General features: G+C 68.4%; 26 protein-coding genes and 1 pseudogene (1 of these 27 running past the window's edge). 12 read left to right on the forward strand and 15 right to left on the reverse strand.

Annotated elements, in window-relative coordinates; genetic code table 11:
* A partial coding sequence (locus tag RM1_RS19340; protein ID WP_072753348.1) for a type I polyketide synthase occupies positions 1–6,038 on the forward strand: 6,038 nt, incomplete at its 5' end.
* Positions 6,039–6,136: 98 nt separating this feature from the next.
* Here the strand turns inward: RM1_RS19340 and RM1_RS19345 are convergent.
* Complete coding sequence (locus RM1_RS19345; RefSeq protein WP_072753349.1) at positions 6,137–7,699, reverse strand: flavin-containing monooxygenase; 1,563 nt, start codon at positions 7,697–7,699, stop codon at positions 6,137–6,139.
* Positions 7,700–7,799: 100 nt separating this feature from the next.
* Positions 7,800–13,979: pseudogene (locus RM1_RS19350) on the reverse strand (SDR family NAD(P)-dependent oxidoreductase); the annotation flags it as partial.
* A 618-nt stretch (positions 13,980–14,597) separates the two neighbouring features.
* On the opposite strand from RM1_RS19350, the gene RM1_RS19355 reads away from it, so the two are divergent.
* The gene (locus RM1_RS19355; protein WP_083576847.1) at positions 14,598–16,085 is read left to right on the forward strand and encodes a SpnB-like Rossmann fold domain-containing protein; all 1,488 of its coding nucleotides are present in this window, start codon (positions 14,598–14,600) and stop codon (positions 16,083–16,085) included.
* 144 nt (positions 16,086–16,229) lie between these two features.
* On the opposite strand, the gene RM1_RS19360 is transcribed toward RM1_RS19355, so the two are convergent.
* Positions 16,230–16,724, reverse strand: a complete 495-nt coding sequence (locus RM1_RS19360) for a DUF6326 family protein (RefSeq protein WP_245816481.1) — start codon at positions 16,722–16,724, stop codon at positions 16,230–16,232.
* A 163-nt stretch (positions 16,725–16,887) separates the two neighbouring features.
* Here RM1_RS19360 and RM1_RS19365 point away from each other — a divergent pair, with 163 nt between their 5' ends.
* From RM1_RS19365 to RM1_RS19375, 3 genes are all read left to right on the forward strand, one after another.
* Positions 16,888–18,027, forward strand: a complete 1,140-nt coding sequence (locus RM1_RS19365; protein WP_072753352.1) for a sensor histidine kinase — start codon at positions 16,888–16,890, stop codon at positions 18,025–18,027.
* Positions 18,024–18,680 carry a response regulator gene (locus RM1_RS19370; protein WP_072753353.1) on the forward strand — a complete coding sequence of 219 codons (657 nt, stop codon included), beginning with the start codon at positions 18,024–18,026 and terminating at the stop codon, positions 18,678–18,680. Before RM1_RS19365 ends, RM1_RS19370 begins: the two co-directional genes overlap by 4 nt.
* 188 nt (positions 18,681–18,868) lie before the next feature.
* Complete coding sequence (locus tag RM1_RS19375) at positions 18,869–19,744, forward strand: class I SAM-dependent methyltransferase (protein ID WP_072753354.1); 876 nt, start codon at positions 18,869–18,871, stop codon at positions 19,742–19,744.
* Positions 19,745–19,746: 2 nt separating this feature from the next.
* On the opposite strand, the gene RM1_RS19380 is transcribed toward RM1_RS19375, so the two are convergent.
* The 3 genes from RM1_RS19380 to RM1_RS26470 all read right to left on the reverse strand — a co-directional run bounded on the left by RM1_RS19380 (position 19,747) and on the right by RM1_RS26470 (position 22,866).
* Positions 19,747–20,886 (reverse strand): phenylacetate--CoA ligase family protein, encoded by a 1,140-nt coding sequence (locus RM1_RS19380; RefSeq protein ID WP_143069504.1) that lies wholly within the window; start codon positions 20,884–20,886, stop codon positions 19,747–19,749.
* A 299-nt stretch (positions 20,887–21,185) separates the two neighbouring features.
* Positions 21,186–22,643: an alpha,alpha-trehalose-phosphate synthase (UDP-forming) gene (locus tag RM1_RS19385; RefSeq protein ID WP_072753355.1), complete on the reverse strand. Its 1,458-nt coding sequence runs from the start codon at positions 22,641–22,643 to the stop codon at positions 21,186–21,188.
* A 49-nt stretch (positions 22,644–22,692) separates the two neighbouring features.
* Positions 22,693–22,866 carry a hypothetical protein gene (locus RM1_RS26470; RefSeq protein ID WP_169310548.1) on the reverse strand — a complete coding sequence of 58 codons (174 nt, stop codon included), beginning with the start codon at positions 22,864–22,866 and terminating at the stop codon, positions 22,693–22,695.
* Positions 22,867–23,020: 154 nt separating this feature from the next.
* On the opposite strand from RM1_RS26470, the gene RM1_RS19390 reads away from it, so the two are divergent.
* Positions 23,021–24,763, forward strand: a complete 1,743-nt coding sequence (locus RM1_RS19390) for an ABC transporter ATP-binding protein (RefSeq protein WP_072753356.1) — start codon at positions 23,021–23,023, stop codon at positions 24,761–24,763.
* On the forward strand, positions 24,760–26,517 hold the full coding sequence (locus RM1_RS19395; RefSeq protein WP_072753357.1) for an ABC transporter ATP-binding protein: 1,758 nt from the start codon (positions 24,760–24,762) through the stop codon (positions 26,515–26,517). The genes RM1_RS19390 and RM1_RS19395 overlap by 4 nt, the downstream gene beginning before the upstream one ends.
* A 6-nt stretch (positions 26,518–26,523) precedes the next feature.
* On the opposite strand, the gene RM1_RS19400 is transcribed toward RM1_RS19395, so the two are convergent.
* From RM1_RS19400 to RM1_RS19415, 4 genes are all read right to left on the reverse strand, one after another.
* A complete protein-coding gene (locus RM1_RS19400) occupies positions 26,524–27,783 on the reverse strand; it encodes a YhgE/Pip domain-containing protein (protein WP_092667918.1) in 1,260 nt (419 codons plus the stop codon).
* A gap of 178 nt (positions 27,784–27,961) precedes the next feature.
* Positions 27,962–30,319, reverse strand: coding sequence for an MMPL family transporter (locus tag RM1_RS19405; RefSeq protein WP_072753359.1), 2,358 nt, complete (start codon positions 30,317–30,319; stop codon positions 27,962–27,964).
* Positions 30,320–30,352: 33 nt separating this feature from the next.
* Positions 30,353–30,973, reverse strand: coding sequence for an acyl-CoA-like ligand-binding transcription factor (locus tag RM1_RS19410; protein WP_072753360.1), 621 nt, complete (start codon positions 30,971–30,973; stop codon positions 30,353–30,355).
* A gap of 113 nt (positions 30,974–31,086) precedes the next feature.
* Positions 31,087–32,022 (reverse strand): methionyl-tRNA formyltransferase, encoded by a 936-nt coding sequence (locus tag RM1_RS19415; RefSeq protein WP_072753371.1) that lies wholly within the window; start codon positions 32,020–32,022, stop codon positions 31,087–31,089.
* A gap of 118 nt (positions 32,023–32,140) precedes the next feature.
* Between RM1_RS19415 and RM1_RS19420 the strand changes: the two genes are divergently transcribed.
* Complete coding sequence (locus RM1_RS19420; protein WP_072753361.1) at positions 32,141–32,941, forward strand: alpha/beta fold hydrolase; 801 nt, start codon at positions 32,141–32,143, stop codon at positions 32,939–32,941.
* Here RM1_RS19420 and RM1_RS19425 read toward each other — a convergent pair.
* The 3 genes from RM1_RS19425 to RM1_RS19435 form a co-directional block, all read right to left on the reverse strand.
* On the reverse strand, positions 32,938–33,657 hold the full coding sequence (locus RM1_RS19425; RefSeq protein ID WP_072753372.1) for a MerR family transcriptional regulator: 720 nt from the start codon (positions 33,655–33,657) through the stop codon (positions 32,938–32,940). The two genes, RM1_RS19420 and RM1_RS19425, sit on opposite strands and share 4 nt — an antisense overlap.
* Before the next feature lie 125 nt (positions 33,658–33,782).
* Entirely contained in the window at positions 33,783–34,274 is a 492-nt protein-coding gene (locus RM1_RS19430; RefSeq protein ID WP_143187337.1) for a carboxymuconolactone decarboxylase family protein, read from the reverse strand.
* 107 nt (positions 34,275–34,381) lie between these two features.
* The gene (locus RM1_RS19435; RefSeq protein WP_218019728.1) at positions 34,382–35,806 is read right to left on the reverse strand and encodes a serine hydrolase domain-containing protein; all 1,425 of its coding nucleotides are present in this window, start codon (positions 35,804–35,806) and stop codon (positions 34,382–34,384) included.
* A gap of 160 nt (positions 35,807–35,966) precedes the next feature.
* Between RM1_RS19435 and RM1_RS19440 the strand changes: the two genes are divergently transcribed.
* The 3 genes from RM1_RS19440 (at position 35,967) to RM1_RS19450 (ending at position 54,534) form a co-directional block, all read left to right on the forward strand.
* Positions 35,967–52,781, forward strand: coding sequence for a non-ribosomal peptide synthetase (locus RM1_RS19440; protein ID WP_072753363.1), 16,815 nt, complete (start codon positions 35,967–35,969; stop codon positions 52,779–52,781).
* 131 nt (positions 52,782–52,912) lie between these two features.
* The gene (locus tag RM1_RS19445; RefSeq protein WP_072753364.1) at positions 52,913–54,298 is read left to right on the forward strand and encodes a lysine N(6)-hydroxylase/L-ornithine N(5)-oxygenase family protein; all 1,386 of its coding nucleotides are present in this window, start codon (positions 52,913–52,915) and stop codon (positions 54,296–54,298) included.
* A complete protein-coding gene (locus tag RM1_RS19450) occupies positions 54,295–54,534 on the forward strand; it encodes an MbtH family protein (protein WP_027503481.1) in 240 nt (79 codons plus the stop codon). The genes RM1_RS19445 and RM1_RS19450 overlap by 4 nt, the downstream gene beginning before the upstream one ends.
* A 31-nt stretch (positions 54,535–54,565) precedes the next feature.
* Here RM1_RS19450 and RM1_RS19455 read toward each other — a convergent pair whose 3' ends face one another.
* Together RM1_RS19455 and RM1_RS19460 are read right to left on the reverse strand one after the other, a co-directional pair.
* Positions 54,566–56,008 carry a threonine/serine exporter family protein gene (locus tag RM1_RS19455; RefSeq protein WP_081830689.1) on the reverse strand — a complete coding sequence of 481 codons (1,443 nt, stop codon included), beginning with the start codon at positions 56,006–56,008 and terminating at the stop codon, positions 54,566–54,568.
* 1 nt (position 56,009) lies between these two features.
* Positions 56,010–56,384, reverse strand: coding sequence for a nuclear transport factor 2 family protein (locus RM1_RS19460; RefSeq protein ID WP_072753365.1), 375 nt, complete (start codon positions 56,382–56,384; stop codon positions 56,010–56,012).
* A 147-nt stretch (positions 56,385–56,531) separates the two neighbouring features.
* Between RM1_RS19460 and RM1_RS19465 the strand changes: the two genes are divergently transcribed.
* On the forward strand, positions 56,532–57,671 hold the start of the coding sequence (locus RM1_RS19465; protein WP_072753366.1) for a multicopper oxidase family protein. Its footprint extends 2,040 nt past the window's final position; only the first 1,140 of its 3,180 coding nucleotides appear in the window; it begins with the start codon at positions 56,532–56,534; its stop codon lies beyond the right edge, outside the window.

The following is a 57,671-nucleotide window of genomic DNA, read 5'->3' on the forward strand; positions in this document are numbered from 1 at the left end:
GCGGGTTCACCGGTGTGACAGCGAGTGTGGTGTCGGGCCGGGTGTCGTACGTGTTGGGGTTGGAAGGCCCTGCGGTTTCGGTGGACACGGCGTGTTCGGCGGGTCTGGTGGCGTTGCATCAGGCGGTGGCGGCGTTGCGGTCGGGGGAGTGCTCGCTGGCGCTGGCGGGTGGTGTGACGGTGATGGCGACGGCGGGAATGTTCGTCGAGTTCTCGCGGCAGCGGGGGTTGGCGCCGGATGGTCGGTGTAAGCCGTTCGCGGAGGCAGCTGACGGGACGGCGTGGGGTGAGGGCTCGGGTGTGTTGGTGTTGGAGCGGTTGTCCGATGCGCAACGCAACGGACATCGGGTGTTGGCGGTGGTGCGGGGTAGCGCGGTCAATCAGGATGGTGCGTCGAATGGTTTGACCGCGCCGAACGGGCCCTCGCAGCAGCGGGTGATTCGGCGGGCGTTGGCCGATGCGGGGGTGTCCGCGGCCGAGGTCGATGTGGTGGAGGCGCACGGTACCGGCACCAGGTTGGGTGATCCGATCGAGGCGCAGGCGTTGTTGGCGACTTATGGTCAGCGTGATCGTGATTTGGAACCGGTGTGGTTGGGTTCGATCAAATCCAATATCGGGCACACTCAGGCGGCGGCGGGGTTGGCCGGGGTGATCAAGATGGTGCAGGCCCTGCGCCATGGGGTGCTGCCCAAAACCCTGCACGTGGACGCGCCATCCTCGCACGTGGATTGGACCGCGGGACACGCTGAGCTGCTGAGTCAGGCACGGGACTGGCCGGAGGCCGATCGTCCGCGACGGGCCGCGGTATCGGCCTTCGGTATCAGCGGCACCAATGCCCACGTCATCCTCGAACAAGCACCGGCGAGCGAGCCGGCACCGCAACCACAGACACCGATGGATGTGCCGGTGCCGGTGGCGTGGGTGGTGTCGGCGCGGACCCGGGATGGGTTGGCGGGACAGGCGGCTCGGTTGTCGACCTATCTGGGGCAGCGTCCGGATGTGGATGCGGTGGATGTGGCCGCGACGTTGTCGGGACGTTCGCGGTTCGAGCATCGTGCGGTGATCGTGGGCGGGGATCGGGCGCAGTTGCTGGGCGGGCTCGACGCGGTGGCACGGGGGCTACCCGCCGCTGCCTCCGATGCTGGTGTAGTGGTGTCGGGGGTTGCCGGTAGACACGGTAAGACGGTGCTGGTGTTCCCGGGTCAGGGTGCGCAGTGGCTGGGGATGGGGCGGGAGTTGTTGGTTTCCTCGCCGGTGTTCGCAGAGACCATGACCGAGTGTGATCGTGTGTTCTCCACGTTGGTGGACTGGTCGCTTCTCGAGGTGCTCGACGGTGGCGAAGGTGCGCCCTCGCTCGAGCGTGTCGAGGTTGTGCAGCCGGTGTTGTTCGCGGTGATGGTGTCGCTGGCGCAGCTGTGGCGTTCGGTCGGTGTGGAACCCGATGCCGTGGTGGGTCATTCCCAGGGAGAGATCGCCGCAGCCTATGTGGCAGGTGCGTTGTCGCTCGAGGATGCCGCCCGGATCGTGATCCTGCGCTCGGCGGCGTTGACGGCGTTGGCCGGTCAGGGCGCGATGGTGTCGGTCGGGCTCTCGGTCGAGCAGGTCGATCGACTGCTCGAGAGGTTCGACCGGTTGGCTGTGGCTGTGGTCAACGGCCCGGGATCGACAGTGGTGTCCGGTGACATCGGGCAGACGGAGTCGTTCTTGACCGAGTGTGAGCGACTCGATGTTCGCGCACGCCGGATCGCGGTGGATTATGCCTCGCATTCTCCCCAGATCGAACAGCTCCGCGATCACCTGCACGACGCACTCACCGAAATCCAGCCGTGTTCGCAAGGTTCCACCGGTTCGAGAGGTTCGTCGGGTGTGGTGTTCTATTCCACCGTCACCGGCACGATTCTGGACCTGACTGAATTGGATGCCCGGTACTGGTTCCGCAATCTGCGGGAAACGGTGCGTTTCGAGCAGGCCGTGCAGGCATTGCACAGCGACGGATACAGCGTGTTCGTCGAGGCGAGCCCACACCCCCTGCTGACCGTCGACATCGAACAGATCTGTGCGGCAGTCGATCCCGACAGCAGCGTTCCCCCGAACAACCATGACCCGGTGATCGTGGGTTCGCTGCTGCGTGGCGAGGATTGCGCGGTGGCGTTCACGCGTTCGATGGCACGGTTGGATGTGTCGGGTGTGGATGTGGTGTGGGATGCGGTGCGTCAGGATCGTGGTCGTCGGGTCGAGTTGCCCACGTATGCGTTCCAGCGTCACCGCTATTGGTTGACCTCGACCGGAACCGGTGACGCGGCGTCGTTGGGGTTGGCTGGGGCCGAGCATCCGCTGTTGGGTGCGGTGATGGTGTCCGCGGACACGGGTGCGGTGACGTTGACGGGTCGGTTGTCGTTGGCCTCGCAGCCGTGGCTGGTCGATCACGCGGTCCGTGGGGTGGTGTTGTTCCCCGGTACCGGGTTCGTGGAGTTGGCGATGCGGGCCGCGGAGGAAGTCGGATGCCCGGTGTTGCGGGACCTGACATTGATGACCCCGTTGGTGTTGACCGCCGAGAACGCGGTGCAACTGCAGGTCGTGGTCGATGGGCACGATGGGCAGGGTGCGCGGCGGGTGATGGTGTATTCCCGTGATGCCGGGGACCCGCAGGCGGGGTGGGTCACTCATGCCGAGGGGGTGCTCGATCGGCAGGGTGTCGATGTCACGAATTCGGGTGCCGCCGGTGCGATGTCGGCGGAGTTGGCGGTGTGGCCGCCGCGTGGTGCGGTAGCGGTGGCGGTGGACGATCTGTATCCGGTGTTGGCGGACCTCGGCTATGACTATGGTCCGACTTTCCAGGGGCTGCGGTCGCTGTGGCGTCGTGGTGAGGAGTTGTTCATCGAGGCCTCGTTGCCGGATTCGGTGAGTGATGCGTCGGGGTTCGGGCTGCATCCGGCGCTGTTGGATTCGGTGCTGCATGCCAAGGTGATGGATACCGAGGCCGGTGGCGAGGTGATGTTGCCGTTTGCGTGGTCGGAGGTGTCGCTGCATGCGGTCGGCGCGTCGGTGGTGCGGGCCCGGATCTGGCCGACCGATTCCGGTCCCGGCGCGGTGGCGATCGAGGTTGCCGACACGGCCGGGCGTCCGGTGTTGACGGCTGGGTCGTTGACCTTGCGGCCGGTCTCGCCGGGACAATTGGGCGCCGCGAGCACGCGTGAGCGGTTGTGCGCGGTGCAGTGGACACCAGCGCCGACTCCGATCCCGAGTTCGGTGCCGGAGTCTCGGGTGTTCACCACGGTCGAGGGATTCTTGGCGTGGTCGCGCGACGATACTGCGTCGGTGCCGCCCGTTGTGGTGTTGGACAGGCGCGAGACCGACGACACTGCTGAGGATGTGACGCGGCGGGTGCATCGGGCGACCGGTGAGGTACTGGTCGGGTTGCAGGCCTGGCTGGGTGAGTCGCGGTTCGCTGCGAGTGTGTTGGTGGTGTTGACCTGCGGGGCGGTGGCACGTGCGGGTGAGCAGATCGCTGATCTGGCCGGTGCCGCGGTGTGGGGCTTGGTGCGTTCGGCGCAGTCGGAGGACCCGGGCAGGGTCGTGCTCCTGGACACCGATCACTCCGTCGACATGTCGGCGGCGACTCTGGCCGAGGTGTTGGCCTGCGGTGAACCCCAGGTGATGGTCCGCGGCGGGGTGCTGCACCTGGCCCGACTGACCCGGCTGACCGATTCGCTGGGTCTGGTTGTGCCGGAGTCGGTGTCGTGGCGGCTGGAGGCCGGTGACGACACTGTCGACGGGCTCGGACTGAACTCGTGCCGTGCTGCGGATCAACCATTGGGGCAGGGTCAGGTCCGTGTTGCGGTGCGGGCCGGTGGCCTGAACTTCAGAGACGTTCTCATCTGTCTGGGTGCGGTGGACGTGGGGAACACCGCGATGGGCATGGAAATTGCCGGGGTGGTCGTCGAGGTCGGCCCGGGGGTGGAGGGCTTTGTCCTCGGAGACCGGGTGATGGGGCTGATCGAAGATGGTCTTGGTCCTTTCGTGGTGACGGATCAGAGACTGATCGTCCACATGCCCGAGGGGTGGTCGTTCACCGATGCGGCCACGGTTTCGATTGTTTTCCTCACCGCCTATTACGGCCTCCGGGATTTGGCTGGGGCCCGGCAGGGAGAGACTTTGCTGGTGCACGCGGCTGCCGGCGGGGTGGGTATGGCGGCTACACAGCTGGCCCGATACTGGGGAATCGAGGTGTACGGGACCGCGAGCCAGGGTAAGTGGGACACCTTGGCTTCCATGGGGTTCGATGAGCAGCACATCGGTGATTCCCGGTCTCTTCATTTCGGGGAACAGTTCATGACGGCCACGGGCGGTCGTGGTGTGGACATCGTTTTGGACTCGCTGGCCGGGGAATTCGTCGATACGTCCTTGCGGCTGTTGCCGCGCGGTGGCCGTTTCTTGGAGATGGGCAAAACCGACATACGCGATGGCGGAGAGATCGCCGCTCGCTATCCGGGAGTCCACTATCGTGCGTTCGACCTGTGGGATGCCGGGCCGGATCGGATCGCAGAGATGCTGGTCGATCTCAAGGCGATGTTCGACAGGGAAGTGATCGTTCCGTTGCCCGTCAAGACCTACGACATTCGGCGTGCGCGCGATGCGTTCCGATATTTCAGTCAGGCGCGTCATATCGGAAAGATCGCCTTGTCCATCCCGGCGGGGGAGGCCGGTGTGGATTCGGGTGTGGTGTCGGCGGTGTCGGCGGGCACTGTGTTGATCACCGGTGGTACCGGTGGGTTGGGGTCGATGCTGGCGCGGCATCTGGTGACCGATTACGGGGTGCGGTCGTTGGTGTTGGCCAGTCGCCGTGGCCCGGCGGCGTCGGGGGCAGAGGACTTGGTCACGGAATTGACCGGGTTGGGTGCCCGGGTGCGGATCGTGGCGTGTGATGTGTCCGATCGCGGTGAGGTCGTGGAGTTGTTGGCCGCGGTACCTCAGGACGCGCCGTTGACCGGCCTGGTCCATACCGCGGGTGTGCTCGACGACGGTGTCGTGGTGTCGTTGAGCCCGGATCGGGTGGATGCGGTGCTGGCGGCCAAGGCGGATGCGGCGTGGCATCTGCATGAGTTGACCCGTGAGTTGGATCTGGCGTTGTTCGTGTTGTATTCCTCGGTCGCGGGTGTGTTGGGCACTGCTGGGCAGGGCAACTATGCGGCCGCGAATGCGTTCCTCGACGGGTTGGCCGAGTGTCGTCGTGGCGAGGATCGGACGGCGGTGTCGATCGCGTGGGGTTTGTGGGCTGCGGGCACCGAGATGACCGGACACCTCGGCGGGGCCGACACCACACGTCTGGGTCGGGGTGGTGTGGTGGCGATGTCGGACGAGCAGGGTTTGGCGTTGTTCGACGCCGCTGTGGCGCAGCACCGTGCGGGTGTGGTCGCTGCCCGCGTGGACACGGCTTCGTTGGCTGCCGGTGCGCGTGCGGGCACTCTGGCTCCGTTGCTGGAGGGCTTGCTGCCGGAGGGCCGCCGCGTCGCGGGAGTTGTGGTGGGTCTGCGGCAGCGGTTGGTGGGACTGACCGCTGCCGAGCGAGATGCGTTGGTGCTGGACACTGTTCGCGGTCAGGTCGCGGCCGTGTTGGGCCACGACAGCGGTGCGGCCATCGAGGCCGGCCGTAGTTTCCGGGATCTGGGTTTCGATTCGTTGACCGCGGTCGAGACACGCAACCGGTTGAACTCCGTCACCGGGTTGCGGTTGCCCGCGACGCTGGTCTTCGACTATCCGACACCGAACGCAGTGACCGCGTACCTCCTTACCCAGCTCACCGACACCGGTATCTCCGACACCGGCATCTCCGACTCTTTGTCGCGCCTGGAAAAGGAAGTACTGGATATGGTCGACGGCAAGACGATGACCAACGAGTTCTACTCGAAGTTGTTGAATTTGACGCGAATCGCCAGTCGCGCGAACGAAGACCGGGATGCATCCCCGTCGGAGGACGTCATGGCCATGAGCGACCAAACACTATTGGACCTGTTGGAGGACGAATTCGGCATCTCGTAGCCGGCGACTGGTCCGCACCGGAAGGCGTGCTGCAGCCCTCCTGCACAATCCCGGTGCAGACCCCGCCGACGACTGCTCACCACGCCTGAAGAAGCTGATTACGGGAGGCCGGGTGCGTCTACACGACGACCCGGAACCTGATGCTCTGCGTCGAAGTCATAGTCGGCGAACGGGAAATGTCGACCACGCCAACGCGTTTCGAGGGCGCCGGCAGGACGGAAATATGGCGTGTCACCGTGCGAGTTGCGGTAATAGGTTGGAACACCCTGCGACTCGATGTAGTGCCGAAGGACCTGACCACGCTTGCTGACCTCGGCATGGTAAGCGGCGTGCGCCTGTTCGCTCACCTCGACCGTCGACGCCCGGCGGCGCCGCGCCTCCGCTATCGCTCGAATAGCGTGTGATGCAGTCGTTTCCACCATCCCGTGCCATCCGATATCGGACAGCGAGTACGGTCCGACCAGCATCCAGCGGTTCGGGAGGCCGGCTATGGCCACACCCTCATAGGCCTGTACTCCATTGGCGCCGAAGAACTGACCGAGATCGAATCCGTCCCGCCCGACAACGGTGCCTTCGGCGTAACTTTCCGGTTCGGTGTGCATCTCGTAGCCGGTTGCCAGCACGATGACGTCATACTGATGCTCGGTGCCATCGCTGGTCCGGATGCCCTGTTCAATGAACTGATCGATGTCATCGGTGACCAGGCGAACATTGTCGCGATTGAACACCGCCGGATATCCGGTCGACAGGGTGAGTCGCTTCGCCATGGGTCCGTAGCCGGGTGTCAGTGCGGCGGCCGTTGCGGGGTCATCAACGGTCCGTCGGAGATACGCTCGGTAAATCCGCTTGGCGACGGCATCGAATGCGGCCATCAGCGGCTTCGCAACTGTCAAGGGCAGATATGTAGCCAGTCTGGCGATGGGTTCCAACCCGAGCAATATCATCCCGGACTGGGCCGCTGCCACGCCTGGCACCCGCAAGGCGGCCTGGAACCAGCGCGGGACCGGGTAGTTGGGTTTGGGTACGCACCACACAGGTGTCCGCTGGAAGACATCAAGGTGATCTACCTCAGGTGCGATCGCGGGCGTGATCTGCACGGAACTCGCGCCGGTACCGACCACAGCCACGCGCTTACCCGCCATGTCGAGTGCATGGTCCCAGGTGGCCGGGCTCTGCACCACACCGGCGAAGTCATCGAGACCCTTTATGCCACTGTCGACTTTGGGGCGCAGAAAGGCACCGACCGCGCTGATCACGAACCTGGCCGTAATGATCTCGTTGTCCGCGGTGTGCAACGCCCATCGACGGTGTGTCTCGTCCCAGACTTCGCGGACGACCTCGGTGTGGAACCGTAGATGCCGATAGAGACCGTAGCGGCGAGCGACGTCCTGGTGATACGCCTGAACCTCGGCACCTGTCGGAAACAGCGTTGGCCAATCGGCCTTGCGGGCGAACGAGTACTGGTAAGCGAACGCGGGTACGTCCACACTGATCCCCGGGTAGGTGTTTTCGCGCCAACTGCCGCCGACCTCGCCCGCCCGTTCCAGGATGGTGAACTCTTCGATCCCCGCGCGTTTGAGCAGCGCACCCGCCGCGATGCCACCGGGACCCGCACCGATCACCACGATCTCGTGATCTGGTTGCGATGTCGTAGTGCTCATTAAGTCTCCCTCACTGAATAGGTCGGATGCCAGTGCTCAGCTGCGTGAGCCATTGGTCGATCAGCTGCGCCGCTACTTGGACCTCGGCGCCGGACAGAGCATCGTGATCCGCATCCACGGTCTGGACCGTCTGCGCGGTCGACCACTCTTCTATCGGCCACCCATTGAGGCTCTGATGCAGCGGCGACGATCGCGTGAACTTGACGGCAAGCGTCGTACATTCAAGAGGCTTGTGTTCGATCTGCATCGCCAGGTCGAACCACCAACCGAAGGCGGTCAATCGTGCGGTGGTCAGGCCGGCGAGGTCGGGGCTCGTCGCATCCATCTCGAGCATGTGGTTCCCGCGGCCGTTCAGTTGGCATTCATTCGCCTCGCGGGCGATAAAGCCGTCGAGGATGACCAGGCCCTGCAGCCGGGTATTTCCCTGTTCCAATAGCCGAGCCGCCGCCGCGTGGGCGATATTTCCCCCTGTCGAGTAACCGCCCAGGACGAAATCGTCCTGACCCACCGCATCGAGGACCGTCGTGACAATGCTGTCGATGGCGGCATCGAGCGATGCGGGGAGCGGCTCGTCCGGGTCGTACCCCGACAGCGGGATAGCCGAGACACGGCGGTGACCGCCCAGATGGGCGGCAAGCTGCATGTACTGAATGGATCCGCCGAGGAATTCCGGGGGATCAACGAATACCAAGTGTGGCAGGGCATCCCCGCCACTGATTCCGATACCGGTCGGCACTCCCCCGGAGAAGTGGTCGAACCGCGGACGGAGTTTCGCTGCTGCTCGCAAGAACGCCAAACCCTGTGTGAACTTATTGTCTGCGATCGCCTGCCGGATGACACCGACCAGAGTCTCTTCGGGACCGGCGGTTTCTGCCGTCGGAAGATCGGTGGATTCGCGAGCCGCATCCGACGGCCGCATCGGCGCTGCCACGGTCTCCCCATGGGATCCGAGTAGTTCGTCCAGAACGTGTTGGGAGAGGGTGGCCGGTGTGGGATGGTCGAAGATCACGGTCGCGGGCAGTCGCAGTCCCGTGATCGTATTGAGTCGGTTACGGGCCTCGACCGCGGCCAGCGAATCAAAACCCAACTCCCGGAAGTTGCGAGCCGGATCGATTGCGTCGGGACCATCATGGCCGAGCACAACCGCCATCTGGTCTCGCACCACGCCCAGCAGCATGGGCAGCCGCTCGGCATCCGCCAGCACTGAAACCCGCTCTCGCAGAACCGCTCCCTGCTCCCGCGACAGCTCCAGCGCCGAACGACGTCGTGCACTCGACACCAGTCCCCGCATCAGCGGGGTCAATGTCCCAGCCCTGACCTGCGCATCCAGCGCTACATGATCCAGCGGTGCCGCAACCACTGCCGCACGGTCAGCAACGATCGCAGTGTCGAACATTGCCAGACCTTGCTCAGTCGAGATGGGTGACAGCCCAACACGACCCAACCGAGCAGTGTCGGTATCAGCGAGATGCCCGGTCATCCCGGTATTGGAAGCCCAAAACCCCCACGCGATCGAAGTCGCGGCCAGCCCACTCGCACGCCGATGCTCGGCCAATCCATCCAGGAACACATTCGCGGCGGCGTAGTTGCCCTGCCCTGCATTGCCCAACACACCCGCCGCCGACGAGTAGAGCGCGAACATCCCCAAATCCATGCGGCTCGTGGCCTCGTGCAGATACCAGGCGGCATCAGCCTTCGCTGCCAGCACTGCGTCCATCCGGTCCGGTGTCAGTGACGCGATCACACCGTCATCGAGCACGCCGGCCGCGTGCACCACACCCGTCAACGGGAACTGCTCAGGCACCGCCGCCAACAACTCGGCCACCCCATCGCGGGTCGCGACATCACAGGCCACCATCCGCACCCGGGAACCCAACGTGCCCAACTCCGTCACCAACTGCGACGCTCCCGGCGCAGCCGCACCACGACGACTCGCCAACACCAGCGACCGCACCCCATGGTTTGTCACCAGATGCCGCGCCAACGCCGCACCCAAACCACCCGTACCGCCGGTTACCAACACCGTCCCAGCCGACACCACGCCACCCGCGCCCGAACCCGGCGCGGCCGGAACAGGTAGCCGGGTCAATCGGGCTGCATGCACGACACCGGCACGGATCACAACCTGGGGCTCGCCCGAAACGATCACCGCAGCCAGCCCGTCGGCGGTCAGCGCGTCAGCGTCGGTGTCGACCAGCACGATTCGGCCCGGAGCCTCCGACTGAGCCGAACGCACCAGACCCCAGACCGCCGACCCTGCCAAATCAGTGACATCGTGCCCAGCCTGGCCGACCGCACCACGAGTGACCACAACCAGGGTGCTCGCCGCACACCGCAACCCACCCAGCCAGGCCTGCAACACCCGCAACATCTCATGGGTCGAATCGCGGACACGGCTCGGCACATCCTGATCTTCACCGGCAACGACCGCGCCACGATCGAATACGACCACCGCAGGTACGGTCACGTCCTGGTTCTGCACCCAGCTACCGAAAACCTCGCCGCGGGTGAAGGTTTCGGCATCGACAGGCGAGATGACCTGAGCCGCTACTGGCGTCCACTGCACTCCATGCAACCCGTTCTGCACCGAGAAGGCGTCCAGCTGTGCGGAAAACACCTCCTGCACAGTCAAGGACCGCGTCGTGAGCACCATCCGGCCGACCGCATCGGCGACCTGGATCGATACTGCATCGATATCGCCAGGTACTGGGGTGATACGCGCCCGCAGCCGCGACGCTCCGGTCGCGTGCAAGGTCACCCCCTGCCAGCGGAGTGGCAACTTCACTCGCCCGGGATTGGGATCGACATCGACGAGCTGTCCGTGCAGCATCGACTCCAGCAAGGCCGGATGCACCCCGAACCGCGACACATCGGTCATCGACTCGGGCAGCTCGACCTCCACGAACAGTTCCGCGCCACACCGCCATACCGATCGCAACCCCTGGAACGCCGGTCCACACTCGTCACCGGCAACAGCCAGCCGGTCATACAGACCATCCACAGGCACGGCGACCGCACCATCGGGCGGCCACACTGCCAACCCCGCATCCAGTTCCGGCGCACCCTCGATACACAACACGCCCTGTGCGTGCAGAACCCACACGTCGGCGGCCTCGGCGCGGGAATACACCGACACCGACCGGCAGCCGAGCTCGTCGGCACCGTCCACCACTACCTGCAACTGCATCCCGACCTCGTCGGGCAGCACAAGCGGCGTGAGCAGGGTCAGCTCCTGCACCAGCGCACACCCCACTTCCGCTGCCGCACGCAACACCAGCTCCACGAAAGTGGTCCCGGGTAACAGCACAAACCCGCCCACGGCACGATCGGCCAGCCACGGATGGGTCGCCAGGCCGACTCGGCCGGTCAGTACGACACCGTCCCCGCCCGGGGACGCCACCACCGCCCCCAGCAACGGATGACCAGCCGCCGAGAGCCCCAGCGACGACGCATCCCCACCACTCGAGCCGCCATTCAACCAATACCTGCGCCGCTGAAACGCATACGTCGGCAAAGACACCCCACCCCCACGAGCAGGTCCGAGCAACGCCGTCCAATCCACCCCGACACCCGACACCTCCAACTGCGCCGCCGACAGTAGGAAAGCGTCCATGCACCCTTCGTCACGTCGCAGCGAACCCACCACGATCACGGGATCGGCACCCACCTGAAGGTCACAGATTTGCTCGATACCAACCGTGAGCAGCGGATGCGGACTGACCTCGACGAAGACGTTGTACCCGTCCTCCATCAGGGCCTGAGCTGCTTGTTGGAAACACACTGGTTCCCGCAGATTCCGGAACCAGTAGTCCGCATCCAACTCGGTGCCGTCCAACACACCACCGGTCACGCTGGACCAGAACGCCACATGTGACGATCTGGGCGCAAGTTCGGCCAGCACCTTCAGCAGCGGTTCGCGGAGCACGTCGACCTGCGGCGAATGGGAGCCGTAGTCCACCGGGATTCGGCGTGCTTGAATGTCCTGGCGTGCACAGGCTTCCAGGAAATCCTCGAGCTGCACCGCCACACCGGACACCACCGTTGCCTGCGGGCCGTTCACCGCGGCGATCGACAATTCGTCGTATCCGGCCAGCAGCGTGGTGACCTGATCGACAGGCAAGGGCACCGACACCATCCCGCCCCGCTCGGTCAAAGCAGTCAAGGCGGCCGACCGCAGGACCACTATCCGAGCGGCATCCTCGAGGGACAAGGCCCCGGCCACACATGCCGCGGCGATCTCGCCTTGGGAATGACCCACTACCGCGTCCGGAACAACACCAACCGAGTGCCACAGCTCGGCCAGCGACACCATCACCGCGAACAGCACCGGTTGAACCACGTCGACGCGCTCCAGCGGCGGTGCTCCTTCGGCACCCGCGAGTACGTCGAACAACGACCAATCCACCAGCGGCGAGAACGCGGCATCACACTCGGCCATCTTCCGAGCGAACACCGGCGAACAGTCCAGTAGCTGTCTTCCCATGCCCAGCCATTGAGATCCCTGACCAGGGAATACCAGCACAGTTTTGCGCGGCACTCCAGCCGCGCCGGTGACCACGCCAGGCCTCGGTGTCTGCTCCGACAGCGCGGTCAGCCCGGCAAGCAACTCGTCACGATTCGCACCTACCACCACCGCACGGTGGTCGAACCGCGACCGCTGAGACACCAACGACCGCGCCACATCCTGCACGTTCATCAACGGGTCACCGGCCACGAAATCCCGCAGATGCCGCACCTGCCCCGCCAATGCCTCCGGCGTCCGACCCGACACCACCCACACCACCGGCCCGTCCCCGCCAGCACCGGCACCGGCGCCGGTCTCGGGGTCGGTCACCGATTCCGGCGCCTGTTCGAGGATGACGTGGGCATTGGTGCCGCTGATACCGAACGCCGACACGGCAGCACGACGCGGACGATCGGCCTCCGGCCAGTCCCGTGCCTGACTCAGCAACTCAGCGTGTCCCGCAGTCCAATCCACATGTGTGGACGGCGCGTCCACGTGCAAAGTCTTGGGCAGCACCCCATGGCGCAGGGCCTGCACCATCTTGATCACACCGGCCACACCGGCAGCCGCCTGGGTGTGCCCGATGTTGGATTTGACCGAACCCAACCACACCGGCCGACCGTCCGACCGGTCCTGCCCGTAGGTGGCCAGCAATGCCTGCGCCTCGATCGGATCACCCAGCGTGGTCCCGGTACCGTGCGCCTCCACCACATCGACCTCGGCGGCTGACACCCCGGCATTGGCCAACGCACGCCGAATCACCCGCTGCTGCGAGGGCCCGTTCGGCGCGGTCAAACCATTCGACGCACCATCCTGATTGACCGCGCTGCCCCGCACCACCGCCAATACCTGATGCCCGTTGCGTCGGGCGTCGGACAACCGCTCCAGCACCAGCACACCCGAGCCCTCGCCGAACGCGGTCCCGTCGGCCGCGTCGGCGAATGGCTTACACCGACCATCGACAGCGAGCCCCCGCTGCCGGGAAAACTCCACAAATGCTCCCGGGGTAGTCATCACCGTCACGCCACCGGCCAGCGCCAGCGAACACTCTGCCGACCGCAACGCCGCCACCGCCTGATGCAACGCCACCAGACCCGACGAACACGCCGTGTCCACCGAAACTGCAGGGCCCTCCAACCCCAACACGTACGACACCCGGCCCGACACCACACTGGGCGAAGAGCCGGTCAATCGATACCCCTCCACCCCGTGATCGGCCCCGACTCCGACTATCCCGCCATAAGTCTGCCCGATGACACCAACGAACACGCCAGTGTCGCTGCCACGCAACGAATCCGGCTTGATGCCCGCCCGCTCCAACGCCTCCCATGCGGTCTCCAACAGCAACCGCTGCTGAGGATCCATCGCAATCGCCTCTCGCGGACTGATCCCGAAGAACTCCGGATCGAAATCGGCCGCCTCGTAGACGAACCCGCCCTCCCGCACATACGACTTGCCCGCGACACCCGGCTCCGGGGAAAACAAGCCCGTCTGATCCCACCCACGATCAGATGGCCACTCCGACACCACATCACGACCCTCGGCAACCAGACGCCACAGATCATCCGGCGACTCGACACCTCCGGGGAAACGGCACCCCATGCCCACGATCGCTACCGGCTCCGAGGCCTGCTGCGTCAGCTCCCGCAGCTTGGCCCTGCTTTCCTGAAGCTCGGCTGTGACACGTCGTAGGAGATGTTGCAGCTTCTGCTGATCGACCATTTCGGAACCTCTATTCCAAGGAACAAAAACCCAATCCAGAAAAGACTCAGGCATACCGAACTCGTTGTTCAACAAAGAGGCGACTTCATCATCTGTCGTAGACTGGAGGTATGCCGATCGGGCCGAATTCGACTAGGTGATGAATCCGCTCGAGATCGGCGATCATGGCCGCCGAAATGTCATCTGACACAACTGAGCATCAGCGAGATCGGCTCGAGCTCAACAGCATCGGTCTGCCGGCCGTGCCGTCATCTGGGCACGCTTCCAGGCGCCACCGACGTCTGCGGAAAATTGATTGCCATTGCTCGGCATTGAGCGCTGCCAGGTCACCTGCCCCACCCCCATTGGACTGACTCACAGAGTCCGCATCAGCATCACGCAAGAACGCGTTCTAGTCAAGAGATCGGACGCCGCCGGTTCCCATGACATGCTGGCGACGACGTGATACAACAAAAAGCGCTGGTGGAGTCGGTTCATTGCGACCGCCGGCGAAGCGCCGGCAAGGCCATCCTTGGCAGCCGAAAGAACATGTTCTACAGCACGGGGGGAGCTGCAGTCGCAATCCGGAAAGAAGTAGAGTTGTCCGCCTTCGGGTCTCGACACGGGCGCGGATCTCATCATCCCAATACCTCGATTCCGCCGAAATCGGCGACTACATGGGAGCTTTGAGCAATGACCGCAGAACAAGGCCAGCTCGTCGAGGCATCAGACGAATCCATGAATAGCCATCACGCCATCGAGTGGTCCATGATTCCCACTCCCACATCATTGCCCGAGGTTGCGCCCTGCGACTGGACAGAAGCACTGAACGGGCCCGACACCGACACTGCCCAGGTCATAGTTCTGGACTGCCGCAGAGACGAATCCGGTGCGCTCCCAACGGATGCGCACACCATGACACAGAAGGTGTCAGCAGCTTTGCAGTCCTGGTCCGGACAACAACGCTTCGATTCCAGCACTTTCCTGGTACTCACGCGCGGCGCGATTTCGGTATCGACTGACGAAGTTGTGCACCCGGCAGGATCGGCGATATGGGAGCTTGTGAACTCGGCCCAGGCCGAGAACCCGGGGCGGATCATTCTCGTCGACACCGACTCCTCCGATAAAGGCCTCGGGGACTTGTTCGGACTCATGGCCGTACGGAACATGACCGTCATCGCGGTCGCCAGCGCCGAACCTCAACTCGCCATACGCGGAGACATCCTGTTTGCACCTCGGCGCAACGGGATCGGACACGCCCCCGGCCGAGCCACCGTGGTCGCCCAGTCCGTCGAACAGTCTCCCGCAGTGAGTTCCAAATCCGCTGAGCCATCTATTGTCCGAATGTTCAGACAGGCGGTTGCAGACGATAAGTTCGGCGACGGCCTGGAGTTCCTTCTTGCGGCTGCGAAACTCCGCCCGGCGTTCGACCACTATGTGGCAGGAATACCGAGAGGCATCGGACTCAGCGGTGGCACGCCCCATAACAGCGGCGGGGACACCTTGCCTCACGTTGTATTGATCTGCACCCCGGCATTCCTCGGCGGATATATTCAGTACATTCTGCTCGCCGCTCATTTGGGCGGTCATCGCCGTCTCTCGGTCATCCCACTCTCGGGATATGAGCCGGGCGAGCCCTTGCCTGCGTCGCTCGACGCAGGCATCGAGAGTATCGCCAAGACCGTCCTCGATACCGTTGGGGACGACGAATTCGTCCTGGCCGGCATGTCGGGAGGAGGAAACCTCGCCCACGCCACTGCGGCTCGATTGCTGGAACAAAGCAATACCCGGCTGCAGGGATTGATCATCTTCGATTCCTTCATCGCTCGAGAGGCAAACGAGCGCCAAATGGGAACCGCGAGAGACGCCGTGGTCGATACGGAAGCAATGATCCCCGACCTTGCCGGCTTCACCACCGAACGGTTGACCGCTCTAGCGTGCTGGCTCGAGCTGTTGCTGCAACTCGAGTATCAGCCTGTCGAATGCAAGGCGCTCGTCATCAAATGCACGAAACCGTCACCAACGCACAACCTCAACGAGTGGCCCATCGAAAGCTGGTCAACCGAACAGACTGTCCAGACCGTGGACGCGGAACATGTCGCACTGTGCAGCACTGAGGCGCACACGACCGCACAGGTGGTTGACCAATGGTTGAGGCAGTTGAGCGCAAACGACGGTTAACCTCGTCCGATGTCCTGACCTGCCGGTAGGGGCCTCGGAAGACCTCTACCGGCAGGTCAGTGGTAGTTGGTGTCCCACCGTCAGGAGGCCCGCACCGCGCCACCGAGGCAGATGGCTCCGAACAGGACGGGGACTGCTCTTGGGTCACGCTTGCTGTTGGGCGCGAACGGTTTCACGGTCCGGGCTGGTCGCCATGGTCGCCGACGGTGCGGTGCGGGGCCAGGTCCAGGCCCACCGCAGGATGAGGGCGAAAATGATCACTTCGAGTGCAACGCCAAGGCCGTAGAAGTAAGTCCAGGAGGGCTCGCCCACCACGTTGAATGCTGCGTAGGGGATCTGCACCGAAGCCACGACGAGGTTCGTGATGCGGTTCGCCCGGGCGGGCAGCGTCATCGACAGCAGGACCATGAGGATCGGGATCGCCATGAGCACGAGGAAGGTGGTCAACAGCGTCTGGGTGACGTCGAACTCGAAGACCTTGCCGACAAGGATGTCCTCGACGACGCCGGGCTTGAAGAAGGCGATGATGTCCACGTAGGCGTAAAGGAATATCACGCTTGTCCACGCTGCGACGAGCTTGGCCCGCACCGGGATCGGCGGGTCTTGCAGGGTGGTGGCGGCTTGAGGTGTTCTCATCATGGGCTCCGTTGCTGTGGTGAGGATCGGTAGGTCTATCTACGATCGCTGAGCCCGGCGGCGGGCGCCTCGGCCCGGAGGCTGGGGTTCGCCTGGCCGATGGCATGGTCTCTCTCTCGTACTTTCGGCTGGTACGCCGAGGCGCGCCGACCCCTAGGCTGGAGCCGTGGTCACTGTCCGGCGCTCCATCTGGCATGAGCCGCGGCCTGCTGACGCCCCACCCATCGGTCGACTCGACTGGCTGCTGGTGGGCGTGTTCGCGGCCGTGGCCTTGGTCGAGGGCATCGCTCGGCCGGGCTTGGACTGGCGACCCCTTGTGACGGTGCTCGCCCTGGCGCTGATCCCTGCCCTGCTCTGGCGGCGGGGTCGCCCCCTGATGGCCGCCCTGGTCGGGTGGGGCGTCGCCGGGCTGCTCTCGGCCCTCCAGCTGACTGCGCACGCCGGGGACCTCAGCCTCTACTCCATGATGGCCGTCTTGATCCTGCTCTACTCCCTGGTGCGGTGGGGCTCGGGCCGGGAGATTGTCTTGGGGACGGCGTTCGTGACGGCCGTCGTCGCGCTGGGGATGTACGTCTCGTCCGCGGGCTGGGCCGACGTTTTCGGCGGGAGCGTCCTCTTGCTGTTGTTCGTCGCCCTCGCGGCGGTGTTCCGCTACCGCGCGGACCTCTGGCATCGTCAACAGCGCGAGATCCGCAATCAGGAGCGGGTGGGGCTGGCTCGCGAGCTGCACGACACCGTGGCCCACCACGTCTCGGCCATCGCGGTGCAGGCGCAGGCCGGTGGCGTGGTTGCCCGCATCGAGCCTGAGAAGGCTGCCGAGATCCTGGCCGCGATCGAGTCTGAAGCGTCGCGAACCCTTGCGGAGATGAGATCCATGGTGCGGGTGCTGCGTGAGGAGGAAGCCGTCGCCTACTCGCCGCAGCTGGGTGTGGCGGACCTGCCTGCTCTGGCGCGCGCCGACGCGACGCCCACCGTCGAGGTCTCTCTGGACGGTTCGTTGACCCGGCTGGCACGACCCGTGGATGCCGCGCTCTACCGGCTCGCGCAGGAGTCGCTGACCAACGCCGTACGGCACGCCAGGAGCGCGACCCGCGTCGGAATCGACGTACGCCGGGAGGGCGACGCCGTCAGGTTGCGTGTCAGCGACGATGGACGGACCGAGCCGGGGCCGGCCCCGGAGCCTGGGTTCGGCCTGCTGGGCATGGCCGAACGCGCCCAGCTCCTCGGCGGATCGCTCTCCGCGGGGCCGGGGCCCGATGGTGGCTGGGTGGTCGAGGCCGTGCTGCCGGTGGAGGCGCTGGCATGAGCATCCGTGTTGTCGTAGCCGACGACCAGGACTTGGTCCGGACCGGGCTGGTGATGATTCTCGGCGCGCAACCCGACCTCGAGGTCGTGGGGGAGGCAGCAGACGGGCTCGCAGCGCTCGACCTGGCGACCCGGCTGCGTCCCGATGTCCTCCTCGTCGACATCCGGATGCCCGGGCTCGACGGCGTCGAGGTGACGCGGCGCCTGGCCGGGCCAGATGTGACAGACCCGATGGCGGTCGTCGTGATCACCACCTTCGACCTCGATGAGTATGTCCTCGGCGCCCTACGCGCCGGCGCCCGCGGCTTCCTGCTCAAAGACGCCGGGCCGGAGCTCCTCGTGCAGGCCATCCACGCGGCGGCCAACGGGGACGCGCTGATCGCCCCCAACGTCACCCGCCGGCTGCTGGCGACCTTCGCCGACCAGGCGCCGGTGGTACCGGTCCAGCCCATCGACCCGCTCACCGAGCGCGAGAAGGAGGTGCTCGCGCTGGTGGCACGGGGCCGGACCAACGCCGAGATCGCCACCGAGCTCTTCGTCGGCCTGAGCACGGTCAAGACCCACGTCGCATCGTTGATGACCAAGCTCGGCGCCCGCAACCGCGTCGAGATCGCGATGTGGGCATACGACACCAGACGCGTGAGAGTCGATTAGCGGGTACAGATTGCAGCGTAGGCCCGTGGGAGTCACGCCACGCCCACAGGCGATAGACATATGTCGACAAACGGGTGGGCGATCATCCATGCGGTGGCTTCATTCGAGTCTTTCATTCTGCTGCGGCTTCCTGCTCCGATCGGTTGATCGGGACGTAGTGGCCACCCGGGACGGATGCGTATCATCTGATGCTCGTATTCGAGACGATCCGACACGCGTGGCTCAACGAGGGGGATTCCATGTGGGAGGAAGCGACATTTCGCGCGCGAATCGACAGTAGCGACCAGCAGCGCAGGTTCCCGGCGACCTCACCCGACGTCGAGGAGATCGACATCTATCGGCGGGCTGTCAGTGGGCTCGGGGGCGAGGGGCACGCCCTTGTACTCGGGATGACACCGGAGTTGCGATGTATGGCCGGGCAGGAATTCGGTCGGCTCACGTCGGTGGATGCTTCCGCTCCTGCGATCGACATCTACCGCGACTGGGTTGGCCCGGGCATTGACGAGAAGATCATGTTGGAGGATTGGGGATCCTTCCTCGCCCAGCATCCGTCGACCTTCTCCGCGGTGTTCGGCGATGGGATCTTCGGGAATGTCCCGAGCGGAGACGATTGCTTCAAGCTGGTCGACCTCATTCGCCGAGCACTCCGCCCTGGCGGTGTGTTCGTCACCCGAATGGCGGTTGTTCCACCGGGCTTTCGGGCGGCGGACTGGGAATTCGAAACGCTGCTCGCGCGGTTTCGCGACAACGAGATCGACGATGCCGAATTCAGCCTGGGTGCCAGATTGTTCGGGTTCTTCGAGGAGGCCTACGACAGTGCGAGCTCGATTCTGGACAACGCCAAGGTGTTCGACGAGATCGATGCCGCGGTGGCGAGGCTCGGCATAACCGAAGCGGAGCTGGGGGTCCTCCAAAGATCGGCCTTCCGCGGACTGAACTATCTGCCCGATGTGCCGCGGTGGGAGGAAATACTCACGGGTGCGTCCTTGGACTTCGGCGTACACCCGCCTCGAGGCAAGCTGTGGCACCAGTACTACCGGATCTACACCTGCCGCGGTGCGTGAATCTACAGTGACTTCTGGAAATAGCGGAACTTGCCACTGGGGCTGAATTCCGGGCGCTCGTCAGATCTGCTGAATGTGAAGTGGCCCAGGCCGTTCTCGGCGAACAGGTCGGGGAGTTCGCGCAGCACTGCAGTCCACAATCCTTCCGGATCGGTGCCCTCCTGCGCCTCCATGCGGATCTGCATGTGGCTCGGTGAGACCTGCTCGAGCTGAATCAGCCGTACTCCGTCGACCCGCCTGCGCAGGGCCAGCAGGATGAACTGTGCGAGCGCTACCGGTCGGCCGTCAGCCGTTTCGAGAATGTCCCACGTTCGGCCCTGGACACGGAACGCGGGGTAGCGACTGCCGCAGGGGCACGGGTCCGGCCGCTGGAGGACCGAGTCGGCGAGTTCGTACCGGAGAATGGGTTGCGTGCGCCGGTACAGGACCGTCAGCAGCACGGCATGGGAACGCTCACCGGGAGGCGTGGGGCGGTGCAGCGAATCGACCGGCTCGAAGATCACCGAATCCGTGTGAACGTGGTGCCAGCCCTCGGTGCAACTGTGGCTGAGCCCGGGCGCCTCGGTGCACGCATACGTATCGACGGTCACGGCGCCGAAGGCCGATTCCACCTTCGTGAACTGATCCTCCGGCAGGCCCTCCCCGAGTAGCTGGATGAACCCCGGGTCGATCTTCAGGCGCCCGGCTTCCTTCTCGTTCGCCAGCATGTAGACGGTTCCGGCACATCCGACGAGTCCGGCGGGCCGGAACTCGTTGAGCGCGTCGACGATGTCCGGCAGTGGGTCTCCGGCATGGATGGCCCGCCGTTTCGTCTCGGCGCCGTCGGAACCGGACTTCCAGACCGAGTACATCGCGAAATGCCCGCCCGTGGGGATGACGCTCGCGATCCGCCTCCTTCCGCGCAGCAGACGCACGATGGCGGCCGATCGCACGAGGCGGCGGATGAGCTGTCGATTCATTTCCCCGCCGGCCACCGCACTGGCCGTGTGCATTTCGTCTCGGCTCATCAAGAAGACGCCGGGACGGCCCGACGAACCGGATGTTGTCGCGACGAGATACTTCCCGAGGAAAGCCTCTCCGACCCGAGCGGAGTCGGCGATGAACTCGTCAGTCTCGGTGCGCGTGATCGCCGGGTCGGTCACCCACTCGTCGAAATGCTCCATCAGCGTGGGCTTGTCGGTGACCGGAAGGATCTCGACATCCGAGACATTCTCGGGCAGGCCGTCGTACAGCTTTCGGAAGTAGGGGGAATTCGCTCGCGCGAAGGCGACGGCCTCGGCGAGGCGGAGTCGTTGCAACTCGTCGATGGAGGGCTGTTCCGAGTTCGTCCGCCCTGGCAGCAGCCTCGTGAATACGTTGCCTACCCCCGCGGGCAATGTTCGTCCACCCATCGGCACAGCCCTGCCCCTCCAGTCCGCATTCCTACAAAATGAGTGTGGCTCTACGCCTTCAGCTCGTCGCCGAGTAGCGCGCCGCCGGCCACCGAATCCCGCGCCAACGCGTTCAGGAACGACTTGGCCCAGCGGTCCACGTCGTGCGCGAGCACCTGCCGCCGCATCGCGCGCATCCGGCGTCGGCCCGCCTCGCGGTCCTGGGTGAGCGCCGCGACCATCTCGTCCTTGACTCCGTCGAGGTCGTGCGGGTTGGCCTGATATGCCTGTCGCAGTTCGGCTGCGGCGCCGGTGAATTCACTCAGCAACAGTGCGCCGCCGAGGTCGCTGCGGCAGGCCACGTACTCCTTGGCCACGAGGTTCATGCCATCCCGGAGCGGGGTCACCAACATGACGTCGGCGGCGACGAAGAAGGCGATCAGCTCCTCGCGGGGGATCGGCCGGTGCAGGTAGTGCACGACCGGCCTGCCGACCTGACCGAACTCGCCGTTGATCCGGCCCACCTGCTGTTCGATGTCGCCGCGCATCTGGATGTAGCTCTCGACCCGCTCACGGCTGGGGGTGGCGAGCTGGACCATGATGTTCTGGGCCGGATCCATCCGGCCCTCCTCGAGCAGCTCACGAATCGCGTTGAGGCGGACGTCGATTCCCTTGGTGTAGTCCAGCCGGTCAACGCCGAGCATGACCTTTTCCGGGTTGCCGAGCTCCTTGCGGATCTGCTTGGCACGGTCCCGGATCGACTTCTTGCGGGAGAGCTCGTCGAGCTGGCCCGAGTCGATGGAGATGGGGAACGCGCCGACCCGCACATTGCGGAAGCCGACCTGGACGACACCGAGCTTGGACCGGACACCGACATTGCCCCGCGACGTCGGCTGGCCCGCCAGCCGCCTCGCGAGGTACAGGAAGTTCTGTGCGCCGCCCGGCAGGTGGAAGCCGATGAGATCGGCGCCGAGCAGGCCCTCGACGATCTCCCGCCGCCACGGCATCTGCATGAACAGTTCGACCGGCGGGAACGGGATGTGCAGGAAGAACCCGATGGTCAGGTCCGGGCGCAGCATCCGCAGCATCTTCGGCACCAGCTGGAGCTGGTAGTCCTGGATCCACACCGTCGCGCCGTGTGCGGCTGCCGCCGAGGTCGCCTCGGCGAACCGGCGGTTGACCTCGACGTACGCGTTCCACCACGAGCGGTCGTAGACCGGCTTGACGATCACGTCGTGGTACAGCGGCCACAGGGTGGCGTTGGAGAAGCCCTCGTAGTAGTCGGCGACCTCCTGTGCGCTCAGGCGCACGGGGTACAGCTCGATGCCGTCCTCGACGATCGGGCCCAGATCGGTGTCGGGCACGCCCGGCCAGCCGACCCAGGCGCCCTTCTTACCGCGCAGGATCGGCTCGAGTGCGGTGACGAGGCCACCCGGACTGCGCTTCCACCTGGTGCTGCCGTCGGGCAGGGTCTCGAGATCGACGGGCAACCGGTTGGCAACGACAACAAATTCCGAGGCGGAGCCCACAATCTTCCTTTGTTCGGATGCCGCCGCGACCGCGGCGGGCGCCGGCTGACTAGTCGATCTTGGCCGAGGGGCCGATGCCGAGCATAGACAGCAACATCCGGCATTCGTCGGCATCTGTCGCATATGCCGCGACAACTCGCTGTGCCTGGCGGGCGGTCTCGTCCGCTACCGGCTCGAGTTCCTCGTCGGCGATGTCGTTCTCGGTGGTCGTCTTCGCGGCCATGTCGCTTGTTCCTCTCGGGCGGAGTACGCCGGCTACGGCAGGTCGTACTTGTCCGCGACTCTATGAGAACCGGGCGGTCCGGCGCTACTTCCACGTCAGTTAGGGTGTACTAACTTCAGCGGCATCGGATCGCCGCACACGATCGGGAGGCTTGATGGTGCGCACATATGCGCGCGGCGGCGGTGCCGCCAATGGTCCCGGCGGCGGTGCCGGGATTCTCCGGCGGACCCTCGCCAGGAACAGGGGACGGCTGGCGATCGGTACGGCGCTGCTGGCCGTGCACCAGATCGCCGAGACGATGGTGCCGATCGCCATCGGCATCATCGTCGGCCGCGCGATCACCACCGGTGACACCGGAGCGCTCGTCGTCTCCGTGCTCGGTCTGGCGGCGCTGTTCCTGGTGCTGACGGCGGCCTGGCGGATGGGCGCCCGATTCATCGTGTTCGCGATGCAGAACGAGGCGCACCTGCTCCGGGTGGAGGTGGCAGGCCGGATCCTGCACCCCAGGGGTGTGCGGACGGACCTGCGTTCGGGGGAACTGCTCACCGTCTCGACCTCCGACGCGGATCGGGAGGCCTGGATCCTCGACGTCATCCCGCGCATTGTCGCGGCGCTCGTCGCGGCGGTGGCCTCCGCGGTGACCCTGCTGGTGATCGACGTCCCGCTCGGGCTCGCCGTCCTGATCGGCACGCCGGTGATCCTCGGCCTGATGCAGCTCGCGGCGCCGCTGATCACCCGTCGCGCCACCGCGGCGCAGGCGGCGACCGCACGCGCGTCGGGCTCGGCCACCGACCTGGTGAGCGGGCTGCGTCCGCTGCGCGGACTCGGCGCGGAGCGGGCCGCGGCGGCGCGCTACCGAAGTGCTAGCGCCGACGCGCTGCGTTCGACGCTGCACGCGGCCAAGGCCACCGGGGTCTTCGTCGGCACCTCGGTGACGGTCAGCGCGCTGCTGGCCGTCGGCGTCGCGGGCGTGGCCGGCTGGTTCGCACTGCAGGGCCGGATCTCGATCGGCGAACTGATCACCGTGGTCGGGCTGTCCCAGTTCATCATCGAGCCGCTCGGGACCCTCGCGCGGATGCCGGGCTTCCTCGCCACGGCAAGGGCCTCCGCCGATCGGCTCGCGCTGGTGCTCGATGCCGCCCCGATGGTCCCTGCCGGATCGCAGACATTGCCCGCCCGCGTCACCCTGGAGCTGGCCGATGTCAGCTACCGGTCGCTGCGCGGGCTCGACCTCCACGCGCATCCCGGCGAGCTGGTGGGGGTGCTGGCGCACCGCCCGCAGGACGCGGAGGCGCTGGCGCACCTGCTGTCCGGACATGTCGCGCCCGACGACCACGGCGGCACCGTGACCGTCGGCGGGGTGCGGTTGGCCGACATCGAGCTGGCGCAGGCGCGCGGCGCCGTCCTCGTGGAACCGCACAACTCGGACCTGTTCGCGGGGACCGTCGGCTCCAACGTGGTGGCGGGCAGCCCGGACGCCGACCTCACCGAGGTGCGTCGGGCGCTGACCGCCTCCGCGGCGGTGGACGTCGTCGACGCGCACCCCGACGGGCTGGACCTGCCGGTGACCGACCGCGGCGCGAGCCTGTCCGGCGGTCAGCGGCAGCGGGTGGCGCTGGCGAGGGCGCTGCTCTCGCAGGCACCCGTGCTGGTGCTGCACGATCCGACCACCGCCGTCGACGCGGTCACCGAACAGGCCATCGCGGATGGCATCTCGCGGATGAGGCACGACGCCCCCGAACGGGTGCACACCACCGTGTTGATCACCAGCAGCCCCGCGCTGCTGGCGGTCGCGGACCGGGTGCTGGTGCTCGACGAGGGCCGCGTGGTCCGCGAGGGCACCCACACCGACCTCGCCACGGCCGACGAGAACTACCGAAAGGTGGTGCTGCGATGAGCGTCACCGCAGAGCACCGACCCCTGCTCCCGATCGCGACGGCGGGGGAGAGCTGGGCGTGGCTGCGAGCCGAGTTCGCGCGCGTCCGGCGCCTGACGGGCCTCACGCTCGCAGTCGGGACGGTCGGCGCGGCCGTGTCCCTTGTGCCGATCTACGTGTTCGGGATCCTGGTCGACCGGGTGTCGGCGCAGGCGCCGACCGAGATCATCGTCGGGGTGGTCGCGGTGATCGCCGTTGCCGCTCTGCTCGGCGGGCTGTTCGCCGGCTGGGGCTCGGTGCTGATCAGTCGGCTCGGCGAGGGCATGCTCGCGCGGCTGCGGGAGCGGACGGTCGAGCGGGCGCTGACCCTGCCGATCGCGACTGTCGAGCGGGTGGGCAAGGGCGACCTGCTCTCCCGGGTCGGCGACGACATCTCGGTGATCGGCAAGGCCGTCTCCGATGTGGTGCCGAACCTGGTCTCGGCCGTGTTGCTGGTGGCGCTGAGCATGATCGCGATGCTCGGCATCGACTGGCGGCTCGGGCTTGCCGGGGCCGTGGCGCTGCCGATGTACGCGCTCGCGTTGCGCTGGTACCTGCCACGGTCGGGGCCGATGTTCGCCGCGGAGCGGGTCGCGATGGGGGAGCGGTCGCAGGCGCTGATCAGCAGCATGCAGGGCGCGCGCACGGTCCGTGCCTACGGGCTCGAGGACGCGCACCTGGCTGAGATCGACAGGGCGTCCGGTAAGGCCAGGGACATCGCGACCGGGGTGTTCACCCTCTTCACCCGGTTCGCGGGCCGCGGTAACCGGGCCGAGTTCGTCGGGCTCTCGGTGATCCTCGTGGTGGGATTCGCGCTGGTGAAGGGCGAGATGGTGACCGTCGGCGAGACCACGGCCGCCGCGCTGCTGTTCCACCGGCTGTTCAATCCGATCGGCATGCTGATGTACACCTTCGGCGAGATCCAGTCGGCAGGCGCCAGTCTGGCGCGACTTGTCGGCGTGGTGAACATCCCGGCGGAGAGCGAGGCCGCATCGGGGGCGGTGCCCGCCTCGGCGGAACTGCGCCTGGCCGGGGTCCGGCACAGCTACGACGGATCCAGGGAGGTGGTGCGCGGCATCGACCTTCGCATCGAGCCAGGGACGCGGGTGGCGCTGGTCGGCTCGACCGGCGCAGGAAAGACGACCGTCGCGGCGATCGCGTCCGGCTCGGTCACCCCAACCGCGGGCGAGGTGTCCATCGGCGGGGTCCCGCTGGCGGAACTCGGCGAGAGCCTGCGTGAGCAGGTGGTGATCGTGAGTCAGGAGGTGCACGTCTTCGCAGGCCCGCTGATCGAGGACCTGCGCCTGGCCCGGCCGGATGCGACGGTCCCACAGGCGCGGGCGGCGCTGGCCACCGTCGGCGCGCTCGGCTGGGCGGATGCCCTCGACGACGGGCTCGACACCGTCGTCGGCGAGGGCGGACACACCCTGACCGCGGCCCAGGCGCAGCAGCTGGCCCTTGCCCGCCTGGTGCTGGCCGATCCCGCGGTGGCGGTGCTCGACGAGGCCACCGCCGAGGCGGGCAGCGCAGGGGCGCGGGACCTCGAGGTGGCGGCGGAGGCGGCGACAAGGGGGCGAACCACGCTGGTGGTGGCCCACCGGCTCACGCAGGCGGCCACCGCCGATCGGGTGCTGGTGCTCGAGCAGGGGGAGGTCGTCGAGGAGGGCACCCACGATGAGCTGGTCGCGGCGGGCGGGCGGTACGCGCAGCTGTGGTCGGCCTGGGCCGGGCGCTAGGCGGCGTCAGCGCGGGGCGGGGCGGGCCGCCCCGCGGTGGAAGCCCTTTCTGTCGTAGAGCAGGGTCACCGTTGCGCCGAGGGCCAGCCCGATCACCAGGCCGATCAGCGTCATCATCACGGCGTGGGCGAGGTCGCCGCCCGCGCCGCTCGTGAAGTAGAGCAGGGCCCTGACCCCGAGGAACACCTGGTGCATTGGCTCGAAGTTCGCCAGCCAGCCGTAGATCGGTGGGGTCGCCTCGATCGGGATGGTGCCACCCGAGGACGGCAATCCGAGGATGACGAACAGGATGAGGTTGACCAGTAGCCCGACGGTGCCGAACACCGCGAGCACCGACAGCGCGGTGATGCCGACCGCGGCGATGGCGAAGGTCCCGTACATCCACAGCGCGAGTTGGTTGGGGATCGGCATGCCGAGGGCATGGCTGATGGCCAGGTACAGGCCCGAGACGAGCGGGGCGAGCAGGACCATCACGGCCCATTTGGCCAGCAGGGTCCGGAACCGCGAGATCTCGACCGCCGGGTTGTGTACGTACCGCGGACCGAACTCGGTTGGCGCGAAGCCCAGCATCCCGTCGGCCAGCGAGTTCACGATCATGCCCCCGGTGAACCCGGCGAGCACCAGCAGGAGCGCGTAGTAGAACGCGGATAGGCCGTTGCCGGTCCCGTCGGGTAGTGGGTTGTGTGCGGTGGTGAGCACTTTGATCGGTTCGGCCAGGCTCAGTCGCGCGGCGCCCGAGAGTGCCGGTGCGTCCGCGATCGCGGCGAGCTGGGCGTTGACCTGCTCCGTCAGCTGCGCGCCGACCTTGTCGTTGACCGCGTTGAGGGCGGGCCAGGTGATGCCCGTGACCAGCCCGACGCCGAACGTCCCGGCGCGGGGATTGGTGTACACGGTGATGATCGGCTTCTCGACGTCCCCCGGGATGACGCCGGCCTTGGCCAGGATCAGGAGCCGCTTGGTGAAGTCGCTCGGGATGACGATCGCGCCGTAGATCTCCCCGGAGTCGAGCCGGGACTGGGCCTGCGCGATCCCGATCTGCTGCAGGGCGACCTTGTCGGCTGGGACGTTCGCCACCAGGCCCTCGGTGATCTGGTTGCCGAAGTTCTCCGGCTTGTCGCCCTCGGGGGTCGGCACCGTGTCGCCCTCGTCCTGGTTGACGATCGCGAGGGGGAAGTCGTGCAGGTTCTTCCGCGCGTCGAGGATCCCGCCCAGGTACAGCGCCGCGAGCAGGGACATCAGCAGGGACACCACGACGAGCGGCGCCATCCAGAATCGGGGCGTGCGCACGATGTGCCTCGGACGGTCGGTCGAACCAAGCCCCAGCGATGTCACAGTCGCCACTCCTCTTCCGCGGATGCCCGTCTGCAGATTGTCGCAGCAACGCCGGAGGCCGGCAGCGCATCGCGCCGCCGGCCTCCTCGATTCGATCAGGGTGTCGCCGCCGCTAGCGGGCGGCCACCGTCTCCTCGCCCTCGAGCGCATGAGCGGGCAGCTCGCGCTGCAGCTTCTCGCCCTCGATGTCGACGTTCGGCAGGATCCGGTCCAGCCAGGCAGGCAGCCACCAGGCCTTGTCGCCGAGCAGGGCCATCACCGCGGGGATGATCACCATGCGGACCACGAAGGCGTCGAAGAAGACCGCCGCCGCCAGGGCGAAGCCGATCGACTTGATGAACGAGTTCGGCTCCGCGATGAAGGCCGCGAACACCGACATCATGATCAGCGCGGCTGCGGTGACCACCCGAGACCCGTGGGTGAATCCGATCGTCATCGCGTCCTTGGCCGAGGCGCCGTGCACGTATTCCTCGCGCATCCGGGTCACCAGGAACACCTGGTAGTCCATCGCCAGGCCGAAGACCACGCCGATCAGGAAGATCGGCATGAAGCTGACCAGCGGCTGCGGGTTCCCGACCAGCCCGCCCCAGCCGTTCTGGAAGATCGCGACCGTGGCACCGAAGGTGGCCGCGACGCTGAGCAGGAAGCCGAGGGTCGCGGTGAGCGGCACGAGCAGCGACCGGAACACCAGCGTCAGCAGGATGAACGCCAGGCCGACCACCACGAGCAGGTAGGGGATCAGGGCGTCCTGCAGCCGGTCGGAGATGTCGGTCTCGAGCGCGGTCTGACCGGTGACGCCGTAGTTGACGCCGATCTGCTCGTGCATCCCGGCCTCGCCGTCGCGGATGGACTGCATCAGGTCGACGGTCTTCGGGTCGGTCGGTCCGCTGGCAGGCGTGACCAGGATCTGCGCGGTGTCGCCCGCCTGGTTGACGCCGACCACCTGGGCGTTGGCCACATCGGGCTGCTCGGAGATCGTCGTGACGACGTCGCCGAATGCCTGCATCGCCGGGACGGTGGCGTCCCGTGCGTCGACGACCACCACCAGCGGGCCGTTGCGGCCGGGTCCGAAGCCGTCGTCGATCAGGTCGTAGGCCTGACGGGCGCTGGTCGCGGGGTCGGCGGTCGCCTGGCTCGGCAGGGCCAGCTTGAGGCCCGTCGTCGGCACCGCGAGCACGGCGAGCAGCAGGACGCCGCCGATCAGGGGAACCAAGGGGACACGGGCGATCCAGCGGGCGTAGCGCATGGACGCTCCCGGCTGCATCGAGCCGGACTCGGGGTCCTTGGCCTTGACGAACGGGATCCGGCCCGCGAACACCTTGCTGCCGAACAGCCCGAGCATCGCGGGCAGGAAGGTCAGCGCGATCAGCACCGCGATGAACACGGCGAAACCGGCGGCCATGCCCATGTCGGTGAGGAACTTGATACCGACCACCCGCAGCGCGACGAGCGCGATGATCACGGTCAGTCCGGCGAAGACCACGGCCGATCCGGCGGTGCCGACCGCGCGTCCTGCCGCTTCCTCGCGGTTGTCGGTGACGGTCAGTTCGTGCCGGAAGCGCGAGACGATGAACAGCGAGTAGTCGATCGCGACGGCCAGCCCGATCATGATCGCCAGCGTCGGCGTCATCGATCCGAGTTCGGTGAATCCGGTCGCGATGGTGATGCCGAGGCTGCCGATGCCGACGCCGATGATCGCGGAGATCAGCGGCAGACCGGCGGCGACGAGTGAACCGAAGGTGATCATCAGGACGACCGCGGCCACGGCCATGCCGATCAGCTCGGTTGTCCCACCGGGAGCCTCCTGGACCTGCGCGGCGCTGCCGCTGAGCTGGACGCCCAGCCCGGCGTCCCGGCCGACCTGGGCGGCGGCGTCGATCTCGGCGGTCAGTTCGTCGGTGACATCGGTGACCTCGCCGGTGAAGGGCACGTCGACGTAGCCGACGGTCGCGTCCGCGCTGAGCGAGGACAGGGCCTGCGCGTCGGCGAGCGCGCGGTCGAGCGGCTTGCCGGACTGCTGTGCCTGCTGGGTGACCATCTCGATCAGGCCGTCATGGGCCACGACGGGGTTGACGAGGGCCGCACTGCGTTCGCCCGCGGCCGGCGGGGTGGCGGGGTCGGCCTTCGCGGCGGGCTCGACCTGTTCGATGTCGCGCACCCGGTCGAGCACCGCGTCCATCGCGGCCTCGTTCGCCGGGTCCGTCAGCGTCTGGCCGTCGGGTGCGGCGAAGACGAAGCGCGCGCTGAGCGAGTTGAAGGGATCGTTGCCCGCGGCCTCGGGGAAGCGCTCGGCCATCAGGTCCTGTGCCTGCTGTGCCGGGGTGCCCGGGATAGAGAACGAGTCGTTGGTCGGCCCGGAGAGGGTCGCGGCGCCGACGCCCATCAGGACGAGGAGGGTGAGCCAGATGGACAGGACCGTGCCTTTTCGCCGATAGGCGAACTTGCCGATCCGATAGAGATAGGTGGCCATGGAAGACCCTTCGTTCGAGGTGGGACGGGTCGGTCAGTTCTGCGTGGGGTGGGCAGGCTGCGGGATGCCCGCGCGGAGTTGGCGGAATGCCTCGGTGACGAGCTCGCCCGGGGTCTCGTAGTCGGAGGTGCCCTGCATCCAGAGTTCGATCGCCGCTCTGGCGGCGGCGCCTGCGGCCATCTGCAGCAGGTTCGGGTACAGGTCGCGCTCGACGTCGGTGCCGGTGCGTTCGGCGATCGCCTCGCCGAAGATGCGGGTGACGCGCCCGTGCAGTTCGGGCCTGCGGGCAAGCAGCGCGGGGCTCTCCTCGACGAGCGCCATCACGGCGAAGGTGTCGGTGAGGTCGCGCTCGGGATCCATCACGATGCCGACGACCAGCGCCTCGAGCGAGTCCCAGATGGGCTCCTCCGCCGGGCGTTCGCGGAGCTTGCGCACCCACTCGGTCACTTCGATCTCGTAGCGGTAGAGGATGGCCTCTTCCTTGGACGGGAAGTAGTTGTGAAAGGTGCGCGTGGAGACGCCCGCCTCGGACGCGATGGCGTCCGCCGTCACGCCGTCGACGCCGAGTGTCCTGGCGAGCCGGACCGCGGCATCGCTCAGTGCCTGTCGGGTGGCGGCCTTCTTACGGTCGCGCAAGGGCAGTTCTTGGATCACTCCATCGAGTGTACGAATTTTGCAGACCTCTGCAAGGTTGCAGAGGTCTGCAAAATTGGTGTGGTTGCCCACACTCGACACGGCTCGGTGACGGCGGTCACCGAGCGGGGTCGTCAGCTCAGGTAGCCGCCGCCGTGCGGGAAGAACTCCTTGCCGGTCATCTCGGTGCCGTCGTCGAGGCGCACGCGCTCGATCGACAGGCCCCGGTTGCGGCCGCTCCACGCGTCGGGCCCGGCGACGATGACCATGCCGTCGCCCTCGTGGATGAAGACCCGGCCGGGGGTGCCGCCGTAGCAGCCCTTGGACACCGAGGACTCGAGGACGCGGATGCGCTGGCCCTTGAAGTGGGTGAACGCGTTCGGGTACGGGTCGGACTGCGCGCGGACGAGTCGCTCGATGGCCTCGGCGGGCCAGGTCCAGTCGATCCGGCTGTCCTCCGCGGCGCGCTTGTGGAAGAAGGTGGCCTGCGACCGGTCCTGCGGCGTCCAGTCCGTGCGGCCGGACTCGATCAGGTCGAGGGCGTCGACGGTGATCGGGCCGATCATGTCGACGGTCCTGTGGAACAGGTCGGTGACCGTGTCCTTCGGGCCGACCGGGGTGCTGCGCTGCAGGATGATGTCGCCCGCGTCGAGCTCCTCGTCCATCAGGTGCGCGGTGAGGCCCACCTCGGGCTCGCCGTTGATCAGCGCCCAGATCAGCGGGGAGAACCCCGTGTACTTCGGCAGCAGGGAGTCGTGGATGTTGAGGGTGCCGTAGCGGGGGGCGTCGAAGACGTCCCGCGGCAGCCAGGTGCGCCAGTTGTTGGCCACGATGATGTCGGGGTCGGCCTGCTTCAGGGCGGCCTTGAAATCCTCGTCGGGCTTGTTCGCGATGTGCACCGGCACCCCGTGCTCGGCGGCGAGGTCGGCAACCGAATCGGCCCACATCCGCTCGTAGGCGTGGTCGCTCTTGGGGTGGGTGATCGCAAGTACCACCTCATGTTTGGAATCCAGCAGCGCCTGCAGGGTACGGTGACCCCAGGTCTGGTATCCGAGCGTGGCGACTCTCAACGGGTTCCTCCTGGACGAGCGCGACATTTGCCGTCGAGTGATCGACGCGGGGCTAGCTTAGGCTATCCATAGCGCTGGCACCGGGCCGTGTCCCGGTTCTCGCCAGAAAGGCTCGTCGATGCCCCTCGCCACGATCAATGGGATTCAGCTGAATTACCAGGTCAAAGGCTCAGGAGACCTGGTCGTCATGATCATGGGGACCGGCAGCCCCGGCCGGGTGTGGGACCTCCACCAGGTTCCCGCGCTGCTCGCCGCTGGATATCGCGTGTGCACCTTCGACAACCGTGGCATCGCCCCGACCGACGAGTGCGCGGACGGCATCACCATCGAGGACATGGTCGCCGACACCGCTGCGCTGATCGAGCACCTCGGGGGCCCGGCCCACGTGATCGGCACCTCGCTCGGCGCCCGCGTCGCGCAGGAGCTCGCGCTCGCGCGCCCCGAACTGGTTCGCAAGGCAGTCTTCCTCGCCGCGCACGGCCGCCGGGTCGCGCTGCAGAAGGCGCTGTCCGAGGGGGAGCGGGAACTCGACGCGCAGGGCATCACGCTGCCTGCGAGCTACCGGGCCGCGATCACCGCGGTGCTCAATCTCTCGCCCGCCTCGCTGGTCGATCAGATGGCGGCCCAGGACTGGCTGGATATCTTCGCCTTCTCCAAGGCCGAGACCAGCCGCGGCGTGCGTGCCCAGCAGAACCTGGACGACTTCGGCGACCGCCTCGCGGCCTACCGCCGGATCACCCGGCCCTGCCTGGCGATCGGGTTCGCCGACGACCGGTTGGTGCCGCCGCATCTGGCCGCCGAGGTGGCCAAGGCCATTCCGGGGGCGAACTACGTGGAGCTGCCCGAGTGCGGCCACTACGGTTACCTCGAGCGCCCCGACGCGGTGAACTCCGCGATCCTGGACTTCCTCACCGGCTAGCCCTTCACGAGTTGGGCGAGGCGGTCCCAGGCCGGGGACGAGGCTCCTGGCTGGGACATCGTCGCCAACCGGGCGATGGTCGGATTGTGGACGGGGCGCGCCTCGGATCGGCTGTCGTGGTTGGCGAACCAGGTCCGGGTTCGGTCCGCGAGGGCGGGGAGACGGGGATCGTCCGGCGACCAGTCGTAGGCGGTGTCGTGGTCGAGATAGAGGGTCCGGAAATCGGGATCGGCTATGAGTTCACGCTTTTCGGCGATCCACGCAGCGGCGTCCTCCGGTGACGCCGTTTGCATGAGGATCCAGCCGTCGCGTTCGAGGCGCAACTGGCGCTGGCTGACTCCGAGTTCACGCAGATCGTCGAGATGGTCGGCGACGTCCGGGGAGACGAAAAGCCTGTCGCCGCCGCGCAACTGGGCGAGGTGATCGCGGGTTCGCCGCAGCTGCGCGATGCGGTCTCGGAGGTTGTTATCGATCTCGGCGATCGCTGCGGTGAGCGCCTCCGTACCGGCGTCGAGGAGATCCTTGATGCGGGCCAGCGGCACGCCCGCATCGGCCAGCGTCCTGATCTTGACGAGGTCGATGGCATCTTGGGCGGCGTAGCGCCGGTAGCCGGACGAGTCGCGATCGGGCTCGGCGAGCAGGCCCCGCTCGTGGTAGTGGCGAATGGCTTTGGTGGTCACCCCGGCGTAGTCCGCGAGCTGGCCGATTGTGATCATGCCGGTCATCCTTCCATTCGGCGATCGGGACCGCGCCGCTCGCGGGGGTCGGCCGATGGCTGGGCTTCACCTCGGGAGGGTGGAGCCCCGCCATCGGCCCTGAGACCTCGTGACCGGGGATCAGGTCAGTCCCACTGCTCGTCCGCCAGCGAGGCGACCGGCGCAGGCTTGCCGATCAGGGCCAGGGCGATGAAGAAGTTGATCTGGCCGATCGCGATGGTGAGGGTGGCCAGCGCCTTCTCGTCGTAGTGCCTGGCCGCCTCCGCGTAGAGCTCGTCGCTGACGCGCTCCTTGCCTTGCGGGGCGGGCTGGAGGACCGCATCCACCAGGGCCAGCGCCGCGCGCTCGGCGTCGGTGAAGTATGGGGCGTCCTGCCAGGACGACACGGCCGTGATGCGCTCCTCGGATTCCCCGGCCTTGCGGAGGAAACCGGTGTTCAGGATGGTCAGGTAGGTGTTGCCCACGATCTGCCCGGCGCGCAGGTGGACCAGGCTCATCGTGGCGCGGGGGACCGAGTGGTTGCCCGTGGCACGGAACAGGGCGGCGCTGATGTCCTTCAGTTCCGGCACGAACTCGCCGGGGTTGGGCATCCGCGAGATGGAGGTGGTGTTCGTCATGGCTGCTGCTCTCTTTCGGTTGGCGTCTACACCGCACTGACGGACGGGGCGGCGGGAGTGTGACAGGTTCCGGGAAATCTCTTTGCTGCGAAGCGAATTCCCGGCGGTCAGGCCCGTCGGGTTAGACGGCCGCCGCCGTTGCGGAAGCGCGCCTGGCCGTCGCGGACGTCGTGGTAGGAGACGAGCAGCAGTCGCAGGTATCCGTCGAACGCCTCGAGGGGGTAACCGGCGGGTGCGAACAGGCCGGGCCGGACCGGCACGTAGCGCTGCGGAGGGGCGGAGGTCATGCCGCCCGCGAACTCGGTGAAGATCCGCTCTTGCGATGCGTCCGCCGGTTCGTAGGTCACCCGCTCCTCCAGCTGACCTTCGACGATGCTGACGTCGATGCGGAGCTGATTGGAGCGGTAGGTGCCCACATAGGGGGCGAGGTCGACGTCCTGCCCCAATTCGGTGATCAGCGTGGGGATCTGGACGCCGAGGTGCTCGGCCATGAGCCACTGCAGGATCTGGTCCTGCAGCATGATCGCCCCCGAGGTGTTGCCGAAAGCGGCGAAGACCAGGTCGTGTTCGGGCACGACGCACAGGATGGACACACCGCCGGGCGACGCGCCCGACATGGCGAGGACGGTCGTCTCGCCGAACGGGTACAGCACCCAACCGAGGCCGATCGGCGGGACGTTCGGGCTGGCCATGTCGTGGGCGACCTGCTGCATCAGCGTGGTCGACTCGGGCGAGAGGACCCGTGTGCCCGAGGGGGACACGCCGCCCGCGAGGTGGGTGCGTCCGAAGGCGAGCAGGTCGGCGACGGTGCCGATCGGCGTGCCGCCTGCCGGTCCCCAGGTCTCGGGCAGCGTGAACATGCCGGTGGGCTCGGCCGCCATCGTCTCGAGGTCATTGAAATGGCCGACCGCGGTGCTGCGGAGGATGGCCTGCTCGGCCGAGGTGCTGGAGTCCTGCATGCCGACCGGCGCGTAGACGTCGCGCTCGAGCAGGTCGGGGAAGGACAGGCCGGTCACCACTTCCAGCAGGCGTCCCGCAACGATCATGCCGCCATTGGAGTAGCTGAGCTGCTCGCCGGGTTCGAACAGGGTGCCGCAGCTGCTCGCGAGGCCGTCGGCGTAGGTCCTCAGGGCGTCGCGGCCCTTGGCGTCGGGGAAGAACAGGTCCGCGTCGATGCCGTTGGTGTGCGAGATCAGGTGTCGGACCGTGATGTCGTTCGTCGCGCCCGGTGCGGTCAGGGCGAAGTCGGGTAGGTACTTCACCACCGGCGTGTCGAGGTCGAGGAATCCGCGCTCGACCTGTTGGAGGACCAGCGTCGTGGTCAGGACCTTGGTGACGGAGCCGAAGAGGAATCCGGTGTGTTCGAGCATCGGTGCGCCGGTGGCGACATTCGCGGTGCCGTGTGCGACGACGACCTGTTCGCCTGCGTGGTAGATGCCGGCAACGAAACCGGGGACGTTGTTGGACTCGCAGTAGGCGGCGGCCTGCTCGCGGATCTGGGCTTCGACGGTGTGCAGTGCGTTGTTGTTCATGCGATCCATCGTCGAACCTTGCCCCAGGGGCAAGGTCAAGTCCCGCACCGAAAATCCCCGCCAAGCACCGGGTAGTTTGCCTACCCTAAGGGTAGGTAGCCTATCCTAAGGTCCGAAATCACGGCGACGACCGGCGCCGCGCGACGAAGATCGGACCTGTATGTCTTCTCCCTCGGACTCGACGGCACTCCCGCACGCCACCGGACAGTGGCTTCCCGTCACCGCCGCCCAGTCCGAGGTGTGGGTCGCGCAGCGGCTCGCGCCCGCCAGCCCGGCCTACAACATCGCCCTGACCGTCGAGGTGAACGGGCCGCTCGACATCGCCCGCGCGGTCGAGTCCGTGTACATGACGATCCGCCGGGCCGAGGCGCTGCACGTGCGGTTCGCGGTCGGGGCCGACGAGGTGCTGCGGCAGCAGCGACTCGATCCCGAGGGGTGGACCCTGCGGATCATCGATCTGCGTGGCAAGCAGGATCCCGCCGCCGCGGCCCGCGCGTGGGTCGAGAACGACATGCAGACCGTCGCCGAGTTGGAGAGCGACGAGCCGCTGTTCACCCAGGCGATCCTGCGGATCGACGACGAGCTCACGTGGTGGCACCAGCGCTACCACCACAGCATCGTCGACGGCTATGGAGTCGTGTTGCTGGTCGCCGAGGTCGTCGGGCGGCAGGAGCATCCCGATCTGCTGTTCGACGAGCAGGACTGGTCGCTGCAGACCGCGATCGACGAGGACGCCGAGTACCGCGGCTCCGGTCGATACGACGCGGACCGGGCGCACTGGCTGGAGTGGCTGGCCGACGCCCCCGAACCCCCTGTGCTGCTGCCGCCTTCGCCGGACCCAACCGCGCCGCCGATCAAGGCCACCGTCGAACTCGATGCCGAGACCGTTGTCGGGCTGTTCCGGTTCGCCGACGCCCAGGACATCCGGCGCACCCGCATCCCGTTCGCGATGATCGCCGCATACCTGCACCGGGTCAGCGGCCAGACCGACCTGATGCTGTCGGTGCCGTTGACCGGTCGCACCGGTAGGGCGCTCCGGAACCTGCCGTCGATGGCCTCGACCATCCTGCCGATGCGGCTGCAGGTGAACGGGGACAGCACGCTGGCCGCGCTGGCGGCGCACATCGACAAGGGGCTGATCGGCCTGCTCCGGCACGGTCGCTACCGGGGCGAGGACCTCGCCAGGGAGGTGCGCGCGCTCGACCCGTCGCGGCGCCTGTTCGGTCCCGGCGTGAACATCGTGATGTTCGAGCATCCCATGACCTTCGGCGGCAGCCCCGCATCCGCGCAGAACATGGTCACAGGTGCGATCGGCGAGCTGGACTTCACCGTGCAGGGTGGCCAGGAGGGCCAGTCGATCCGGATCGACCTGCGCGTCGGAGCGGGTCTCGGGGACGAACTCGAGCGGCACCGTCAGCAGTTCACCGAGTTCATCGGTCAGCTCGCCGCCGCGCCCGACGCCCCGATCTCGCGATTCGACGTGATGTCGGACGTGCAGCGGCGGCAGGTGCTGGTGGACTTCAACGACACCGCCCGGCCGCAGCCCTCGCACACCGTGCCCGAACTGTTCGCGGCGCAGGCAGCGGCGACCCCGGACCGGGAGGCGCTGATCGCGGGCGAGGTCCGGCTCACCTATCGGGACCTCGGCGCGCGCGTGAACCAGCTCGCGCGGCACCTCACCGAGCGTGGACTGGCGCCGGAAGAAGTTGTCGCGGTGGGCGTTCCGCGCTCCGCCGAGATGGTCGTCGGGCTGCTCGCGGTGATGACCGCAGGCGGCGCCTTCGTGCCCCTCGACCCGGCCTGGCCGCAGGACCGCCGCGACCAGGTGCTCGCGGACGCAGGCGCACGGCTGGTGCTCACCGGCCCGGGCGGGGTGCAGGCCCCGCCGGAGTCGGGGGTGGCGGTGGATCTTGCCGATTGGGCGCACGCGGGTCAGTCGGCGGATCCCCTCGGCGCCGAGATCGCGGGCCAGTCACTGGCCTACGTCATCTTCACCTCCGGTTCCACCGGCAGGCCCAAGGGCGCGATGATCCGGCACGAGGCGATCTGCGCCCGGTTGCTGTGGCAGGTCGAGGAGGTGCTCGGGTTCGGCGTCGACGACGCCTCGCTGTTCAAGGCGCCGCTCTCCTTTGACATCTCGGTCAACGAGATCCTGCTGCCGCTGGTCTCCGGTGGCCGGCTCGTGGTCGCCGAGGCGGGCGGCGAGCGCGACCCGCACTACCTGCTCGATCTCATCGAACGCGAGCGGGTCACCTTCGTGTACCTGGTCTCGTCGATGCTCAGCGTGCTGCTGGACCTGGCCGAGGGCGGCCGCTCGCTCGACGGCCTCCGGCACGTCTGGTGCGGCGGCGAGGTGCTCACGCCGGAACTGTTCGACCGGTTCCGGCGCAGGCTGAGCACCACGTTCTATCACGGCTACGGCCCCGCCGAGGCGACCATCGGTGTCTCCCATGTGATCTACCGCGACCGGGCCGAGCGGATCGCATCCTCGATCGGCAGGCCGAACCCCAACACCCAGCTGTACGTGCTGGACTCGCAGCTGCGGCCGGTGCCGCCGGGAGTCGGCGGCGAGCTGTATGCCGGCGGCTACCTGCTCGGCCGCGGCTACGTCGGCGCAGCCGCGCTGACGGCCTCGAGGTTCATCGCCAACCCGTTCGCCGAGGACGGCTCCCGGCTCTACCGCACCGGTGACCTCGCGCGGTGGGCGGAGGACGGCAGCCTCGACTTCATCGGCCGCGCCGACAACCAGGTCAAGATCCGCGGCATGCGCCTCGAGCTCGAGGACGTCGAGGCCGCCCTCGCTTCGCACCCGGGCGTCCGCGACTGCGCGGTGCTGGTGCGCGAGAACAACGGGTCCAAGTACCTTGCGGGCTACGTGGTCTCGCACGCGGACCACGCGGCGCTGACCTCCGACGAGGTGCGGGCCTGGGCAGCGGCCAAGCTGCCGGAGTACATGGTGCCCACCGCGGTGCTGGTCCTCGACGAGTTCCCGTTGACCGCGAACGGCAAGCTCGACCGGCGGGCGCTGCCGGAACCGGATCTGCGCGCCGCGCTGCCCGGGCTGGCGCCGCGCACCGAGCGTGAGCAGCAGCTGTGCGCCATCATCGCCGGGGTGCTCGGCGTCGACAGCGTCGGCGTCACCGACGACTTCTTCGCGCTCGGCGGCGACAGCATCGTCGCCATCCAGCTGGTGAACCACGCGCGTGGCGCCGGCCTGAACTTCAGTGCCCGCGAGGTCTTCCAGCTGCGCACCGCGGAGGCCCTCGCCCGCGAGATCGAGGGACGCGCCGAGGCGTTGGTGGACCGGCTCGACGTGCCGCTCGGCGAGGTCCCCGCGACGCCGATCATCGCGCACACCAGCGAGTCCGGCGAGGCCGTCGCCCGGTTCCACCAGTCGGTGCTCGTGCAGACGCCGATCGGGTTCCACGAGGACGCGGCGCGCGCGGCACTGGCCGCCGTGATCGAGCGCCACGATGCGCTCCGCGCCGCGCTGGTACGTGGCGAGCGCTGGACGCTGTCAGTGCCCGAGACCGCAAGCGAGACTGCCCTGCTGCGCAGGATCGACGCGGAACACCTGACCTCGGCCGAGCTCGATGCCGTGGTTTCACGCGAAACAATCGATGCCGCAGCGCGACTCGACCCCGACGCGGGCGTGATGCTCGTGGCGGTCTGGTTGGACGGCGGGGCGGACCGCCCCGGGCGGCTGCTGCTGGTGGTCCACCACCTGGTGGTGGACGGTGTGTCCTGGCGGATCCTGATCGAGGACCTGGCCAGGGCTGGATCGGCGGCGACGGCCGGCATTCCGGTCGAGCTGGCCCCTGTCGGCACCTCGCTGCGCCGGTGGTCCCAGCTGCTGTCCGAGCGGGCCGAATCCGGTGCGTTCGACGGCGAGCTCGACCACTGGCTCTCGGTGGCACGGACGGCGGACCCCGCACTCGGCTCGCGGGCGCTCGATCCGGCGCTCGACCGCTGCGGCGCAGCCGAGTCGATCACGGTGAGTCTGGCGCCCGAGTTCACAGGCCCGCTGCTCGGGGCCGTACCCGCCGCGTTCGGCGGTCAGGTCGGCGACGTGCTGCTCACCGGGCTCGCGGCCGTGCTGGCGGACTGGCGGGGTCAGGCCGGTTCCGGTGCCGGTTCATCCGGCACGCAGGTGGTCCTCGACCTCGAGGGCCACGGCCGCGAGGAGGACGCCGCGGGCAGGCCGGTCGACCTCGGCCGCACCGTCGGCTGGTTCACCAGCCTGTACCCGGTCCGGATCGACGCGGGTGCGCTCGCGGACAGCCTCGACCCGGCCGCGCTCGGCGCGGCGGTGAAGGCGATCAAGGAGCAGCTGCGGGCAGTGCCTGGCAACGGCATCGGCTACGGCGCGCTGCGGTACCTGAGCTCCTCGGGTGCCGAGCTGGCAGGCGGCGTCACCCCGCAGGTGCTGTTCAATTACCTGGGAAGGGTTTCCGCCTCCGAGGGGGCGGACTGGCTGCCGATCGCGATGGACGGCGCCAATGACCCCGACGCGCCGATGGGCCACGCCATCGAGTTCAACGCGATCGCGGAGGACGGACCCGACGGGCCCACGCTCCGCACCACCATCACCTGGGCACCCGGGTTGTTCCCCGCGGCGCGGATCGCCGCGCTGTCGGAGGCCTGGACCGCGGTGCTGCGTGCGCTCGCGGCCAGCGCCCCGTTCGGCGGCCACACCCCCTCGGACTTCCCGCATGCGCGGCTGGGCCAGGCGGACGTGAGCCAGATCGAGGCCGCGGCCGCCGACCTGGTCGACGTGCTGCCGATGACCCCGCTGCAGGAGGGCATCTACTTCCACAGCGCGTTCGAGACCGAGCACTCCGATCCCTATGTGGTGCAGCAGATCATCGAGCTGACCGGGCCGGTGAACCCGCAGGCGCTGCACGCCGCGCTGCAGACGGTCGTTGACCGGCACGCGGCGCTGCGCACCGGGCTGCGCGCGGTGTCCGACGGCCGGGTGGTGCAGGTGGTCTCCGGCGACGCCCGCGTCCCGATGGAGACGGTCGACCTGCGGGGACTGAGCCGCGACGAGGCCTCGTCGCGGGTCCGGCAGATCCTCGCCGACGAGCGGGTGCGCGGCTTCGACCTCGAGCAGGCGCCCCTGCTGCGGTACGTGCTGGTGCGGCGGGACGGGGCGAGCGAAGCGGGGGAGGCGACTGCGGACGAGCACCTGCTGCTGCAGTCGATCCACCACATCGTCGCCGACGGCTGGTCGGTACCGGTGATGCTCCGTGAGCTGATGGCGCTGTACGCGCCCACCGGTTCGGCACCCGCGGCGCTGCCCGCCCCGGAGCCGTACCGGAACTACCTGGGCTGGTTGGGCTCCCGTGACCGGGAGGCGTCGATCGAGGTGTGGCGTGCCGCGCTCGCAGGCGTCGACGAGCCGACCGGGCTCAGCAAGGCCGAGCGCGGCACCGAGGTCGGTGTCCGCGAGGTCAAGGTCAACCTGTCCGCGGCGCAGACCGCGGACCTCATCGCGTTCGGACGCGCTCGCGGCCTGACGCTGAGCACCCTTGTGCACGGCGCATGGGGCCTGCTGCTCGGCCGGCTCACCAAGCGCCGGGACGTGCTGTTCGGCTCGACGGTCTCCGGTCGGGGAGGCGACCTGCGCGGCATCGAGACCATGGTCGGTCTGTTCATCAACACGGTGCCCGCCCGGTTGCGCTACCGCGCGGAGGAATCCGTCGCCGCCGCGCTGACCCGTTGGCAGGACGAGCAGTCGAGGCTGCTCGAGCACCAGTACATCGGCCTGAGCGAGCTACGCAGGCTGACCGGGCTGCAGGAGCTCTTCGACACCCTTGTGGTGTTCGAGAACTACCCGATCGGTGAGGGCGCCGTCGCCGATCCGACCGGCACGCTGGAGATCACCGGCATCACCTTCGAGGAGAACCCGCCGTATCCGGTGACGCTGATCGTCGCGCCCGGCGACGAGCTGCGGCTGGAGGTCAAATATCAGGCCGCGGTGGTCGACTCGGCCACCGCCGACCGGTTGGCCGACGGCATGGTGTCCTTCCTCGGCGAGCTGGTGCGTGACGGCGACCAGCCGATCTCCGCGCTGGCGCTGGTGACCGAGGCCGAGCGGGACGAGCTGGAGGCGAGCTGGGCCGCATCCATCGGATCCGCCGAAGCCCGTACCCTCACCGACCTGCTCGACGAGCAGGTCGCGCGCACCCCGGACGCGGTCGCCGTCGAGTTCGAGGGCCTGTCGCTGACCTACGCCGAGCTGCACGCGCGGTCGAACCGGCTGGCGCGCCAGCTCGTCGACCGCGGGGTCGGACCGGAGTCGCTCGTGGCCGTCGCGCTCGGCCGTTCGCTCGAGCTGATGGTCGCGCTGCTGGCCGTCGGCAAGGCAGGCGGCGCCTACCTGCCGCTCGACCTCGACTACCCGGCCGACCGGTTGTCGTACATGCTGGCCGATGCCGAGCCGGTGTGCGTGCTCACCGACGGCCAGCCGTTCGAGACCGGGCTGCCGGTGCTGACGGTGGATCTGTCCGAGCCCATGGGGGATTCGGATGTGCCGCAGGCGGTTGCCAGGGCCGTGGCGGGCAATCCCGCGTACGTCATCTACACCTCGGGTTCGACCGGCAGGCCCAAGGGCGTGCTGGTGTCGCACGAGGCCATCGTCAACCGGCTGCTCTGGATGCAATCGGAGAACCCGCTGGCGGTGGGGGACCGGGTGCTGCAGAAGACGCCGTCGAGCTTCGACGTCTCGGTGCCGGAGTTCTTCGGGCCGTTGATCGCCGGGGCCACCGTCGTGCTGGCCCGGCCCGGCGGACACAAGGATCCGGGATACCTGGCCGGCCTGATCTCCGAACGCGGCATCAGCCGTGCGCATTTCGTGCCGTCCATGCTCGACCTCTTCCTGGCCGAGCCGGGCGCCGTCGCATGCACCGCGTTGCGGGTCGTCGCCTGCTCGGGTGAGGCGCTGTCCGCCGCAGCGGCCCGGCGCTTCGCCGAGGTGCTGCCCGGCGTCCGCCTGGACAACCTCTACGGGCCCACCGAGGCCGCGGTCGAGGTGAGCTACTTCTTCGGGGCACAGGCGCTGTCCGCGTCGGCGCACAGCGTGCCGATCGGCGCGCCGGTCGCCAACACCCGGCTGTACGTGCTCGATCAGTACCTGAACCCGGTGCCGCCGGGCGCCGAGGGGGAGCTGTACCTGTCCGGGCCGCAGCTCGCCCGCGGCTATCTGGGCCGCGCCGCGCTGACCGGGGACCGGTTCGTGGCCGACCCGTTCGTCGCAGGCACCCGGATGTACCGGACCGGAGACCTGGTGCGGTCCGTGGACGGTGAACTCGAGTACGTCGGCCGCGCCGACGACCAGGTGAAGCTGCGCGGCTTCCGGATCGAGCTCGGCGAGATCGAGGCTGCGCTGCTGGCCGATCCGTCGGTGGCCCAGGCCGCCGTCCTGGTGCGCGAGGACCGCCCAGGCCAGCAGCGCCTGGTCGCCTACGTCGTGCCCTCCGGGCCCGTGAGCACTTCCGGCCCGCAGGGGGACCAGAAGTACTCACAGGCGCTGGCCGCCTCCCTGCCGGAGTACATGGTGCCCAGCGCCTTCGTGGAGCTCGACGCGTTGCCGCTGAGCCCGAGCGGCAAGCTGGACCGCAAGGCCCTGCCCGCGCCGGACTTCTCCGTCGCGGTGTCGGAGGCCGCCCCGAGCTCGGGCACGGAGGGACGCATCGCCGCCCAGTTCGCCGAGGTGCTCGGCCTGGACCGGGTTGGCGCGGGAGACGACTTCTTCACCCTCGGCGGCGACAGCATCCTGGCGATCCGGCTGGTGAACCTGGCCCGCCGCGACGGCGTCACGCTCACCCCCCGCCAGATCTTCGAGCAGCGCACCCCGGCCGCCATCGCGCGGTTGGTCGGCGAGGCGGCCCCGGTCGCGGAGGCGGCCACGCCCGGCGCACCCGTCGCGGACGGCGTCGGCGAGGTCATCCCGCTGCCGGTGGTGCACCGGCTCTCCGAATGGTCCGGCGGCACCGACCGCTTCAACCAGGCCGTGCTCCTGTACACCCCGGCAGGCGCCGACGAGCGCGGCCTGACCGCGGCGCTGCAGGCGCTGCTCGACCACCACGACGGCCTGCGCGCCCGGTTGACCCGGCACGCACCCGGCGTGTGGTCGACGGTGACCACCGAACCCGGTTCGGTGGGCGCCGCCTCGATCTTCACCGCCGTCGACGCCCGCGACCCGGAGTCGCTGCGCGACATCGTGACCGAGCACTCCGACGCGGCGACCGACCGCCTCGACCCCGAGTCGGGGGTGATGCTGCAGGCGGTGTGGTTCGATGCCGGACCGGAGACCACCGGCCGCCTCCTGATCGTCGCGCACCACCTCGTGGTCGACGGGGTGTCCTGGCGGATCCTGCTCGAGGACCTCGCGATGGCGAACGTGGCGTCGGCATCCGGCCAGGATGCGGCGCTCGATCCCGTCGGCACCTCCCTGCGCGGGTTCGGCCGGATCGTCGCCGAGCAGGCCCAGGGCGCCGAGCGCCTCGCCGAGCTGGCGCACTGGTCCGACGTGACCGCGCCGGGAGCGGCGCTGGTGCCGGAGGTCAGCGGTCACGCGACCATCGGAACCGGCTCCCAGCACCGGATTTCGCTCTCCGTGGACGACACCGCCGCCGCCTTGACGACCGTGCCCGCGCTGGCGAACGCCGACGTGACCGACGTGCTGCTCAGCGCGCTGCGGATCGCGGTCAGCCGCTGGCACCGCGACACCGGCCGCGCCGCGTCGGACCTGCTGGTCGACCTAGAGCGGCACGGTCGCGAGGAGCTGGCGCCTGGCGTTGACCTGTCCCGCACGGTCGGCTGGTTCACCAGCATCAGCCCGGTCCGGCTGCGGGCGGGCGACCGGCCGCTGGATGTGCTCAAGGACGTGAAGGAGCGGCTGCGGGACGCGCCCGACGGCGGCATCGGCTACGGCATGCTGCGGTACGCGAACGCCCGCACCGCCGCCCTGCTCGCCGCCCGCGCGGAGTCGCAGGTCCTGTTCAACTACCTGGGCAGGATGCCGTCGGCGGATCTCGGCATCTCGGTCCCGTGGGCCCCCGCCCCCGAGACCGGTGCGCTGTCAACCGATCCCGACGCCGACATGGGCGGGCCCTACCTGCTGATCGTCAACGCGATCTGCGAGGACACCGCCGAGGGTCCGGTGCTGACCGCGAACTTCGGCCGCTCCGAGCTGGGGCTGACCGAGGCCGACGGTGAGGCGCTGAGCCAGGGCTGGGCGCAGGCGCTGCGCGAGCTCGTCGAGGTCGCGGCGCGCCACGACGGTCCCGGTGCGCTGACGCCGTCCGACGTGCCGCTGGTGACGCTGACCCAGGCGGAGCTGGACCTGATCGCCGAGCGCAGCCCGGCTGGGGTCGACGCGGTGTGGCCGCTGTCCCCGCTGCAGGAGGGCCTGTACTTCCAGGCCACCTTCGACGAGGGCGCCGACATCTACACCGCGCAGTTCTCGCTGGACTTCGCGCACCGGCTCGACATCGAGCGGCTGGCCTCGGCGCTGCGCACCCTGCAGCGCCGGAACCCGACCCTGCGTGCGGGATTCCTCAGCGACGGCCTCGCAGCGCCGGTGCAGTTCATCACCGCGGACCTCGACGTCCCGATCGTCGAGTTCGACCTGCGCGAGCTGACGGAGGCCGAGCGTGAGGCCCACGCCGCCGAGCTGATGGCCACCGACCGGCTCGCCCCGTTCGACCTGACGGCGCCGCCGCTGTGGCGGGCAATGGTGATCCGCCTCGGCGACGACCGCGACCGCCTGGTGGTCAACCGGCAGTTCCTGCTCTGGGACGGCTGGTCGAACGGCATCGTCGTCAGCCAGCTGCTCGCGCTCTACGAGGCCGCGGGCGACGACAACGGGTTCCCGACCCCGACCGGCGGTTTCGACGACTACCTGGGCTGGCTGCGCGACCGCGACAGCGAGACCGGGCGGACTGAGTGGCGGCGCGCGCTGGCCGGTCTCGAGGAGCCGACCCTGCTCGGGTCGGCCGTGGCCGGGGCCCCCGCGCTGCCCGGCCGCCGCGACACCGTGCTCACGGCCGAGCTGAGCGAGCGGCTGCGGGCCAGGGCGTCGGCCACCGGGGTCACCTTCAACGCCGTCCTCAGTGGCGCGCTCGCGCTGGTACTCGGCGCCGCGACCGGCCGCGACGAGGTCGTGTTCGGCATCACCGTCGCGGGCAGGCCCCCCGAGGTCGAGGGCCTCGACACGGTGGCCGGACTGTTCCTCAACACCGTCCCGGTCCGCACCACCCTGCGTCCGGCGGAGCGGGTGGAGGACCTGTTGCGGCGCAGCCAGTCCGAGCGCCTCGGCCTGATGCCGCACGACTATCTCGGACTGGCCACGATCGGGCGCGAGTCCGATCACCGTCAGCTCTTCGACGTGCTCTACGTGCTGCAGAACTTCGTCGACGAGAACCAGGTGTCGGCGCTCAACAGCGCGCACGACATCAGTGGCGGCGACAGCGTCGACCACACCCACTACCCGCTGACCGTGGTGGTGACACCCGGCAACCGGGTGAAGATCAAGTTCGAGTTCCGCCCCGAGGCGGTGGCCGAGTCGACGGTCGAGTCGATGCTGGCCCGGTTCGTCGGGCTGCTCGAACTGTTCGCCGACGACGTGTCCGCACCGGTCGGGTCGCTTGACCTGTCGCTGCCCGGCGAGCGCGCGGCGCTGACGGCAGGCTCGACCGAGCGGGAGCTGCCCGAGTCCACCATCGCGGACCTGTTCGCGGAGGCGGCCGCGCGCACCCCGGACGAGGTCGCGCTGGTGTTCGGCTCGCAGTCGGTGACCTACCGAGACCTCGACGGCCGGATCAACGCCATGGCCCGGCTCCTGCTGGCACACGGTGCCGGTCCGGAACAGATTGTGGCGCTTGGCCTCCCGCGATCGGTGGAGATGGTCGTCGCGCTGTTCGCGGTGCTGCGCACCGGGTCGGCGTACCTGCCGCTCGAGCTGGATCACCCGGCGGAGCGACTGCTCGGGATGCTCGAGGATGCCGGGCCGGTGGCGCTGGTGACCACCGTCGCGGTCCGCGAGACCCTCGCCGGTTTCGAGGGCGCGGCGATCGTCCTCGACGACGGCGCGAGCCGGGAGCACGGCACCGGACCGCTGACCGACGCGGAGCTGGGCGGCTTCGCCCCAGGCACCCCGGGGCGGCTGGACCACCCGGCGTACGTCATCTACACCTCCGGCTCGACGGGCAAGCCCAAGGGCGTGGTCACCGGGTACCGCGGCCTGACCAACATGCAGTTCAACCACCGCGCGGAGATCTTCGACCCGACGATCTCGATGACCGGCGGTCGACGCCTCCGGATCGCGCACACGGTGTCGTTCGCCTTCGACATGTCGTGGGAGGAGCTGCTCTGGCTCGTCGAGGGACACGAGGTGCACATCTGCGATGAGCACCTGCGCCGGGACGCGGAGGCTCTGGTCGCGTACTGCAATGCCAACGCCATCGATGTCGTCAATGTGACGCCGACCTACGCGCAGCACCTGTTCGAGGAGGGTCTGCTCGGCGACGGTCCCGGCGAGCATCGGCCGCCGCTGGTGCTGCTCGGCGGCGAGGCGGTGCCGGATTCGGTGTGGAGCAGGCTGCGGGACACGGAGGGGACGTTCGGTTACAACCTGTACGGCCCAACCGAGTACACGATCAACACGCTCGGCGGCGGCACGTCGGACTCGGCGACGCCAACGGTCGGCAAGCCGATCTGGAACACCCGCGCCCACATCCTCGACTCGTGGCTGCGCCCGGTCGCGGACGGGGTGGCAGGCGAGCTGTACATCGCGGGCATCGGCCTGGCCCGCGGCTACCTGGACCGCTTCGGCCTGACCGCCGAGCGTTTCGTGGCCGATCCGTTCGCGGCGGGCGGCCGGATGTACCGCACCGGTGACCTGGTGCGGCGCGGCGCCGACGGCAACATCGACTTCCTCGGCCGCACCGACGACCAGGTGAAGATCCGCGGTCACCGCGTCGAGTTGGGCGAGATCGAGTCGGTCCTGGCCGGCCTCGACGGGGTGCGGCAGTGCGCCGTCATCGCGGCGCCCGGCCCTGGCGGCGTCAAGCGGCTGGTCGCCTACGTCGTGCCCTCCGGGCCCGTGAGTGGTTTCGGCCCCGATGCGGGCCAGAAGTACTCACAGGCGCTGCGCGCCAGCCTGCCGGACTACATGGTTCCCGCGGCCTTCGTGCCGACCGACACCCTGCCGATGACGGTGAACGGCAAGCTCGACGTGCGAGCGCTGCCGCCGGTGCCGGACGCGGTCGGCTCGGGCTCACGCGCGCCGGCCGACCACATCGAGCAGGCGCTGTGCGAGCTGTTCGGTGAGGTGCTCGACGTCAGCGAACTCGGCGTGGCGGACAGCTTCTTCGACCTCGGCGGGCACTCGCTGCTGGCGACCCGGCTGATCAGCCGGGCCCGGTCGGCGCTCGCGACCGAGCTGACCATGCGGGACCTCTTCGAGGCGCCAACCGTTGCGGAACTGGCGGAGCGGGTCCGGGCACGGGGCCAGGCGGTACGCCCGGTGCTGGCGCCGATGGACCGGCCCGAGAACCTGCCGATGTCGTCCGCGCAGCAGCGGCTCTGGCTGATCCAGCAGATCGAGGGGGAGTCCGCCGCGTACAACTTCCCGATCGTGTTGCGCCTGAAGGGCGAGCTCGACGCCGGGCTGTTCGCGACCGCGCTCGCGGACGTGGTCGGCAGGCACGAGTCGCTGCGCACCGTGTTCGGAGAGGTCGACGGCCTGCCCGTGCAGCGGGTCCTCGACGAGGCGACCCCGGAGCTGACGGTGGTGGACGGTACCGAGGCCGAGATCGCGGGCCTGGTCCGCGGCGCCGTGCTGCGGCCCTTCGACTTGACCCGCGAGATCCCGGTGCGCGGCACCGTGATCCGGCTGGACGCGCACGATCACGTCCTCGCACTGGTGCTGCACCACATCGCCACCGACGAGTGGTCGGACCGGCCGTTCCTGCGCGACCTGATGCTCGCTTACGCCTCGAGGGCGCACGGGCAGGCACCGCAGTGGGAGCCGCTCGCCGTGCAGTACGCGGACTACACGCTCTGGCAGCGTGAGCTGCTCGGTGACCCCACGGACCCGGATTCGGTACTGAGCGAACAGCTCTCGTACTGGGAGCGGACGCTGTCCGGTGCGCCGGAGGAGCTGACGCTGCCCACCGACCGGGCCCGGCCCGCGCGGCCGAGCTTCGCGGGCGGGGCGATCGAACTGGACCTGGATCCGCGTACCACCGCGGCGCTGCGGGCGCTGGCGGCCGACAGCGGCGCGAGCATGTTCATGGTGCTGCACGCCGCCGCCGCGGCGCTGCTGCACCGCATCGGCGCGGGCGATGACCTGCCGCTCGGTGCGCCCATCGCGGGCCGCACCGAGCAGGGCCTCGACGAGCTGGTCGGGTTCTTCGTCAACACGTTGGTGCTGCGCACCGACGTGAGCGGCAACCCGACGTTCGGTGAGCTGCTGGCCCGGGTCCGCGAGCTCGACCTCGCGGCGTTCAGCCATGCCGACGTCCCGTTCGAATCCGTTGTCGAGCGACTGAACCCGGCCCGCACGCTGGCAAGGAACCCCCTGTTCCAGGTGATGGTCGGCTACCACAGCCGGACCGCCGACCTCACGGAGCTGGGCGGGCTGACCCTCGAACCGGTGCCGCTGCAGGAGCGGACCGCCAAGTTCGACCTGGTGTTCAACTTCACCGAGTTCCTGGACGAGGATCGGATCGCGCTGCGCCTCGAGTTCGGCGCTGACCTGTTCGACCGGTCGACCGCCGACGCGATCGCGCACCGCCAGCTGGCGCTGCTCGATGCCGTCGCACAGGAGCCGTCGATGCCGATCGGCGCGGTCGACGTGTTCCTACCGGGCGAGCGGAACCTGGTGCTGGTGGACTTCAACGACACCGGCAGGCCGGTGCCGGAGGAGACCCTCGACGCCTCCTTCGCGCGCTGGGTCGCGGCAACGCCGGACGCGGTGGCCGCGCTCGACGAGCACGGCAGCGCGACCTACGCCGAGCTCGACGAGCGGTCCGACCGGATCGCCGCGGTGCTCGCCTGCCTCGGCGTCGGTGCGGAATCGGTGGTGGGCCTTGCTGTTCCGCGTTCGGTGGACATGGTCGCCTCGGTGCTGGCCGTCCTCAAGCTGGGTGCGGCCTACCTGCCGCTCGACCTGAGCCACCCCGCGGACCGGATCTCGTACATGCTGGTCGACTCGAACGCGGGGGTGCTGCTGAGCACAGCAGCGGAGTCCGCGCGGATCGAGGAGGTGCCGGGCCTGCGCCGGGTGCTGCTCGACGAGCCGGACGTCGTCGCGGAGCTCGCCTCGGCGGGGAGGCCGCTGACCGTGGTGCCCGCGGGCATCGATCACGCGGCCTACGTCATCTACACCTCCGGGTCCACCGGCAGGCCGAAGGGCGTGGTGGTCTCCCACGAGGGCATCTCCAGCCTGGTCGCCACCGCCGAGGACCGGATGCGACTGGTGCCGGGTTCGACTGTGCTGCAGTTCGCCTCGGTCGGGTTCGACGTCGCGGTGTTCGAGCTGTCGATGGCCCTGTGCACCGGGTCGCGTCTGGTGATCGTGCCGGACCGCTCGCGGGTCGCGGGCCCGGAGCTGACCGACTTCATGCACGAGCACGAGGTGACGCACGCGATCATCCCGCCGTCGCTGATGGCCGCGCTGCCGCCGGGCGCCCTGGTGCCCGCGGGCTGCACGGTCCTGGTCGGCACCGAGACCGTGCCGCCGGACCTGATCGGGCGGTGGGCGGAGCGGCTGAATCTGCTGGCCGCCTACGGCCTCACCGAGGCGACGGTGAACAACACCCTGTGGCAGGCGCAGCCGGGCTGGAACCAGGCCGTGCCGATCGGCATCCCGGACCCCAACGAGCAGGCGTTCATCCTCGACGCGCGACTGCGGCCGGTTCCGGTCGGCGTCGCGGGGGAGCTGTACATCGCCGGCCGCGGGCTGGCCCGCGGCTACCTCGGCAAGCCGGCGTTGACGGCGGGGCGTTTCGTCGCCAACCCGTTCGGCCCCGGCCGGATGTACCGGACCGGTGACCTGGCGCGCTGGCGGGCCGAGGGCAATATCGACTTCCTCGGCCGCGTCGACGACCAGGTGAAGATCCGGGGCTTCCGCATCGAGCTCGGCGAGATCATCGCTGCGCTCGCGGACAGCGAGGGCGTCAACCAGTCCGCGGTCGTCACCGACCGGGACGGGTCGATCGCCCGGCTGATCGGGTACGTGGTGCCGTTCGAGGGCGCGGTGGTCGATCCGGCCGCGGTGCGCGCCCACGTGGCGTCGTCGCTGCCGGACTACATGGTGCCCAGCGTGGTCATCGTGCTCGACGGGCCACTGCCGCTCACGCCGAACGGCAAGCTCGACCGTAAGGCGCTTCCCGCGCCCGACTGGTCGGAGCTGACCGGCGACGTCGCGCCGCGGACCCCGAGGGAGCGGGTGATCGCGGACCTGTTCGCGGAGATCCTGCACCTGCCCTCGGTCGGTGTGCACGACAACTTCTTCGACCTCGGCGGTCACTCGATGGCCTCGATGCAACTGGTCGGCCGGGTGCGCACCGAACTCGGTGCTCAGCTGAGCATTCGGGAGGTCTTCGACGCACCGACCGTCGCGGAGCTCGCCGAGCTGACCGAGGCGGACAACGGTGAGGGCAGGCCCGCCCTGCTCGCGGGCGCGTCCCGCGACGGCGCTGCGCCGCTGTCGCCGCCGCAGCGCAGGCAGTGGCGGATGTACCGGGAGTCGCCGACCGCCAGCCACGCCCTCTCGCTCTACCCGGAGCGTCGTCTCGACGCCGAGTCGCTGGCGCTGGCCCTCGACGACGTGGTCTCGCGGCACGAGCCGCTGCGCACGGTGTTCTTCGAGCGCGAAGGAGTGGTGTACGGCCAGGAGGCGGTGCGGCCTCAGGTCGGGCTGGTCGATGTCGGCGACGGCGATCTGCACGCGCGGGTTTTCGAGCTGGCCCAGCAGCCGATGGATCTCACCGAGCAGGCGCCGCTGCGGGTTCAGCTCGTGGAGGACTCGTCGGGTCGCCAGGCCCTGCTGCTGGTGATGCACTACCTGGCCGTCGACGAATGGTCCGTGGTGCCGTTGCTCGGCGAACTGCTCGCCGGCTACCTGGCGCGGCAGGCGGGACACGCGCCCGAACTGCCGCAGCTGCCGGTGACCTATGGCGACTACGAGGCGTGGTCGCGGCAGGTGCTCGGCGACCCTGCGGACGAGTCGAGCAGGCATGCAAGGCAACTCGCGTACTGGCGGGAGCGGCTGTCCGGACTGCCCGAGGCCATGAGCATGCCGGGCGTGAGGCCGGGTGGTCCCCGCCGCGGCGACGTGGTGCCGCTGCCGATCGATGAGTCGCTGCATCGCGAGATCGACGCGCTCGCCCGTCGGACCGGAACCTCGATGTTCATGGTGTTGCAGTCGGCGCTGGCCGTCGCCCTCACCGAAGCCGGTGTGGGCGAAGATCTTCCGATCGGGGCCCTGGTGGCCGGCCGGACCGAGGAGGCGCTGTCCGGGTTGATCGGCTGCTTCTTCAACACGGTGGTGCTGCGGACGGACACCTCGGGTGAGCCGACCTTCGCTGAGTTGCTGGCCCGGGTCCGGGAGAGCAACCTGTCCGCGCTCGAGCATCAGGATGTCGGATTCGATGACGTGGCAACCGATCTCGGTGGCGATGCGCTGCGGCCTCAGGTGATGGTCGTGCACCACGAACAGGCGCGCCTCGGCGAGCTGGACGGAGTCTTCGGTGGCCTGCTGCCGGTTCCGGTCGGCGAGCCGGTGTCGGACCTGGCGCTGAGCTTCTACGAGCCGGTGGGCGATGGCCCCGTGCACGCCTACCTCGGCTACCGGACCGACGTGCTCGAGCCCGCCGTCGTGTCCGCGCTGGCGGATCGGTTGCTGGCCCTGCTGGCAGCCGCGTGTGCCGACGCGGATCGCCGGATCGGGGTGACCGAGTGAAGGCCCGCCCCGGGCCCCGAATTAGGGTAGGCTGCGCTACTATTCAGCGCGGCCCGAATGTTGGACCCCGAGCTATGTCAGCAACAAGTAGCACTGCCGCCGGCCGAACCGGCGAGGATGGATGACGCGTCATGGATACGACTCTCTCGGCCGCTGACCGCGACCAGTCGCCGACCTACGACCTGGTCGGTGTCGGCTTCGGGCCGTCCAACCTGGCGCTGGCCATCGCCATCGAGGAGCACAACGCGAAGTGTGCCCCCGGGGACCGGATCGAGGCGCGCTTCCTGGAGAAGCAGGACCACTTCCGCTGGCACCCGGGCATGCTGCTGGACGGCGCGACCATGCAGATCGCGTTCCCGAAAGACCTGGTGACCTTTCGGAACCCGGCCAGCTCGTTCAGCTTCTTCTCCTACCTGTTCGACAAGGGCCGGCTGGTCGACTTCGTCAACCACCAGACCTTCTTCCCGACCCGGCACGAATTCAACGACTACCTGCAGTGGGCAGCGGGCCGGGTGGACGCGGACGTCAGCTACGGCACCGCGGTCACCAAGGTTCGGGGCGAGACCGGCGCCGACGGCGCGGTCGACGAGTTCACGGTCGAGACCGCCGACGGCGCGCAGGTCCGGGCCCGCAACCTCGTCGTCGGGGCCGGCCTGCGGGAGCGGATCCCGGAGTGGGCGACGCCGTCGGCGCGCTGCTTCCACAATCACCAGTTCCTCTTCCGGGTCGACGAGCTGCCCGAGCTCAAGCACCAGCGGTTCGTGGTGCTCGGCGCGGGCCAGAGCGCGGCCGAGGTGGTCCAGTACCTGCACCGCAACTACCCGCAGGCCGAGGTGCACAGCGTGTTCTCCCGCTACGGCTACAGCCCGGCGGACGACAGCCCGTACGCGAACCGCATCTTCGACCCCGGCGCCGTCGACGAGCTGCACGGTGCCGACAGCACCGAGCGCGAGCGGATCCTGTCCCTGCACAAGAGCACCAACTACTCGGTGGTCGACATCGAGCTGATCAACGAGCTGTACACCACCGAATACCAGGAACTGGTGCGCGGCCAGCGGCGCCTGTTCATGCGCAGGGCCTCCGAGATCGACGGCGTGGTCGAGACCGAGGAGGGCATCGAGGTGAGCGTGCGCAGCAACCTCGACGGCCTGACCGACTCGCTGATGTGCGACGCGCTGGTGCTGGCCACCGGGTTCACCCCCACCCCGCTGAGCAACCTCATCGGCGACCTGGCCCCCGAGGGCGGGGTCGCCACCGAGGTGGACCGCGATTACCGGCTGGTCACCCCCGAGAACGTCCGCGGTGGCATCTATCTCCAGGGCGGCACCGAGAAGACGCACGGCCTCACCTCGTCGCTGCTGTCCAATGTCGCCGTCCGCGCCGGTGAGATCCTGAATTCTGTGCTGGAAAATCGCCCCGACCACGGCGATCTTGATAGGGTCGAGGCGTCCGCTGGGGCGGAAACCTCAGCGCGGGAAACACCGATGAACGAATTTGCGACAAGCGAGGCCAGATGAGCACCAATCCCTTTGACGACGAAGACGGCCGTTTCTATGTGCTCGTCAACGACGAGGACCAGCATTCGCTGTGGCCGACGTTCTCGGACGTCCCGCAGGGGTGGCGTGTGGTGTTCGGTGAGGACAGCCGCCAGGCGTGCGTCGAGTACGTCGAGGCCAACTGGACCGACATGCGCCCGAAGAGCCTGCGTGAGGCCATGGAACGCGACGCTGCCGAGCGCGGAAACCAGAGCTGACAACCCGGCGCCACCGGCGCAGGCGCACTGACTACGACGCCCGATTCTGACCCGACCTCCGTCGGCTCAGGGTCGGGCGTTTCAGCGTTCCTGTGCGGCGCAGAATCCGCGGCCGCCGCATGGTCCTGGCGATCCACTCGCCGAGCGTGACCCCGGCGGCGAGCGCGCATCCGATGCCGAACGCCGAGAGCAGCGCGCTGAACCCGTCCAGCAACTCGTTGTTGAGCAGGGCGTACAGGCCCCGGTAGAGGGCGAGACCCGGCAGCAGCGGGGTGATGCCCGCGACCGCGATCACCTGCGGCGGCGTCAGCGCCCGGCGGGCCAGGATGCCGCCGACCGAGCCGACGACGGTCGCCGCGATGGCAGAGGCGATGACCGGGCCGATGCTCACGCTCAAAGCCAGGCTGTAGACGAGAATGCCGGCGGCGCCGCCGATACCCGCGACGGGCAGCGCCCGTCGCTCCGCGTAGCAGGCCACCGCGAAGAACAGCGAGGTGAACGCTCCCGCGACCACCTGCACCGGGATCTGGGCCAGCGCGGGCGGCGGGACGGTGGTCAGCACCGGCAGCGTCGAACCGAGCGCGCCCGCGATCCGCAGCGAGATCGCGACGCCCGCGATGATGCCGCCGGTCATCATGAGGACCTCGAAGAACCGCGCGACGGCGGTGATCGGCGCGCCGGTGATGGCGTCCTGCACCGAGCCGACCAGCGACAGTCCCGACAGCAGCACGATCACCCCGGCCGCGATGATCAGCGACGGCCGGATGGTGATGCCCAGTTGGTCGCTGAAGGTGTACAGCAGGCTGGCGGGCGCGGCGGCGATCAGTCCGCCCATCACGTGCTGGAAGAAGAACGGGAGCCCGACGGCGTTCAGCCTGCGGTTGACCCGGTCGATGACCATGGTGGTCAGGAAGCTGACAACCGCCACCAGCAGGTTGCCGCCGAGCAGCACCGACGCGGACGCCGCCATCGACGCCCACGCCAGCGTCGCCGTCCAGCGGTTGTAGGGATGCGGCGCCCGGGTGATCCTGGTCAGCTCGTCGTGCGCGTCGTCCGGGTTGACCGCCTCCGTCCGCAGTCGGCGGGTGAGCCGGTCGACCGCGGCGAGCCGGGTGAAGTCCAGCGCCCGGTAGTGCACGATCCGCATGGTGGCCGCCGGCGGCATCGTCGGCCCGCGGTGCGCGCTGATGCGGATCGCGTTGTAGGTGACGTCGACGTCGCAGCGCGCGAGCCCGTAGCTCGCGGCGACGAACTGGACCTGCGCGGTGGTGTCCATCGCGGAGGTGCCCGACGCGAGCAGCACCTCGCCGGACCGGAGGGCGATGTCGAGGACCTCCGCGACCTTGGCGTCGTCGGTGAGGTCGATCGGCTGCAGGGGCGCGGGGGCGGAGGTCTGGTCGTCGACCACCGCCCGTTCTTCACCGATCAGCCTGTTCAGCGAGGTGAGTGCGTCGCGCAGGCGCCCCCTCGCCACGTCAGGACACCGCGTCCGCTTCGCTCAGATCCGTTGCCGCGAAGGCAGATTCGAGGTCAGTGTGCCGGAAGATCGACGTCACCTGATCGTGCACAACGCGGAAGGCGGTGGCGACCGTCGCCTTCTCGTCCGGCTTCGAGGCCCAGCTGGCCTCCTCCTCGACCACGACGACGCCCTCGTGCACGAACATGCGTCCGGCGATCAGGGTCAGCCCGGACTCGGAGGCCCACTCGCGCAATGCGGTGAGGCCCTGCCCGGCACCTTCCGGGCCGGCCACCTCCACGTCGTCGCTCGAGAGTGCGAGGAGGGTGTCGATGTCGGAATCGTTCAGTGCGTCGTGCCACGCGAGGACCGTGGCGATCTCCGAGGTGCTCATGCGTCCACGCTATCGGTTTCCGGCCGCGGAGGGCGTGCATGGGGCCTGCGCCTTTTCGGGTGCGACCGCCGGACCAGCGAACTAGGCTTTGAGGCGCTGACGCTGGAGCGCCGGTGCTCGCATTCGTTCCGGAACGAGGCGGCAAAGATGGTGGTGAATCGTCGAAGGCCGATCTCCGTGGTGGCGTGCGCCGTGATCTCCCTGGCGCTGGTCCTCACCTCGTGCTTCTCGAAGACGGGGGAGCCGGGGGTCAACGCAGGCCCCGAGGGCGCCCCAGCCGCGTACCGGGAGCCGGTGAAGCTGTCGAGCGAGGACGGCGTGCTCGAGGTGCGGTTGTCGGCGCACCAGGGCACGGTCGCCCTCGACACCGCCTCGGGGCCGGTCTCGAATTTCCTGCTGTTCGGGTACGAGGTCATCAGGGGGACGGCCTCGGACGGCGAGGCGAAGGGCGAGGACGTGTACCCGGCGCCGACGCTGCGGGTCGACCCGGGGGAGCGCCTGATCATCCACTACGACAACGACCTGCAGGGCCTGACGATCGAGGACTTCTACGATCCGGCCTTCACCCCCGCGGGCGGTCAGGTGCCGATCTACCCGCAGGCGCTGGCGTCGGCGCCGTTGAACCTGCACACCCACGGGCTGCACGTGAGCCCCGACGGCAACGCCGACAACGTGCTCCTCGACATCCCCGCCGGGATGGGTAACCGCTACGACTACGCGGTCCCGGAGGACATGCCGAACGGAATGTACTGGTACCACAGCCATCGCCACACCCTCACCGCGCAGCAGACGTATCTGGGGCTCGCGGGCATGCTGGAGATCGGGCGCCCGGACGGCAACCTACCGCTGGTGACGCAGAACGAGATCCCGGTCCGCGACATGGCGCTGCAGTACAACTTCGTCTTCGACCGCAAGGGCAGCGGACGGCAGCTGAACGACCCGGACTGGCCGCAGTACGTCAGCACGCTGACGCCTCCGAAGGGTTCGGAGCTGGCCGACGGCACGTACTCCCCGAGCCTGGCCCCGGTGAACTTCCCGGAGACGACGAAGGGCTCCCGGTACCTCACCAACTGGTACGCGGGGCCGCTGTCGCCCGCCAACCACCGCGGCCAGAACCAGTTCGTGCCGGGCAATCTGCAGACCTTCACCAGCGACACGGTGACCGTCCCTGCGGACCCGTCGCTGCCGGAGAACCAGCGGGACGTGCAGTTCACCATCAACGGGCAGTTCCAGCCGGAGCTCGACGTCGAACCCGGCCAGACCGAGATCTGGGTGCTGGCCAACATC

The sequence above is a fragment of the Rhodococcus maanshanensis NBRC 100610 genome (assembly GCF_001894865.1).
GTDB lineage: Bacteria > Actinomycetota > Actinomycetes > Mycobacteriales > Mycobacteriaceae > Rhodococcus_G > Rhodococcus_G maanshanensis.

What these genes read in the sequence shown, in the direction of transcription:
- RM1_RS19345 (WP_072753349.1), bottom strand. Translation starts at nt 7,699, where the DNA reads ATGAGCACTACGACATCGCAACCAGATCACGAGATCGTGGTGATCGGT.
- RM1_RS19355 (WP_083576847.1), top strand. Translation starts at nt 14,598, where the DNA reads ATGACCGCAGAACAAGGCCAGCTCGTCGAGGCATCAGACGAATCCATG.
- RM1_RS19360 (WP_245816481.1), bottom strand. Translation starts at nt 16,724, where the DNA reads ATGATGAGAACACCTCAAGCCGCCACCACCCTGCAAGACCCGCCGATC.
- RM1_RS19370 (WP_072753353.1), top strand. Translation starts at nt 18,024, where the DNA reads ATGAGCATCCGTGTTGTCGTAGCCGACGACCAGGACTTGGTCCGGACC.
- RM1_RS19375 (WP_072753354.1), top strand. Translation starts at nt 18,869, where the DNA reads ATGCTCGTATTCGAGACGATCCGACACGCGTGGCTCAACGAGGGGGAT.
- RM1_RS26470 (WP_169310548.1), bottom strand. Translation starts at nt 22,866, where the DNA reads ATGGCCGCGAAGACGACCACCGAGAACGACATCGCCGACGAGGAACTC.
- RM1_RS19390 (WP_072753356.1), top strand. Translation starts at nt 23,021, where the DNA reads ATGGTGCGCACATATGCGCGCGGCGGCGGTGCCGCCAATGGTCCCGGC.
- RM1_RS19395 (WP_072753357.1), top strand. Translation starts at nt 24,760, where the DNA reads ATGAGCGTCACCGCAGAGCACCGACCCCTGCTCCCGATCGCGACGGCG.
- RM1_RS19400 (WP_092667918.1), bottom strand. Translation starts at nt 27,783, where the DNA reads ATGGCGCCGCTCGTCGTGGTGTCCCTGCTGATGTCCCTGCTCGCGGCG.
- RM1_RS19405 (WP_072753359.1), bottom strand. Translation starts at nt 30,319, where the DNA reads ATGGCCACCTATCTCTATCGGATCGGCAAGTTCGCCTATCGGCGAAAA.
- RM1_RS19420 (WP_072753361.1), top strand. Translation starts at nt 32,141, where the DNA reads ATGCCCCTCGCCACGATCAATGGGATTCAGCTGAATTACCAGGTCAAA.
- RM1_RS19425 (WP_072753372.1), bottom strand. Translation starts at nt 33,657, where the DNA reads ATGATCACAATCGGCCAGCTCGCGGACTACGCCGGGGTGACCACCAAA.
- RM1_RS19430 (WP_143187337.1), bottom strand. Translation starts at nt 34,274, where the DNA reads ATGACGAACACCACCTCCATCTCGCGGATGCCCAACCCCGGCGAGTTC.
- RM1_RS19435 (WP_218019728.1), bottom strand. Translation starts at nt 35,806, where the DNA reads ATGAACAACAACGCACTGCACACCGTCGAAGCCCAGATCCGCGAGCAG.
- RM1_RS19440 (WP_072753363.1), top strand. Translation starts at nt 35,967, where the DNA reads ATGTCTTCTCCCTCGGACTCGACGGCACTCCCGCACGCCACCGGACAG.
- RM1_RS19445 (WP_072753364.1), top strand. Translation starts at nt 52,913, where the DNA reads ATGGATACGACTCTCTCGGCCGCTGACCGCGACCAGTCGCCGACCTAC.
- RM1_RS19450 (WP_027503481.1), top strand. Translation starts at nt 54,295, where the DNA reads ATGAGCACCAATCCCTTTGACGACGAAGACGGCCGTTTCTATGTGCTC.
- RM1_RS19460 (WP_072753365.1), bottom strand. Translation starts at nt 56,384, where the DNA reads ATGAGCACCTCGGAGATCGCCACGGTCCTCGCGTGGCACGACGCACTG.